57 protein-coding genes (2 of these 57 cut by a window edge) are annotated in these 57,671 nt (G+C 29.0%); 6 read left to right on the top strand and 51 right to left on the bottom strand.

The window, feature by feature from the left end; genetic code table 11:
- From L3B98_RS20155 to L3B98_RS20195, 9 genes are all read right to left on the bottom strand, one after another.
- Positions 1-328, bottom strand: partial view of a serine/threonine protein phosphatase gene (locus L3B98_RS20155; protein WP_238918016.1) — the beginning only. Its footprint begins 1,523 nt before the window's first position; only the first 328 of its 1,851 coding nucleotides appear in the window; it begins with the start codon at positions 326-328; the stop codon falls past the left edge of the window.
- Positions 329-441: 113 nt separating this feature from the next.
- Complete coding sequence (locus L3B98_RS20160; protein WP_238918017.1) at positions 442-1,293, bottom strand: PP2C family serine/threonine-protein phosphatase; 852 nt, start codon at positions 1,291-1,293, stop codon at positions 442-444.
- 8 nt (positions 1,294-1,301) lie between these two features.
- A complete protein-coding gene (locus L3B98_RS20165) occupies positions 1,302-1,802 on the bottom strand; it encodes an FHA domain-containing protein (protein WP_015391668.1) in 501 nt (166 codons plus the stop codon).
- A gap of 242 nt (positions 1,803-2,044) precedes the next feature.
- Positions 2,045-2,614, bottom strand: a complete 570-nt coding sequence (locus tag L3B98_RS20170; RefSeq protein WP_238918018.1) for an FHA domain-containing protein — start codon at positions 2,612-2,614, stop codon at positions 2,045-2,047.
- Positions 2,615-2,627: 13 nt separating this feature from the next.
- A complete protein-coding gene (locus L3B98_RS20175) occupies positions 2,628-3,074 on the bottom strand; it encodes a DnaJ domain-containing protein (RefSeq protein ID WP_238918019.1) in 447 nt (148 codons plus the stop codon).
- Between the two features lie 609 nt (positions 3,075-3,683).
- Positions 3,684-4,109: a membrane-associated protease 1 gene (locus tag L3B98_RS20180; RefSeq protein ID WP_077361447.1), complete on the bottom strand. Its 426-nt coding sequence runs from the start codon at positions 4,107-4,109 to the stop codon at positions 3,684-3,686.
- A gap of 21 nt (positions 4,110-4,130) precedes the next feature.
- Positions 4,131-4,556, bottom strand: a complete 426-nt coding sequence (locus L3B98_RS20185; protein ID WP_015391664.1) for a hypothetical protein — start codon at positions 4,554-4,556, stop codon at positions 4,131-4,133.
- Positions 4,557-4,616: 60 nt separating this feature from the next.
- A complete protein-coding gene (locus L3B98_RS20190; protein ID WP_077361445.1) occupies positions 4,617-6,794 on the bottom strand; it encodes a transcriptional regulator in 2,178 nt (725 codons plus the stop codon).
- A 515-nt stretch (positions 6,795-7,309) separates the two neighbouring features.
- A complete protein-coding gene (locus L3B98_RS20195; protein WP_238918020.1) occupies positions 7,310-8,614 on the bottom strand; it encodes a hypothetical protein in 1,305 nt (434 codons plus the stop codon).
- A gap of 369 nt (positions 8,615-8,983) precedes the next feature.
- On the opposite strand from L3B98_RS20195, the gene L3B98_RS20200 reads away from it, so the two are divergent.
- The gene (locus L3B98_RS20200) at positions 8,984-10,099 is read left to right on the top strand and encodes an aminopeptidase (RefSeq protein ID WP_077361441.1); all 1,116 of its coding nucleotides are present in this window, start codon (positions 8,984-8,986) and stop codon (positions 10,097-10,099) included.
- A gap of 459 nt (positions 10,100-10,558) precedes the next feature.
- On the opposite strand, the gene L3B98_RS20205 is transcribed toward L3B98_RS20200, so the two are convergent.
- Entirely contained in the window at positions 10,559-11,389 is an 831-nt protein-coding gene (locus tag L3B98_RS20205) for a methyl-accepting chemotaxis protein (RefSeq protein WP_238918021.1), read from the bottom strand.
- A gap of 521 nt (positions 11,390-11,910) precedes the next feature.
- Here L3B98_RS20205 and spoVB point away from each other — a divergent pair.
- On the top strand, positions 11,911-13,407 hold the full coding sequence (spoVB, locus tag L3B98_RS20210; RefSeq protein WP_077361439.1) for a stage V sporulation protein B: 1,497 nt from the start codon (positions 11,911-11,913) through the stop codon (positions 13,405-13,407).
- A gap of 122 nt (positions 13,408-13,529) precedes the next feature.
- Here spoVB and L3B98_RS20215 read toward each other — a convergent pair whose 3' ends face one another.
- From L3B98_RS20215 to L3B98_RS20260, 10 genes are all read right to left on the bottom strand, one after another.
- Entirely contained in the window at positions 13,530-15,143 is a 1,614-nt protein-coding gene (locus L3B98_RS20215; protein ID WP_238918022.1) for a polysaccharide biosynthesis protein, read from the bottom strand.
- Between the two features lie 12 nt (positions 15,144-15,155).
- Complete coding sequence (locus L3B98_RS20220; RefSeq protein WP_238918023.1) at positions 15,156-16,127, bottom strand: RluA family pseudouridine synthase; 972 nt, start codon at positions 16,125-16,127, stop codon at positions 15,156-15,158.
- A 378-nt stretch (positions 16,128-16,505) separates the two neighbouring features.
- A complete protein-coding gene (locus tag L3B98_RS20225) occupies positions 16,506-17,687 on the bottom strand; it encodes a M20 family metallopeptidase (RefSeq protein WP_238918024.1) in 1,182 nt (393 codons plus the stop codon).
- A gap of 77 nt (positions 17,688-17,764) precedes the next feature.
- Positions 17,765-19,855 carry a cell division protein FtsA gene (locus L3B98_RS20230; RefSeq protein WP_238918025.1) on the bottom strand — a complete coding sequence of 697 codons (2,091 nt, stop codon included), beginning with the start codon at positions 19,853-19,855 and terminating at the stop codon, positions 17,765-17,767.
- Positions 19,856-20,273: 418 nt separating this feature from the next.
- Positions 20,274-21,020, bottom strand: coding sequence for a hypothetical protein (locus L3B98_RS20235; RefSeq protein ID WP_238918026.1), 747 nt, complete (start codon positions 21,018-21,020; stop codon positions 20,274-20,276).
- Positions 21,021-21,137: 117 nt separating this feature from the next.
- Positions 21,138-21,938 (bottom strand): hypothetical protein, encoded by an 801-nt coding sequence (locus tag L3B98_RS20240; RefSeq protein ID WP_238918027.1) that lies wholly within the window; start codon positions 21,936-21,938, stop codon positions 21,138-21,140.
- A 131-nt stretch (positions 21,939-22,069) separates the two neighbouring features.
- Positions 22,070-22,525, bottom strand: a complete 456-nt coding sequence (locus L3B98_RS20245; RefSeq protein ID WP_343073699.1) for a 3'-5' exonuclease — start codon at positions 22,523-22,525, stop codon at positions 22,070-22,072.
- Between the two features lie 248 nt (positions 22,526-22,773).
- On the bottom strand, positions 22,774-23,406 hold the full coding sequence (locus L3B98_RS20250; protein WP_238918029.1) for a hypothetical protein: 633 nt from the start codon (positions 23,404-23,406) through the stop codon (positions 22,774-22,776).
- Between the two features lie 174 nt (positions 23,407-23,580).
- Positions 23,581-24,759: a hypothetical protein gene (locus L3B98_RS20255; RefSeq protein ID WP_238918030.1), complete on the bottom strand. Its 1,179-nt coding sequence runs from the start codon at positions 24,757-24,759 to the stop codon at positions 23,581-23,583.
- 222 nt (positions 24,760-24,981) lie between these two features.
- On the bottom strand, positions 24,982-25,278 hold the full coding sequence (locus tag L3B98_RS20260; protein ID WP_238918031.1) for a hypothetical protein: 297 nt from the start codon (positions 25,276-25,278) through the stop codon (positions 24,982-24,984).
- 76 nt (positions 25,279-25,354) lie between these two features.
- Between L3B98_RS20260 and L3B98_RS20265 the strand changes: the two genes are divergently transcribed.
- On the top strand, positions 25,355-25,492 hold the full coding sequence (locus L3B98_RS20265) for a hypothetical protein (RefSeq protein WP_238918032.1): 138 nt from the start codon (positions 25,355-25,357) through the stop codon (positions 25,490-25,492).
- 224 nt (positions 25,493-25,716) lie between these two features.
- On the opposite strand, the gene L3B98_RS20270 is transcribed toward L3B98_RS20265, so the two are convergent.
- From L3B98_RS20270 to L3B98_RS20305, 8 genes are all read right to left on the bottom strand, one after another.
- Positions 25,717-26,622 (bottom strand): hypothetical protein, encoded by a 906-nt coding sequence (locus tag L3B98_RS20270; protein ID WP_238918033.1) that lies wholly within the window; start codon positions 26,620-26,622, stop codon positions 25,717-25,719.
- A gap of 116 nt (positions 26,623-26,738) precedes the next feature.
- The gene (locus tag L3B98_RS20275; protein WP_238918034.1) at positions 26,739-28,487 is read right to left on the bottom strand and encodes a DUF262 domain-containing protein; all 1,749 of its coding nucleotides are present in this window, start codon (positions 28,485-28,487) and stop codon (positions 26,739-26,741) included.
- A gap of 177 nt (positions 28,488-28,664) precedes the next feature.
- Positions 28,665-29,033, bottom strand: a complete 369-nt coding sequence (locus L3B98_RS20280) for a hypothetical protein (protein ID WP_238918035.1) — start codon at positions 29,031-29,033, stop codon at positions 28,665-28,667.
- Positions 29,034-29,104: 71 nt separating this feature from the next.
- Positions 29,105-29,377, bottom strand: a complete 273-nt coding sequence (locus L3B98_RS20285) for an HNH endonuclease (RefSeq protein ID WP_238918036.1) — start codon at positions 29,375-29,377, stop codon at positions 29,105-29,107.
- A gap of 69 nt (positions 29,378-29,446) precedes the next feature.
- Entirely contained in the window at positions 29,447-30,115 is a 669-nt protein-coding gene (locus tag L3B98_RS20290) for a zinc ribbon domain-containing protein (RefSeq protein WP_238918037.1), read from the bottom strand.
- Between the two features lie 57 nt (positions 30,116-30,172).
- A complete protein-coding gene (locus tag L3B98_RS20295; RefSeq protein WP_238918038.1) occupies positions 30,173-30,610 on the bottom strand; it encodes a site-specific integrase in 438 nt (145 codons plus the stop codon).
- Positions 30,607-31,224 carry a tyrosine-type recombinase/integrase gene (locus L3B98_RS20300; protein WP_238918039.1) on the bottom strand — a complete coding sequence of 206 codons (618 nt, stop codon included), beginning with the start codon at positions 31,222-31,224 and terminating at the stop codon, positions 30,607-30,609. Before L3B98_RS20300 ends, L3B98_RS20295 begins: the two co-directional genes overlap by 4 nt.
- A 110-nt stretch (positions 31,225-31,334) precedes the next feature.
- Positions 31,335-33,353: an ATP-dependent helicase gene (locus L3B98_RS20305; protein WP_238918040.1), complete on the bottom strand. Its 2,019-nt coding sequence runs from the start codon at positions 33,351-33,353 to the stop codon at positions 31,335-31,337.
- Positions 33,354-33,937: 584 nt separating this feature from the next.
- Between L3B98_RS20305 and L3B98_RS20310 the strand changes: the two genes are divergently transcribed.
- The gene (locus L3B98_RS20310) at positions 33,938-35,416 is read left to right on the top strand and encodes a nicotinate phosphoribosyltransferase (protein ID WP_238918041.1); all 1,479 of its coding nucleotides are present in this window, start codon (positions 33,938-33,940) and stop codon (positions 35,414-35,416) included.
- Between the two features lie 112 nt (positions 35,417-35,528).
- On the opposite strand, the gene L3B98_RS20315 is transcribed toward L3B98_RS20310, so the two are convergent.
- A complete protein-coding gene (locus tag L3B98_RS20315) occupies positions 35,529-35,756 on the bottom strand; it encodes a hypothetical protein (protein WP_015391649.1) in 228 nt (75 codons plus the stop codon).
- 162 nt (positions 35,757-35,918) lie between these two features.
- Entirely contained in the window at positions 35,919-36,236 is a 318-nt protein-coding gene (locus L3B98_RS20320) for a hypothetical protein (protein ID WP_015391648.1), read from the bottom strand.
- A 322-nt stretch (positions 36,237-36,558) separates the two neighbouring features.
- Here L3B98_RS20320 and L3B98_RS20325 point away from each other — a divergent pair, with 322 nt between their 5' ends.
- On the top strand, positions 36,559-36,966 hold the full coding sequence (locus L3B98_RS20325) for a Fur family transcriptional regulator (protein ID WP_015391647.1): 408 nt from the start codon (positions 36,559-36,561) through the stop codon (positions 36,964-36,966).
- A gap of 123 nt (positions 36,967-37,089) precedes the next feature.
- Positions 37,090-38,019 carry a hypothetical protein gene (locus tag L3B98_RS20330; RefSeq protein ID WP_238918042.1) on the top strand — a complete coding sequence of 310 codons (930 nt, stop codon included), beginning with the start codon at positions 37,090-37,092 and terminating at the stop codon, positions 38,017-38,019.
- 149 nt (positions 38,020-38,168) lie between these two features.
- Here L3B98_RS20330 and L3B98_RS20335 read toward each other — a convergent pair whose 3' ends face one another.
- From L3B98_RS20335 to hisZ, 21 genes are all read right to left on the bottom strand, one after another.
- Positions 38,169-38,711, bottom strand: a complete 543-nt coding sequence (locus tag L3B98_RS20335) for a hypothetical protein (protein WP_015391644.1) — start codon at positions 38,709-38,711, stop codon at positions 38,169-38,171.
- A 119-nt stretch (positions 38,712-38,830) separates the two neighbouring features.
- A complete protein-coding gene (locus L3B98_RS20340) occupies positions 38,831-39,061 on the bottom strand; it encodes a hypothetical protein (protein ID WP_015391643.1) in 231 nt (76 codons plus the stop codon).
- A 31-nt stretch (positions 39,062-39,092) separates the two neighbouring features.
- Positions 39,093-39,548 (bottom strand): hypothetical protein, encoded by a 456-nt coding sequence (locus L3B98_RS20345; RefSeq protein WP_015391642.1) that lies wholly within the window; start codon positions 39,546-39,548, stop codon positions 39,093-39,095.
- A gap of 318 nt (positions 39,549-39,866) precedes the next feature.
- Positions 39,867-40,463, bottom strand: a complete 597-nt coding sequence (gene yihA / locus L3B98_RS20350) for a ribosome biogenesis GTP-binding protein YihA/YsxC (RefSeq protein WP_238918043.1) — start codon at positions 40,461-40,463, stop codon at positions 39,867-39,869.
- Positions 40,453-42,783: an endopeptidase La gene (gene lon / locus L3B98_RS20355; protein WP_015391640.1), complete on the bottom strand. Its 2,331-nt coding sequence runs from the start codon at positions 42,781-42,783 to the stop codon at positions 40,453-40,455. Before lon ends, yihA begins: the two co-directional genes overlap by 11 nt.
- 328 nt (positions 42,784-43,111) lie before the next feature.
- The gene (lonB, locus tag L3B98_RS20360; protein ID WP_026106427.1) at positions 43,112-44,788 is read right to left on the bottom strand and encodes an ATP-dependent protease LonB; all 1,677 of its coding nucleotides are present in this window, start codon (positions 44,786-44,788) and stop codon (positions 43,112-43,114) included.
- Positions 44,789-45,044: 256 nt separating this feature from the next.
- Positions 45,045-46,334 carry an ATP-dependent Clp protease ATP-binding subunit ClpX gene (gene clpX / locus L3B98_RS20365; protein WP_238918044.1) on the bottom strand — a complete coding sequence of 430 codons (1,290 nt, stop codon included), beginning with the start codon at positions 46,332-46,334 and terminating at the stop codon, positions 45,045-45,047.
- A 40-nt stretch (positions 46,335-46,374) separates the two neighbouring features.
- Complete coding sequence (gene clpP / locus L3B98_RS20370; RefSeq protein ID WP_015391637.1) at positions 46,375-46,974, bottom strand: ATP-dependent Clp endopeptidase proteolytic subunit ClpP; 600 nt, start codon at positions 46,972-46,974, stop codon at positions 46,375-46,377.
- Positions 46,975-47,124: 150 nt separating this feature from the next.
- Complete coding sequence (tig, locus tag L3B98_RS20375) at positions 47,125-48,408, bottom strand: trigger factor (RefSeq protein WP_238918046.1); 1,284 nt, start codon at positions 48,406-48,408, stop codon at positions 47,125-47,127.
- 94 nt (positions 48,409-48,502) lie between these two features.
- Complete coding sequence (locus L3B98_RS20380) at positions 48,503-49,321, bottom strand: hypothetical protein (RefSeq protein WP_238918047.1); 819 nt, start codon at positions 49,319-49,321, stop codon at positions 48,503-48,505.
- A gap of 124 nt (positions 49,322-49,445) precedes the next feature.
- Entirely contained in the window at positions 49,446-49,640 is a 195-nt protein-coding gene (locus L3B98_RS20385; RefSeq protein WP_238918048.1) for a hypothetical protein, read from the bottom strand.
- 430 nt (positions 49,641-50,070) lie between these two features.
- Positions 50,071-50,397, bottom strand: a complete 327-nt coding sequence (hisE, locus tag L3B98_RS20390) for a phosphoribosyl-ATP diphosphatase (protein WP_238918049.1) — start codon at positions 50,395-50,397, stop codon at positions 50,071-50,073.
- Positions 50,398-50,448: 51 nt separating this feature from the next.
- Entirely contained in the window at positions 50,449-50,778 is a 330-nt protein-coding gene (gene hisI / locus L3B98_RS20395) for a phosphoribosyl-AMP cyclohydrolase (protein ID WP_238918050.1), read from the bottom strand.
- A gap of 36 nt (positions 50,779-50,814) precedes the next feature.
- Positions 50,815-51,576 (bottom strand): imidazole glycerol phosphate synthase subunit HisF, encoded by a 762-nt coding sequence (gene hisF / locus L3B98_RS20400; protein ID WP_238918051.1) that lies wholly within the window; start codon positions 51,574-51,576, stop codon positions 50,815-50,817.
- A gap of 99 nt (positions 51,577-51,675) precedes the next feature.
- A complete protein-coding gene (gene hisA, locus L3B98_RS20405) occupies positions 51,676-52,404 on the bottom strand; it encodes a 1-(5-phosphoribosyl)-5-[(5-phosphoribosylamino)methylideneamino]imidazole-4-carboxamide isomerase (protein WP_238918052.1) in 729 nt (242 codons plus the stop codon).
- Positions 52,401-53,021: an imidazole glycerol phosphate synthase subunit HisH gene (gene hisH / locus L3B98_RS20410; protein WP_015391629.1), complete on the bottom strand. Its 621-nt coding sequence runs from the start codon at positions 53,019-53,021 to the stop codon at positions 52,401-52,403. The genes hisA and hisH overlap by 4 nt, the downstream gene beginning before the upstream one ends.
- 203 nt (positions 53,022-53,224) lie before the next feature.
- Entirely contained in the window at positions 53,225-53,812 is a 588-nt protein-coding gene (hisB, locus tag L3B98_RS20415) for an imidazoleglycerol-phosphate dehydratase HisB (RefSeq protein WP_238918053.1), read from the bottom strand.
- 31 nt (positions 53,813-53,843) lie between these two features.
- A complete protein-coding gene (locus tag L3B98_RS20420) occupies positions 53,844-54,881 on the bottom strand; it encodes a histidinol-phosphate transaminase (RefSeq protein ID WP_238918054.1) in 1,038 nt (345 codons plus the stop codon).
- Entirely contained in the window at positions 54,868-56,166 is a 1,299-nt protein-coding gene (gene hisD / locus L3B98_RS20425; protein ID WP_238918055.1) for a histidinol dehydrogenase, read from the bottom strand. The genes L3B98_RS20420 and hisD overlap by 14 nt, the downstream gene beginning before the upstream one ends.
- Before the next feature lie 114 nt (positions 56,167-56,280).
- Positions 56,281-56,910, bottom strand: a complete 630-nt coding sequence (gene hisG / locus L3B98_RS20430; RefSeq protein WP_015391625.1) for an ATP phosphoribosyltransferase — start codon at positions 56,908-56,910, stop codon at positions 56,281-56,283.
- Between the two features lies 1 nt (position 56,911).
- Positions 56,912-57,671, bottom strand: the 3' portion of a protein-coding gene (hisZ, locus tag L3B98_RS20435; protein WP_017810774.1) for an ATP phosphoribosyltransferase regulatory subunit. Its footprint extends 386 nt past the window's final position; only the last 760 of its 1,146 coding nucleotides appear in the window; its start codon lies beyond the right edge, outside the window — the gene reads right to left on this strand; the stop codon is at positions 56,912-56,914.

Consider the following 57,671-nt stretch of genomic DNA (forward strand, 5'->3'; position numbering starts at 1 on the left):
AAATTACTTTACTATAATTAGTTACAACTACAGTAATTGAAGCCTTTAATCTTACATTTCTACTGCTTCCAATTAATTCGCTATTTACATCCCTTAAATATTTTCTTAAGAAGAATCTATTCATGGTAGGTCTTGCTGAAAAGTTTTTTATAAACGTTGTTACAGCAAGCTTAGCACTTTCTAAGTCCTTATCTTCATCTATTCCATCAGCTATTACATAACATGCATAATTATCTAATTCAACAAATGCAAAATAATCTTTATTTTGCAGATACGTTCCTTCTTCTGATACAAAACTTGTATTAAATTTTGAGTTTAGCTTCCTCATTATCTTCACCCTAACCTTGTTATTCAATTGTCAATTTTCAATGATCAATGGACTCTAATAATTTTCAATTGTCAATGCTCAATAATGTAGTTCCATTGAGCATTGCTCATTGCTCATCGACCATTGCTTTTGCATTTCATAAGTATAATACTTCCATTGCTATTATTTTTATTGTTATTTTCAACATTTCCCATGATTATTTCACATTTTTCATTTATATTACAGTTCTTATCTCCTAAGATTTTTTCAAAATCAGTCCATCTTAACCCTTCATATACTCCTTTTGTCATTATCACAATTATGTCATTTTTGTTAAGCTTAATTGGTGTTTCAGAAAGTTCTATATCTCCAAGGGCTTCCTGCCCAATATAATAAAGCAGCTTTCTTTCTTTAATAGCATAAAGGGCTTCTTTTTTTTGAAGCTTACCCTTATAGTATTCTTTTTGAGCCAATTCACTTATTGTATGTCCATTACTTAATTTAATAAGTTCTTTATTTCTAAAAACTGCAAGCATCACATCTCCAGCCAAAGCATAATTTAATAAATTATTGGTTACAGCTACAGCCATTACACTTGCTCCACCTTTATCATTTTCAACTCTTTTTAAGATTTCAAGATTTGCTTTATTAAATGCTTTCTTAAAAAAATAAGGAAATCTATCCTTACTTCCTTCTTCTTCAAACATTTTTATTATGGTTTTAACTGAGGTAATACTTGAAATTCTTCCTGCTTCATTATTTCCAAGTCCATCTGCCATAACAGCTAAGGTGCCGTTACAGGTTGTAATAACCTCTCCATAATCTTCTTGGATTTCTTCCTGGCCAATACTTATTTCCTGTGCTATTTCCAAGGTTTTCTCATTTATTTTATGAAATAAATACCTTCTTAAAGCAAGAAGAACTATGAGCATTACACAGAGAAAAAATATTAAATTTAAATTTGAATAATTAATTTCCTTTAGCATAAATGCACCTACTCATTATCCTGCCATTCAAAATGTTCTCCACAGAATGGTACAAATAAAAATTTACTCTTTCCAAGTTCAATCACATCAAAAGGCTTTAACTCTGATGGCATATAAACTGGTTCTTCATTTAAATAAGCAATTCCTGAGGAGTCTCCTGGTAATAATACATAGTTCTTTTTCTTTGGATCATAAACCACTATTGCATGATTCCTTGCTGAAATGCCGTTGTCTCCAATAATTTGGATATCCATATCATCAGCTCTACCTATAAAGTTTTTTCCATTTTTAATTTTATAGTCCTTACCAACCCTTGTCCCTTCAATACATACAAGCCAGCCACATACTGGGTCAATTTCTTGATATAAAAGATTTGCTTCTATTTCAAATTTTTCTTGAACTGGTTCTGGCCTCTCTTTTGTTGAAGTATCTATATTGCAGTATGGACAAATGCTACCATAACGTCTTTCACTAAACATGTGTCCATTTGGACATCTAATTAATCCCATTCTTAACCCTCCAATTTATTCAGTTATGAGTTATGAGTTTAGAGTTATGAGTTGAGTGGTAAAAGTCTTCGACTTTTAGTCACAATTCACAATTCTTAATTCTGTTATATATGAAACAACTCGACTTCCTTCAGTCGCTGAGTAAGTGATTCAAACATAATATCTTTGCTAAGATAGTTACTTCGCATAAGCAAATTAACTAAGTTCGCGAAACCAAATCATAGCTTTGGGCTTTCACTTATCTACTTAAGTAAAAGTTTAACTTTAGATATAAATAAAATATCTCCCTTTTTCAATTCACAAGGAGCGTCTTTTACTATTCTGTATTTTGTATCATCATCACTCTTTTTAATGGTTATGCCGCTTCTATCTGATAGATCTTCTATATACCATTTTCCTGCTGCATAATTTAAAACTGCATGATTATTATCAATATACTTTGAGTAAATAGAACAGTTCAAATCTATAAAAACTTCATTATCCATTGAGTTTTTTCCAATGATAAAGGAAATCCTCTCTCCTATCTCCCAAACTCTTATGATTTCATTTTCTTCATTAACTAATTCAATTCTGCTTATATTACTTTCATCTTTAACTGTATCTTCTCTATATAGTTTCTTATACAAATTAATAAAGCCTGCTAAACCAAAACCTAAGGCAATTAATATTAATAATCCCCTTATGTAAATTGAGTCTATAGTTATATAGGCAACTACACAGATTAAAGCTATTATAATTCCTATACACACATTTATTAATTGTATTGTCATTAGTAATTTATTATTAAATTTCACATTGTTTTCATCATTCAAAGTAACCACTCCATTACTTTCTTTTTACATTAAAAAAACTATCAAACATTTTGCTAGTATCTATTGGATTCTTTTCTTTCTTTAACTTGTCTTTATTAACTTCACTGCTATTAGCATTAAATCCAAAGAAACTCTCAAAATATTTATTTAAGTTATCTATGCTTTCACCTTTGTCTTGATATTTTATATTATCATTATTAGTCCTATTAGTTTTTCCATTACTTTCTCTATTGCCACTTTTATCTTTAAAATTGGCTCTTTCATTGTCATATTTCTTTCTTGTTTCTTCTTTGCTTAATACTTCATAAGCTTCATTTACTTCTTGAAATTTGCTTAAAGCATCTTTATCATCAGGATTTCTATCTGGATGATACTTCTTAGCAAGACTTCTAAAAGCTTTTTTTATCTCATCGGCTGTTGCATTAGTAGTTAGATTTAATATTTTATAATAATCTTTCACATTACACCCCGGTTTGTTCAGTTTACATTCTACAGTTCACAATTTACAGGTTACAATTTATGCCCTTTAGGGTACCCTGCGGGCAGTTTACAGTTGAGATGTGAAATCCTTACGGATTTCTTTGTTCTGATTCTAATACTTCATAGATACTCCAAGCTTAATTTCCTTATAATTTTGAATCCCTATAATACCACAAAGTGGTACGCTCTTTTGTTCTGTGTTGAATTTAGAATATGGCTGTAGATATTTCTTCAGCAGAAGTTGTTCCAGTTCAGCTTGTCCCAAGCTTGCTTTGTATGCAACTTGAAATGGTTATGTCTTCTTAAAGTTAGAATCTCATAACTATATTCTATAGCACCAGAAACAATTGAGATTAGTCCTTTTCGGTTGTTTGTATCTATATTAGAAATAAGTAATATGATGAGTGGAGTGTTTCATTGGAATTTTGATGGTAGCGATTCTTGACTAGAAGTTGTTCCAAAACGCTTGTTCAATGCCTGTCATTGAAGCAAGCATTTTGGGTGCAACTTCTGGTCTTAGAATCACCCATCTAAATTCCACAGAAACCGGAACACATCATATTACTTACTTTGGTTTGCTACTGCTATATTAAGCGCTATATCCGCCTTCTATTGTAACAGTGCTTAGCTTGTCTTTCTTTTGTCTTACAACAAGTTCGAAAGTACCAATACCTTCAGTGTCTCCAAAAACTTCTTTGTAGTCTACTACAAAAGCATTTGGATATGTTATTTTTCTGATAACTTGATCAGCTGAAATTACTTCTACAGTAATTTTTCTGTAACAGTCAGCTTTTTCTGCTGGTACTAATGACCATGTACCCATTTTTCTTGTGCTGTCAAATGGATCTCCATCTACTGCTGTTAATATTTTTCCAGTTATAACCATTGTACTTCCAACGTCTTTTGATCTTGCATTTGAATCTTGTGGAGTATCTGTAGTAAGTTTTACAGTTTCAACACTTTCTATGCTTAAATCAATTGTTTCTGCGCCTTCAATTTTAACTTTAAATCCCATTCTTAATATCCTCCTTTAATTCTATTCAGCAAAACCGCCTTCAAATTTTACTGCTGCAGTTTTATCTTTCTTTTGTTTAGCACATAATTTGAATGTTCCTACACCTTCTACATCACCATATTCTTCTTCATAGCTAACTACGAAAGCATTTGGTAATGAAAATTGTCTTACAATTTGAGATGCTGAGATAACATCAACAGTTACCTTTCTATAACAATCAGCTTTTTCTGCTGGTACTAATGACCATTGAGCTAGCTTGATTGTAGTATCTGCTGCCTCTCCATTTACAGGTGTTAAAATTTTACCTGTAATAACTAGTGTTGTTCCTAAATCTGTTGAACGAGCATTTGAATCATCTGGAGTATCTGTTTTGAATTCTACTGTTTCGATACTTTCAATGTTTAAATCAATGCTTTCTGCGCCCTCAACTTTTACTCTAAATCCCATTTTTTCTCCTCCTTAAAATTTTATATATAATTAAAATAAGTATTTAGTTACTTATTGTAATTAGCCCACTTCTGAATGTGCGTCATTACGTGTAATTTCAACCTCTAAGTTCTTAACATTTCCGTTAAATACTAAGTCGATATTACAAGTTCCAGTTCTTTCATTTATTACAAAGTTAATATCGTCGCCATCTTTTACGATAGCATTGCTATAGCCTTTGTGTGCCATCCACTTACTCTTAACACTTGTTGGATTATTACTAAAGAATTTAATAATATTATCTTCTTTAAAATCATTTGTGTAGAATCTTAAGATTCTTTCTATATATGTAGTTACAAGTGTCTTATAAATTGATTCAAAATCATTTTCAGTAGCTTGTAAGCTTCTAGCTTTATATACTGTAATTTGTTTTATATCTTTACCTTGAAGCTTTGCATTTTCTGAAGAGAATACAAATCCAAAGTTTTTCCTATTTATCATATTTTTAATTTCATTAGTGAAACCTGATATTTCCTTAGCTAAAGTTGTTGTTATCATAAGTGAATTAGAACCTGATTCTATATCAAATCTCACTCCTGGATATTCACTATATACATCCTTTAATTGTTCTCTCAAGTATTCTGGACATTGATATGCAGCTACAACCCCTGCTGCAATATATGAACTTCCTACATAAACCCCTTCAATCCATAGTTTCAAGATGTCTTCTTTTTCTTTAGATAATTCTGCTGCACCTTCTTCTGAAAGTACCATTCTCTTATCTAAAACAACCCCTGATTTTTCCTTTGGAATTACTGTAAAGTTAGGTATACATGGAATTGCAAATTCACTATAAGGATTGTGCATTAGCGGTTCACATTTATCCATAAATTTTTCGATTCCATTTGTCGCTATATGATTAAAAGTCGTATCTTCTCTTGGTTCAAAACTAAAGAATACTTGTATACGATACTTTCGAACTGTATCTAAAAGCATTGACAAATCTTCCATTGAATTTGAATCTGTTTTTTCTGCCTGCTTATTAGATTTAAATCTTTCTCTTCTAACCTTATTTTTACCTTGCCCTTCAAGCTCAATTGATGGAACAACTCCAAACCAAATTGTATTATCAAAATCATTCTTATCATTTACTGAGCTTAAGAAAGTATCTAATCTTGGAAGATTTTGAGCATTAACTAATCTGCTAAGCTTTGTATTTGTAACTAGTAAGCTTGGCTTCATTCCTTTGCTCTTAGTCTTATATTGATCGAAGAACATTTTAACTCCTAAAATCTTCTCAATTAGTGGTTTAACAGTTTTTATAAAATCATCTTTTGAACTCTTATAAAATTCTAAATAAGTGTTATAGTTGTTTATTTCAACATCTATATCTACACTGCTTTCCATAGTTGATGCTAATGGGCAGAAGGTTCTAACTACTAAGCTTTTTACATAATCTGATTTAGTTTCATTTACTTCATCATAATCTTCTTCAAAAGCTTCAATTAATCCCATATTTGCTTTATCATCTATGGCAATTAAAGAAGTTTCTTCCGCTTTTGGAGCTTCTAAAACTTTTAATTCTCCATTTTCCCCCATGCTTAATACTCCAAGCTTAAGAGGTTCATTAGAATTATTATTATCATCTCCACCAAGTAATAATCTTGTCTTAATATCTTCAATTGCTAGTGGAAGCATTGCCATTATATTATTATAATTTCCGCTTGCTTCTTCAAACATCACATTAAGCTTGTCCCCTAAATCTAACTTACTTGGATCTTCCTCATCTAATTCATCATATTTGCTGTAAGTATATTGAATTTCTTTTCTAGTTTGTCTTATATCATCCATTACCTTTTTAGGAGATATCATATCCAATAAATTTTCAAATTTGAAATCAACATTAGCTATTCCTTGAGCACGTTTTGTATCAATTAAAGTAAACAACATTTTTAAGAAGTCATTAGACTTATTAATTGGAATTTCTGTTATTAACTCTTGTGGAAAATTTTCTGGTTTCTTTAAGGTATACATAACCTTTTGGTTAGTTGCATTGTAAAAGGAATAAACTACTGGTGAGAATTTATCTAAAAATTCATCAAAGCTGTTTACTAAAAGCAATTCATTAATTTCCTTTATCTTATCGTCATTTAAGCTGTTCAATCCCTTTGTATCACCTACAACTGTAAGTAAATCTAACTTTTCAGGATTGATTTCCTCAAATAATATGGTTCTGTTCGTTTGCTGAATTACATCCACTTTTAATCCTCCTCAAATAATGTTTTTCAATCATATTGTTAAATTCATGCTTGTAATATTTTTCATATTTTCTGTAAGTTATTATACAATTAAAATATAACCTTGAATATTATACTAAAGTATAGTATTGTAATTTAATTGTAGTTATACTAATTAATAATATAATATAGCTTTTTTCCCATAAAACTAGTAATTTCAACCTTTTAAGTCCATATATTCCTCTTTACTCCCCCAATAAATGTCATTATTTTAAGAATCAAACGTATAAAATTTGGTATAAAAAGAAATTTTCTTATTTTTTTCATTATTTTTATCAAATACTTCTTTTCATTCCTCAAATTCTACTTTTTAAGACAACTTTGTTGACTTAACTCGAATTTTGATATATAATATTTTTCATTTTTAATATAAATCTATAATTTTTTCCAAGTATTTGAAACTACTTTTTCTCTCTAAAAATTACAAAAAAATTAGCAGCCTAGAAATTTATTTTCTAAAACTGCTATAAAAATTAATTACCTTTTAATTTTTCTCTTACGCTGTAATTTATAAATAATTAAACTTACTAATATCGCCAACATTATTCCCACAAATATCCAAACCTGTATTGGAAGTTTAAATTGAAATTTTAAATTATTAGCTTGCATTTTATAAATACAACCAAGTCCCGAATCTAATATATAAACATCGCCTTCATAATATTTTATGCCTTTTATTTCACTCTTATCTTTTAACTTTAGCAAATCAGAAATAATATAATTTGAACTTAATGAAGTTATAATATTTTGCTTACTATCGTAATATATTTTTGTATCTTTATCTAATATCTTACCTTCTTTATCTATAGCTAAATACCTCATAGTTCCAGCTTCAGTATATTTATAAATTGGACCTGCTACAATTTTATTAGGTGGATTTGCAATTAGTGGTGCTACTAATTTTTCTCCTTTAAATCTAGGTGAATTTATTGGATCTCCTCCACTAAAATCTGGCCATCCATACCACTTACCTTTATCTATTTTATAAAGGTAATCAGAATCCATTGCAACAGGCCTTTCTCCAACATTCTCCATGCCTCCGATAATTCCAATTAAATCTCCTTTATCATCAAAATCCCACCCAGTGATATTTCTTAAACCTGACGCATATAAGACTGATTTATTATTATTTAAGTTTATTTCATACACACTTGCATTAGCTAAATTTTGAGCCTTAATTTTTTGTCCTTCCTGACTTGAATTTCCATAGGGCATAAATGCCCCTGTCTTTTCATCTCCATAATTTATTCCATTTAAAATTATATCCATAGAACTTCTATCATAGGGAATTTTATCTGGAGAATAATTGCTATCATAGCTAGCAATTCCTGAATTAGTTGCACTGCCTATTGATAAAAGTAGGTTTGAATTCTTTATAATTAGGTTTCTATCTAAATATTTGCCTTCACAAGGTATATTGTCTAGCAACACTTTTAAGGCTTTATTGTTAAGGTCATAAGAATATAGCTCCGATTTTGATATAAAATATAATTTATTATTATGAAAAATCATATTTTCAATTTTTAAAGTTTTATCTTGTATTAAATTTTCTTCTAATCCATTTTCTTTAATAACCTTAATAGAATTGTCAAAGGCAATATATGTATTTCTATTTTCATCTTTGTCAAAAGCCTCAGCTCCATTACAATTTTTATAAGCTACACTCCAGCTTACATTACTTCCTAAGGTATTCATTCTATATTGACTTGAAACACTAAATACCCCAAAGGCCGAAACGACAATTATTATTGAAATAATCAAAAATTTTAGAAACCTTTTCACTTCATTCTCCCCTTACTATGAACAATATTCAATGATCATTGTTCATTGATTACTATCTCGCTATTTGGACTTCCATCTTAACTTTAAATCGTCACTGCTCAACTATCAATTAAATATTTTCCATAATAATTTTTCCTTGATAATTGAAAGTTAATTGTTGATAATTATATATTTCTCCTGACAATTGATAATTAATAATTAGATGTTTTGCCTAAAAATTAATCCTTAATTCTCCCTTCTATATTTATATTGTAAAGTAAAATAAATAAGACCAATATTTAAAAATCTTATTTATATGGTATACTATATAATGGTTAAATTAATGAAATAAACCAATACTTATAAGCAAAATTCAAGGAGGAAACATATATGATAGATCCAAGAAATACTCAACTTGCAAATAATTTAATTAATTATTCTTGTGAACTTAAAGAAGGTGAAAAAGTCCTTATCGAATCTAATGGAATGGAATCGCCTTTAGTTACAGAATTAATAAAAGAAGCATATAAAGTTAAAGCGGTTCCTTTTTTAGCTGTAAACAATAGCGAATCAAAACGTGAATTACTAATGGGCGCTACTAAAGAACAATTAGAACTTATGGGTAAATATGAAGCTATAAGAATGAAGGATATGGATGCTTATATAGGAATTAGAGCCAACAAAAATTCTTCTGAGCTTTCTGATGTGCCAGAAGAAAAAATGAACTTATATAACAAATACATTTTTTCTGAAGTTCATTCTAAAATAAGAATTAAAACCACTAAATGGTGTGTTTTAAGATATCCTACACCTTCTTTAGCTCAAGATGCAGATATGAGCACAGAAGCTTTTGAAGATTTTTACTATAATGTTTGTAATTTAGATTATTCAAAAATGTCAGTAGCTATGGATTCATTAGTTAACTTAATGAATAAAACTGATAAGGTAAGACTTGTTGGTCCAGGTACTGATTTAACTTTTTCAATAAAGGATATTCCTGCAATTAAATGTGATGGTAAACTTAACATTCCAGATGGAGAAGTTTATACAGCTCCTGTTAAAAACTCAATTAATGGTACTTTAGCTTATAATACTCCATCAATTTATAATGGATTTGCTTTTAATGAAATAAAATTTGAATTTAAAGATGGTAAAATTGTAAATGCTACAGCTAATGATACTGAAAGAATCAATGCAGTTTTAGACACTGATGATGGTGCAAGATATGTTGGTGAATTTGCAATTGGCGTAAATCCATACATCCTTCATCCTATGAAAGATACTCTATTTGATGAAAAAATTGCTGGTTCAATTCATTTCACTCCAGGAAATTCTTATGATGATGCTCCAAATGGAAATCATTCAGCGATTCATTGGGATTTAGTATTAATTCAAAGAGCTGATTACGGCGGCGGTGAAATCTATTTTGATGATGTTTTAATTAGAAAAGATGGTTTATTTGTAATTGACGAACTTAAAGTATTAAACCCTGAAAATTTAAAATAATACTATCAAGGACTTTTAAATAAACTACAAAAGCACTAAATGGAAGATTGTTCTCTTCTTTCCAATTAAGAAATTGGAACTAGAGCGTAGCTTCCATTTAGTTATTTAAAGGAACTTTCCTATTTTCAATTATAGATATCAAAATTAATAATTCAACTTATAAATGTAATATATATGTATTATTGAGAAATTATAATCGAACACTACACTAGAAATTAGATACATATTTGTGCAAGCGGCATATGAAATTAAGCTGATGATGGTTCTTAATGGGGGCTTGTTTCATTTACAGCTTGTCCAGATTTTACATCTGGAACACGCTGAAATGACGACAAGCCGCCATTTAGAACTTTCCAGCAAAAATTTCACTAGTCCTGTGGAAGATAAATGTATTGGATTTCGGTAATTTTTGTATAAGTCTAATTCTCGCTTTGGATATCTTTACTTATTTATGTATAATTATAGCCTATCAGCTAATTCTTCTAATTTCTTTGCTGTAACATTTAATTCTGAAATTGATGCAGCAATTTCTTCTAAAGCAGCAGATTGATTTTGAGAAACATCATTTGATTTACTCAAATTATTATTAATACTTCCTATTGCCAATGAAATATGCTTTATTACATCGTCAATTTTTTTAATTGATTCATTTGAGGAATTTGATAATTTTCTAATTTCTTGCGCAACAACACTAAAGCCTTTTCCTGCATCCCCAGCTCTAGCAGCTTCAATTGAAGCATTTAAACCTAAAAGATTAGTTTGAGACGAAATACTTTGAATAAAAGTTACTATTTCATCAGTATTTTGTGCTTTTTCATTAGCCACCTTTGTTTCCCCTAATAACTTTTCATTCATTCCAGCTAAATCTTGCACTCCTGTTGAAATTTCATTAATACCTGCTGAAATTTGTGAAAGGGATTCTGTTAAATTTTTTGTAATAGTGGTAACCTCATTTTTCTTTGCTAAACTTTTTGCCACTGCAAAAACACCAACAATTTTATTATCTTCTTTTATTGGAATTGCATATGACTTCATTACAACCCCATATACACTTTCAGGCACAACCTTTATAGCAGCGTTTCCAGTTCTTATTACCTCTGCTATAGCTCCTCCTGCTGGAATCTTGTCACCTTCTTTTGCACTCAATTCCAATTCCTTACAATATCTCGTTGCAACATATTTTTCCGTATCAGTTATTCCCATTGAAACATCCTCATCAAAAAGCTGTTCTATTACTGGCATTGCATTGTAGAAAAAGTTTATCATTTCTATATTTGAAATTTTATTCATATTATCTCCCCCTAATAATTGCGTTAATAGTCTTTCTAATATAATTGTATCTTCCTTAATAAACTTTGTAAACACATCTTATGAACTATTAGCATTAACATTAAATTCTTAATTCATAATTTGTGATTATTTGGAATATGTTTTATTGTAGGGCACATCTAAAACTTCAATTATAGATATCCAAATTAATAATCAAACTTATAAATGGAACATACATGCACAATCGTAACACTACACTAGAAATTAGATACATTTTTCTGGAAGCAGGCATGTGAAATTGAGCTGATGATGGTTCTTAATGGGGGCTTGTTTCATTTAAAGCTTGTCCAGATTTTACATCTGGAGCACGCTGAAATGACGACAAGCCGCCATTTAGAATCTTCCAGCGAAAATTTCACTAGTCCTGTGGAAGATAAATGTATCTGATTTCGGTAATTGTTGCATAAGTCTAATTCTAGCTTTGATATCTATAAGTATTACATATTTTTGCATTGTGCCAAGCTTAAAGGAGTGAAATAATTTTGCCTAATGACAATTTTTTAAAAAATTCTTTTTTACTTATAGCCTCAAATATAACCACCGGAATCCTTGGCTTTATTTTTTCTATATACCTTTCTAAAGTTTTAGGTGCTGAGGGAATGGGTTTGTATAATCTTGTTATGCCTATTTACAATTTATTTATATGTCTTATGACTGCTGGTATCGTTGCATCAATTTCTAAAATAACTGCTGTTTACAATCAAAAGGGTGAACATCAAAACATAGTCAAGACCATTAGAATTGTTTCATTGTTTAATATATCTTGGGCTTTCTTAATTGGTATTATTGTTTTTTTATCAGCCCCAGTCATAGGCAAATATGGAGTTAATGACATTAGAACTATAAGTGCAATAAAAGTAATTTGTCCTGCTATGGTATGTATAGCAATTTCTAATATTCTAAAGGGTTACTTTTATGGAACTTCAAAAATTACAATTCCAGCTATAATTGATATTTTTGAAAAAGCTATGAGAATTTTAACTGTAAGCCTTCTTATTTTCTTAACCAAAGCTCAAACCCTTGAAAGCATGGTTACACTTGCTACAGTTGCACTATGTATAGGCGAATTTCAAAGTTTATTTTTTTTATATATTTATTATAAATATTCAATCAAAAAAATGCCTTTATCAAAAGAACGAACAGAAAGTAGAGTTCAGCTTCTTTTTGATGTCATAGTGATAGCACTTCCTTTATGTCTAAATGGCTTTTTAACTAATATTTTAGGAACTTTATCTACCTTAATTGTTCCTAGACGGTTACTTGCTGCTGGTTTTAATTATCCTACAGCTTTATCTATGATTGGAAAATATACTGGAATGGCTCTTAGCGTAATTATGATACCATTAATTATTGTTACTACAATTAATACCTTACTAATCCCAGATCTTTCTCAATCCTTGGTATTAGGTAAACAATATGAAGCTTCCATTAGAATTAAAAAAGTGTTAAAAGTTGCTTTTTTACTTGGAATAGCAACTTCGATAATTTGTAATGTAATCCCAAATTCCTTGGGAGAAATGTTTTATAGCAGATCTGATTTGGGACAATATATAAGATTTGCTTCCCTAACTTCACCAATATTTTTTCCTGCAATAACTATGTTTGGAATTTTGAATGGACTAAATAGACAAGGTATTATTCTAAGAAACTCCTTAATTGAAGCTATAATTGAATTGATATGCTTATTTATCTTTACAGGTATTCCTTCAATTAATATTTTTGGATATAGTATAACCATGCTAATAGCCTGCACTATTGGATTCATCCTTAATCTTCATGAGGTTAAGAAACATATTAATCTTAATTTAAACAAATCTAATATTATAATATATTTAATGCTTGGTTTTTTAACTTTTTTAATTATAAATATTTTTTCAAAACATATATATACTCGCTCCTTAATTATAAATAATTTCATTATCATGGGCCTTGTTTTCTCAATATTTGTTTACCTTGGAACTTTCGGAGAAAATGAATAAAACCTAGAACTATCTAAACAATAATCCTAGGTTTAATAATTAATTATCAATAATAAATGCTCAATTATCAATACATATGTACACATTGATAATTGAGCATTATTTAAGTTGATCACTTATAATTATTTAAGTTTTTTCCTTAGGAATCTAGGAAGATAGTTATAAATCCTTACAGAAATAGCATCTACATCACTCTTTCTAATTCCTCCAAATAATATCATTATGTATAAATAAGCAAACCCTGAAACAGAAATAATAATTATTGTTGATATTAATTTCAATGCCATATTTCCATTTGTAATTGTAATTAATATATTTGTTGGTGTTTTAAGTATATATATAACTAATGCCATTATTGCTGACGCAAAAAGTGGTTGAAGCATATTTCTAAATAGTGGAATTTTCACCCTAAGAGCTTTCTTTAAAGCTCTTTGATTTAAAATCATTGGTATTACAAACCACAAAAAGTTACCTGCAACTACTCCTAGAATATTTATATCATGTATTCCAACTAAGATATAGTTTGCAGCTATTTTAGCAATTATACCTATACAAAAAGTACCAAGGACAAAATAAAGCTTGTTCATACTTTGAAGTATAACGGTTTGTATTTGTACAACAGCCATAAGCACTAGTACTACTGAACCTATTACCATTAAATTAAATCCTTGTTCTGTTCCATATAGTAATTCAAAAACTTCCTTTGCCATAGCAGAAAGCCCTACAGCTGCTGGTATTGTTATTATAAAAGTTAATCTAAAGGCAAAAGAAGACTTTCTCCTTATTTCTTTCTTATCCCTTAAGGCCATAGCTGCTGCTATGGTTGGCAAAACAGTTGTTCCAAGCGCTGTTACAACTATAAGCGGAACTGATAACAAAGTTTTATACCTACCTAGTACACCATAAAGCATTTGAGCTTGTTCCATACTAAAGCCTGCAAACGCCAGTCTACTATTTACATTAACCATATCAACTAAGCTTCCGAAATTTTGAAGACCTGAAGTCAATGTAATTGGCAACCCATATCTAATTAATTTTTTAATTATATGCCTTGTCCTTACTCTTTTGTTATCTTTTTGTTCTTCAATAGATTCTTCTTCATAATTATTTCGGCTATAAATATAAACCATGTAAACACAGGCTACTGCTGCTCCAACCGAAGTACCAATTGTACCTCCAGCACTACCATATTTAATACTTATTTTAACTAAGAAATATGCACATGCTAAGCTTACAGCAATATTGATAACTTGCTCTAATACTTGAGATACGGCTATAGCAGTCATACTATGTCTACCTTGAAAATATCCTCTATAAGATGATAAAATCGTTGTAACAAATATACTTGGAGCTAGCATTAATATTCCATAGGATGCATCTGGATTTCCAATAGCATCTCCAATATTAAATGCAAATAACATCAAAAATATTGTTATAACTGCTCCCACTACCGCTAAAATAGTCCGAGATATTTTAAGAGCCCTCACAGCATCATTAGGTTTTCCTAATGCCGTAAGTTCTGCCACTACTTTTGCTATAGCTGGCTGAGTACCTAAATTTGTAACTGCATAAGCAAATAAAAATACTTCATAACAGTTTTGATATATTCCATAGCCGTTAAGCCCTATTATTCTTTGAAGAAGAGGTATGTAAAATACTGATATTACTTTCGTTAAAAGCCCAGCAACTGAAAGAATTAAAAAGCCTTTACTACTGCTGGTCGACTTCTCTTCCATAATTACCTCCTGTTAAAGTGAAAATTTAAATACATCTTGCTTTATTTTTTTAAGTATTGGAGGTAATGCAACTGCAATAGTCTTATTTCTTAAATATTCAAGCTTACCATTAATTTGTCTGAAATTTAATTTGTATGCATATAAATATTGATAATTTAAACCATATTTATTTTCAAAAAACGAATTTAGTTTCTTATCTCCATATTTATTATCTCCAATAATAGGGTTTCCTAAATGAGCTAAATGAGCCCTAATTTGATGACTTCTTCCTGTAATTAAATTAATATCTATAAGGGAATAAGCACCATTAGTTTCTACTGTAGTTATTTTCATTGCAATTTTTTTAGATCCTGGAACTTCTGTTTCATATATCTTTGAAATATTAGTTTCAGGATTTTTTAAGATATAAGCTTCATGAAGTCCATCTCTTATTTTTCCCTTTGCTAGAGTGTAATAATACTTTTTAACTTCATCTTCTCTTATAGCTTCGTTAATACATTTTAATCCTTCAAAGGATTTCCCAAAGACAACCATTCCAGCTGTATTTCTATCAAGCCTATTACATGCTGCTGGAGTAAAGGTAATTTCATTCTCTGGTATATAATCACCTTTTTCATTTAAGTATGAAAGTACGTAATCTGTAAGATTAGGTTCCTGACTCTCTTTATTATCTGAATGTACTAATACATCAGGCCACTTTTCAATTATTAACATATTTTCATCTTCATATACAATTTTAATTCTTTTAGGATCAACTTTTATGAATTTTTCAGATTTGTCTTCTTTATTGCTTTGTATGTATTTAATTTCAACGATATCTCCTTCTTCTAGGAAATATTTTTCATTTTGCTTTTTACCATTTACTCTGATATCTTTTTTTCTTAAAGCCTTAAAGATAGCACTTAATGGTACATCCTTTAATAATTTTCTTAAAAATTTATCTAATCTCTGGCCCGCCTCATTTGGACCTATTTCTATTTTCAAATATAATCCCACCTTTTGTTCAGTTTACAGTTTATGCCCTTTAGGGTACCCTGTGGGCAATTTACAGTTGTAGTTGTTCAGTCTACAATTTATAGTTGTAGTTTTTCAGTTCTACAGTTAACATTTATTGTTTTCCAGTTTTATGGTTAACAATTTCAATTTTATAGCTATCAATTGACATTTTTTCATTTAATCATCCTTGTGAATTTTACCTTTTTAATCACACCTTGTCAATTCTAATATTTCCAGGCACTCTAATAAGGCATAAATGGTCAATTATCAATATTCAACTGTCCCAGGTCAATGATTGACTGACAATTGAACACTGATCCTTGACCACTGAACATTGCTATGTCTATTATCCTAATTTCTCTTTGCTTATTTAGCTAAATAACTATAAGCTGCTAACGCTTGAATAGACACGCCTATGGCAAGGCAATCTTCATCAATGTTAAACAAATTGCTATGAGCAGGTTCAGTAGTTCCTTTTTCTTTATTTCCTGAACCTAAGAAATAAAATGCACTTGGCCTTTCATTAGCAAAGTAAGCAAAACTTTCAACCCCCATTTTAGGAGATCTTTGCTCTATAACATTTTCTTTTCCTATAATTTCTGTTGCACTATCACAAATTAAATCTACAAATTCATCAGCATTATATAGGGAAGGATAACTTTCATCTACTTTTACTTCTGCCTTTGCTCTAGACATTTGAGCAATTCCATTTACTACTTCATTTAATCTTTTTACTGCAAAGGCTCTATCTTCTTTAGTCATAGTTCTAATCATTCCACTTAAGGTTGCTTCCCCTGGAATAATGTTTTGAGCTGTTCCAGCATGTAAAGTTCCAACCGTTATTACAATAGGATTTACAGGAGCTATTTCTCTGCTAACTATCGTTTGAAGTGCTACTACAATATGACTTGCAATCACAATTGGGTCAACAGTAGTATGAGGTGAGGCCCCATGTCCACCTTGTCCTGTAATCTTAATGCTGAATGGATTTGAAGCTGCATTTACAACACCTTTTTTTATTTTAATAGTTCCACATTCAGTTTCTTCATCTACATGAAGTCCAAGAACGCAATCAACCTTTGGATTTTCTAAAACTCCTTCATTTATCATAGGAGTTGCTCCACCTGTTGTTTCTTCAGCTGGTTCAAATAATAACTTTACAGTTCCAGAAAATTCATCCTTATGCTCATTTAATAACTTTGCAGCCCCCATAAGAATTGTTGTATGCGCATCATGTCCACAGGCATGCATTTTCCCATCTATTTTAGATTTAAATTCACAGGTTTTCGCATCTTTAATAGGAAGAGCATCAATATCCCCTCTTAAAGCTACAGTTTTATTATTGCCTTCTTTAGTTCCTTTTATAATACCACATACACCTGTCTTAGCCACTTCAATATATTGTATTCCATTTGCCTCCAAGAAAGCCTTGATCACCTTAGAAGTTCTCACTTCTTCAAAGCCAAGCTCTGGATGTTCATGCAAATCCCTTCTTATTTTAATTAATTCATCTTTTATAGCGTCCGCTTCCTTTTTAAAATCTATCACTTATTGCTTCCTCCATATTTCTTAATTGATCATTGTTAATATTGCCCATTTATAATTATCCATTGACAATTATTCTCCTAGTTTTTACTCCAAAATACTTCTACAACATCGCCTTCTTTTAACTTAGCAGTATATGCAGCTTTTTCCCCATTTAAAGTTAAATTAATTATCCCTTGAGCTATAGTCAAATTAAAATCTATATAGTCAAAAATATCAACAATAACATATTCTGATTTTCCCATTAATATTTTATTTTCTCCATTGATAGTTACTGTTATACTATGAAATCCATCATTAATTATTGCAGGTTCTTTTTTAGGCGAACTATCTATTACTTCTTTGTCAAGTTCAATAGCTGCCTCCTCCTCAAAGTCATCAAGCTCTTTATCATCATTTACAATGTTTTCTTGAATAGTTTCAATTTCATCAACTTCTGTAACTTCTTTAATAATATAATCACCTTCGATTAATTCATAATCATCCTCTAAAAACATATCGTCTTTTATTAAATTCACTTCTTCTTTTAAAACATATTTTTTAAATTCGCTTATCTTAGTTGGCAAAAACACTCTTATATCATCATTGTTCTTTATTATATAATTTATAGTTTCTGGCTTTTCGTCAACAAGGATTATAGGATCGATGTTTATTATTTCATCTCCTAAATTAATAGCTATTGAATTAATATTTCTAATATGTTCAGATAATTTAGGTGCTGCATCTCTACCATTTTGAGCATATTCTAAGTTTATATTGTCATTAGCTTTAACGTCTGTTTCTAAAGTTGCCTCTTCTCCATTAATTGTAATTTTAGCATTGGTACCATATTCACCAAAGACAATTCTCTTGCAGCCATTATAATTGAATCTAGCACTTTTACCATTTTTGCTTATTAATAATGAAGGATTTATTCCTGCTTGAAGTAAAACATCCATGATTGTATGCTTATGGGAATTAAACAAACTAATTACATCATTATTTAAAATAACATCAATAAAGTCATTTCCCATACTTCTTAATGCCGTTAAAGCAATTCCTAATACAGTTACTCCCGCTGAACCTAGCTTATTATCAGAAATACATTCAATTACTGCTTGTCTATCCTTAATAGCAATTCTTTGAGGTGGTAAATTTAATTTTTCAGATATTGCTTCTAAAATACCTGGTGTGTGTGCTCCACCACCAACTAAAAATACTGCACTAGGAGCTTTTCCCCCATTTAATTCTAAAGTTTTCTTAGATATTTCATCTGCTGTTTTAGTAACAATAGAATTAATAAGCTTAAACACATTTTCTGATAACACTGTATTTTCCATTCCTAACACATCAATATATGTAACTTCTTTTTCATTTACTATAGATCTTTTAATGTTTTCTGCAGTATTAAAATCAACTAAATATTCCTGCACAATTGTTTCTGTAACTTCATCTCCAGCCATTGGCACCATTCCATAAGCTGAAATACTTTCTTTTGAACTTATTGCTATATCGGAAGTACCTGCTCCAATATCTACTAAAGCAATATTTAAAAGTCTTAAATTCTTTGGTATAGCTGCTTCCATTGCAGCAATTGGTTCCAAAGTTAAATTTACAACCTTCAAATTAACTCTATTCATAACCGCATAGAGAGAATCTATTACAGATCTTGGTAAAAATGTAGCTATTGCTTCAGCTCCAATATTTTCTCCCTTATGACCAATTAGATTAGATATTAAGAATCCATTTAAATAATAGTTTTTTACTGAATATCCAACACAATATAGTTTTCCCTCAGTTACAGCAGAAATTTCTTCTTCTGCTTTCTTGACCGCACTTAATTCAAGGCCTCTTACAATTTCTTTATTGACTTCTTCATCTTCATTAAGCTCAAGTTCAGTCTTAACATCAATTGTCCTAAGGAATCTTCCTGCCGCAGCAATTGATACTTCATTTAATTGTATTTGAAGTTCTTCTTCTAAATAACTTTTAACTTTTTGAACAACAGATGCCACTAAAGTTATATCGTGAATCTGTCCATCTATCATGGCTCTTTCTTCATGTTCCAAGTATTTCTCACATACTACTTGAAATTTTTTATCTTTAATTATTCCAACTGTTCCTATAATAGATCTCGTACCTATATCTAGGGCAAAAATTATATCTTTTTGATTAAACCTTTTTAATTCCATATAAACACAACCTTTATTTATCTTATTTATATTTCTTAATTATTGATAAATACACTATAAATTATATATTATTAGGCATATTCATACAATGTTTTATTAGTTCTATATATATTTAAAAAAGCAATAAATAAATCAATTAAGTACTTATTTGATAAATAATCAATTCTTTTATATACTATATAACTGATTTTTCCTCAATATTGATTAAAATTACCATCAGCAAACCACAATTTCATGCAAATAATACCACTTAGAGGCAAATCATCAAGAGGCAAAAAACAAATGTATTTATGATAAATTTAATAATAACTTCAACAAAAAAAGACAAGGTTATATTAATATAATCTTGCCTTAAAAATCTTCAAAACTCTATTATTTTCATAATATATTATAAACTTATACAAGTAATAAATTTATATTATACCTTCTCAAATTTTCCAAGAGCTTGAATATTTTTCTCCATATTTTCTTTTAACTCTTTGACTCTCCTAGCACTTTCTTCTTTAAAAGCCTTTATTCTATCCATAGTATCATATAACCCTTTATACGAAGCTTTCAAGCATTCCAATGCAGCTAAATGACCTTTAACCTCATCCCTTGTTGACTTACTTGACATAACTTCATCAATATTTAAGCCTTTACTATCTCCCATATATTGAGCAAAAGTTTCTTTTTTATCTGCACCTTCTTCATAATACTTCTTTAAAGCCTCTTGATATTTTTTTATTATCTCTTCACTTGTGCCTTTTGCAACACCATATTCTAAATTCCCAATATGTTTAGAAACTTCAGCAAAATCCATTGAATCTATGACTTCATCTACATTACCAGATAATATAGCATCTAATTCTTTTGAATACCCTTTATCCTTTGAAAATAATGCTTTATTAGCTTTGCATACATCTTTTACATTTTTTATAGCTTCATTTTTTTCATCTTCTAATTGCACTCTTCTCTTAAAGTTCTCTTGATTTACCTTATCTAATATATCGTTCATTTGAGCTTTCTGATCAATAATATTTTTGATAAAACTATCAGAGTTCTTTTTGTTTTTATCTTTTGAATTAAGAGTAGTATTTAATTGAGCGTTTTTTTTCTTTTCTTCAATAATGTATTCATGCATTTTTTTATATACACTTACAGTACTACCACTTCTTATATTCACCATTCCACCTTCTTACTTAATATGTTTATATTGTATTTTTCGAATTATATTAAGTAATCTTTACTGAATAGCTTATACAACTTTCATAGAAAATTAATTTTTAACTACATTAATTACTCATTCATCACTGGAATTGTTGTCATCAGCAGTTTTATTTTTTTCTTTTTTATATTCCTTATCCATATATTTTTCAATATTATTTATTATTTCTTCAGTACTAATATTTTTTTCTTTCCTCTCCTCAGTTTCAATTACTGTAGTTGGAGTAAGTGTTACATAAGATCTATTTTTAATTTGTCCTGTCTTTTGTAAATAATCTGCTACAACGTTATCTGCATCCAATGAACCTGTTAACAACCACTCGCCATATAAATTTCCAAATTTATTGCTAAACCAATCTGTTGTATATGTATTAGAATACTTAAACAATTGATATATTTCCCCAACAGTGTTATGTCTCTTTACGCCATTATCGTCTACCCATTCAACAACTTTATTTTCATCAACGTTCCTTATATCCTTTACTTGAACACTTTGAATCCCATTTTCCAGTTTAAAATAAATTTCTGCTACACTTTCATATTTATGCCCCATGAGTTTCTGCCACCCTGTCATATCTTCTGTTGCTGGCTCAGAGTACTCTGTTTGATTTTGAGTATTTGATGTTGTACTAGCTCCATTAGAATCTAAATAATGTCCATCTATTGTAGTATCATGGGCCATATATCCATTAGCATTAAAATAATACAACTTACCATTTATATTTCTCCAGCCAACAGACCACGAATTTCCTTCTGTATACCACCATCCATTGCTATCAGATTTCCATTCTGCTGAAACGCCTATGGGATTTAGGGCTAACACTGAAGCTACTATTAATGAACTTATAATTACATTTTTTAATTTTGATTTTTTCATCTATTTTCCCCCTAAAATTTATATACCATAATTATACATCAGTGCATATTTCAATTAAATATGTAAAGGCAATTAAATCTTTTTCATGTTAATTCCCCTTTTAAATTTTTAGCGATTAAATAATCACACTTTCATTTATGAAATATACCTAGGACAAATTGAGTTATATCTTCAATATACTGCTCAACCTTCTCAATCAAATTATTATCCACCAACACCTTCAAAGAGAAACTCCTAAAAGTTCCATCCCCAAACTTTAGCTTAATCTTATCTTTATCCTTTTCATCAAATTCTGCTATTTCAGCCACTCCATAGGTTCTATGAGCAACCTTGTTTCCAACTTCATATCCAAAGGTGTCAACAGGCAAATCATTTAACTTTCCTTCAACTATAAATCGTGAAACCTCTTTAAACTGCCCTTTTCTATTTCTTGGTGAAAATAAATAAAGATTATCTATAGCTCTTGTTACTCCAACGTAGAAAAGTCTTCTTTCCTCTTTGATATTGTCTTTTATACTATTAACATGAGGTATTGTTTCTTCAACGCAGTTAATTACATATACACTCTCAAATTCCATTCCCTTCACGCCATGAAACCCTCTATTTTCAATGATTTAAGCTTGATTTAATGTCATTTATTAATTGTTCGTTAATATGAAAGTGATATCATTCCATTCCTATATATAATTTAATACATTATATAGGTATGGAATCGCAATTTCAATAATAAATTAGAAAAAAAATAAGACAAGAATATATTTCTATACTCTTGCCTAAAATAAAATAAGTAGATAACTCTCAGCATTTTAAAAATTATTTACTTATTAGACATCAATTAAGCTTGTTCCCATAAAGATAATGCTTTTGTTTGTCCTAATTCTTTTTCTAACTTAAATAATTTTTCATTGCTTTTTATATATTCTTCAAAAATTTTACTATATTTACCCATATCATTATACAAATCATCATTTAAAGATACGCCAAAGTTAGAATGAAAAATACTATATTCACTTTTTTTATTTTCATCTATATAACCATATTTAATTAACAAATCACCAATTCTTAACAATTGTTTTTTTACATATTTACTAACATTTTGTTGTATTTCTTTTGACTTATTAAATCTAATATCAAAAGTATCTCTACTAAAATCAATATTTTTAATAAAGTCTATGGATATTAACCATGTCCCCTTAGAATTATTTATATCTTCTGTATTCTCTACATTCTTGATTAACTCGTTCATTTCTTTTTTCATTTCTGATAACTTTTCCAAACCTAAGTTATTTGTATTTATAATATCATTCTTAACAAAATTTTCAATTTCTTTTACTATTTTAGTCTTACAATAATCTATAATCATTGGTATGCATTTCACTTTTAGATCATTCCCTTGATTTAAATACTCTTGACATTTCTCATTTTCTGTAATTATGTCTTGTTCCAACTTTTTAATCTTTTCTTCCATCAATCTATCCTCCGAACATTTATTCTATATATAATTATTCTAACTCATTGTATACTTTAAATTCAAGTAATCCCAATAATTATTTCTTATATATTTCCACGCTATAGTCTTAACAAAAAAGAACCTAGCAAAGCTTGTACACTTTTACTAAGTTCTTTGAATCCTCTAACCCCTTTATAATTTAAACATTTTTCTTATTAACTTCATTTTGTGTTTATCTCCACCATAATAGTAAAATCTCTTTTCATAGATTTCAATATCTTCACTGCTATCATTTTCACATATCTCAAATATTTTATCTAATGCTAAATTTGCTTTTTTAGTATACTTGCTTTTTATAAATTCCACTACTAAATTCGCAATTAATATTGCAATAGTATATGGTAAAAATAGAATATACCCTAAATTTATAATTTCAGCTTTATTATAGTTTTCCACATAATTTATAAGTTCATTAGGAGGATTATCACCTAGATATTTTAAAATTAATTGTGGATCACTTTTAAATCCATTAATATATTCTTGTATATATGGATAAATACCATTTCCATAAAAGTATATTGCAATTCCAAACAGAACACTAATTGCATTAACTATTTTTAATGCAAATGATAATTTATCTAATTGATATGCTGGTACGCTCCTAATAAATATTATATACAATAATATTGATATTAAAGTTAATATAATAATTGTTATAGCAACTGAATTATTATATTCTTTGATAAAATAAGTAAATTTCATAATTTTTCTATAATCAATTATTTCAAAAAATGTTTCTACTATTATATTATAATCAATCTTCCCTGTTCTTATTAATTTCATAATAATCGCTACACTCCCTGTTATGAAATAAATACCACTTAATACCATGATAACTCCTTGTATAGTTGATAAAAGAAGTGTAATTACTTTCAGAAATGTATTAAATCTTATTCTAGAAATTGAAATACTTGCAAATGTAAAATAAATCATAATTACAAATGCAAATATAAAAATGATACTAGATGTATTTTTATCACTATAAAATAAAACCACAAGAAAAATAAACATTACAATGGCAACCCCATCACCTAGTTGATAGCTTCTCATCGACCTGTCTTCTTTCTGGTTTTCATCATTGATTTTGTAGTAATATAGATTATTTAATTTTTTTCTTCTAAAACATATTCTTAATATGAATATTACACTATACAATGATAATAATACTCCCTTTACTATCGTACTATCGATTAGTAGCATAGATAAAAATAATGTAATAAACATAATATAAAAGATATTTCCACTACTTGTTTTAATTATCCATTTATCAAAAAATTCGTTCTGCTTTAATGATTCTATTTTTTTAATCATAACTTTTATCTCCTCATAATAACTACACTTAATACTTAAATTTACTTTTTACTAATAAATTTCATAATATTCTATATTTCAACAGAAATATAAAAATCCCTTTATTATGAGTAAAAAAATATGATACGGATATAATTATACTCTTACCTTATTTTTAAATACCCCTTAAACCAATTAATTGATCATCAAGTATCTTTGTTGCTGTTGCTGAATCTGTGAATGTTACATAAATACTTGTAACTGTCTGAACACTAGCGTTTTGATAGTATACGCATTATTGCTCTTCTTAGTAATTGTTATTTTACCTTGAGATAACAATGAAGCTCCAAGAGTATCAAAAGTATATGTTAAGTTAACATTTGCAGAATCATCAACACCAGAAATACTTTTAGTTGCTGTATATGTACTTGATGACATTAATTTTAAAGTTGTAGTATGTGACCATGTACCACCATATGAAATTACAGGCGTTACTGGTTTAGTTGTTATAGTTAAATTACATACTGTACTTATATTCATATATGTAACTGTAATTTGTGCTGATCCAACTTTTTGTGCTAGAAAAAGATTAAATTCAACTCTTCTAAGTGATAATATGGACTTTGTAATGGAATTGTGTGAAAAGACAGGATTAAATCAATCTAAAATTTATGATTTATCAATAGATATTTTAAAAAAACAATTACAAGAAAAAAATATCTTTGATATTATAAATGAACTCAATGAGAAGTAGTTACCTAGTTAAATAGATAGCTACTTCTTTTTTGCCTTTATATACTTGTAGTTAATATAACAGATATAGTAATTAATATAGAAAAGAATTGTAGTTAATATATACTATTATTTTGATACTTTAGTGATTTGGTCAAGTATTGGATCGATACTTTTGAGTTACGTTTAGGTATTAAAAAGGGACTACCATTTTTGTTATGGTAATCCTATAAATATCTTTTATCATTAAATTATTTCATAATTTATTTCTTTTAACTTTCCTTCTGATAATATTTGACGCACACTCATATCATTAATATAAATATGAGCCTCATTAATTATATTAATATTAACACCCTTTTTCTCTTTTCTTCCTATTTCTCCATAACAAACAATTACACATTTTTTTTGATTATCATTTAATTCTAGTTTAAGTATATTAAAAAGCCTATTAAAATCATCTAATGTTATTCCATTTTCTTGCGAATAAAATGATTTAGGAAAATATACTGCAACAGTATATCCTCTATTTTTTAAATTAATATATCCAAAATACTCTCCTTTCTTATTGTCTATTTGAGCAGTATTCCCTATTCCATATACACATCTTCTTGTCCCAACATCTATCATAGATAAATAGTTTGCATCGCTACTCATTATATTGTGTTCTCGTCTTGCTCTGTTTCTATTATTTGTGTTAGTTCCTTCTGCATCCTCTGCTTTTACTATCATTTCTCCATTTTCTTCTATTTCCATGCTATTCCGTGCAGCTTTATTTTCTTCCTCACCATTATATTTTCTTTTTAATCCTCTAATCTTATTTAGTAAGGTTCTTTTTATATCTTCATCATTTATTTCTCTTTTTTCATAAAAAGCTTTAAGCCTAAGCCTTCCCATCTTTCCTTTATATTTAACATGAAAAGGACATCCCTCTTTATGTTTCTCACCATCACCATTCCAAGTGCTGAAAAACTTAACATTGTTTTTCTTATGCGTAAATTTTACACCTGCAATACATCCATTAATACAACTTAAATTTTTTTTATATTTCTCTTCATATTCCTCTCTATCTAAATCTTCATAATAAATTTCTTTATATTTATTCTCATCTTCTATTGAGTATATTGCCCACTCCATCTTTTCTCTAGACATAAAACCCCTCCTTTTTATTTTATTATGTATTTCTACAAATTAATGTAATATCCTCCTCATTATTCTAAATTTTCATAATAAATTAGAGACTAAGATTTCTCCTAGTCTCTAATTTATTATATAATCTTTTTGTAAGCATCAAACATTAATTTGTGCCTTTCTTCTATAAATCCCCTAAAATTGGTGATATCTAATTCAATATTATTAGGAATATAATTTTTTTTCATATATTCTTTTCGTTCTTCTTCTTGATAAGTTTTATATAACCATTCTTTTAAATCATTATCACCTTTTTCCCGATTAATATTATATTCAAGCAATTGCAAATTTTCTAAACTATTATATTTACTCATGTAAAAATCTACATCTTCCAAAGGTATTCCTTTTGATATTAATATATTCTTCTTAAAATAAGATTTTGGATATATATGATCTATATCAAATATATATTTATAATCTAAAGTAGAATATATCATAGCTAAAGCTGAAAATGTATATTTTTCACCATATTTATAGAAAAATAAGTTTTCTATCTCATCATCATCAAATATAATTGATTTTTCTGTTCCTTTGAACTTTTCAACTATTTTATTTAGAGGAAAGCCTCCTTCCCTGTCATAATTTATTATATCTCTTATAGCCCTATACAAATTCTCTGGATGCGCTCCAAATACTTTCTTTAATAGAGATCTTGTCAACCATTTTTTTATTAACTCTCTATCTCCTTTGTATTTTGATATCTTTTCGAAATTATTTGGCAATCCTATTTTAAGCAAATAATATGCAATAGGTATAATTGAATTATGAGATGGTAATGTTTCTTTATTATATCCAAAACTTGAAATTAGTGAAACTGCTGAATATATAGCTTTAGTTATAAATTCCCATTCTTCTTGTATAGTTAACATTGTATTTTTCTTAAAATTATTTATTTTAAAACTTATATCATTAACATCTGCTAAAACCAAGCAGGCTCTAAGTATAAAATCTTTATCAAATGCAAATTTATTTCCCACATCATTTATTTCTCTTACAAATCTATTTATTTCTTCTCTAGCTTCCCTATTCTTCCATTGTGCTGTTGCCATTGATAATAATAAGTCTGTATAATTTAGCTTAGTACCACCATTGTTAACTCTGATAAATATATTTAATACCTTATCCAATTCGTTACTTTTTTCTAGATAAAAATTAATTACTGGATTTTTGCGTATAGTAGAATGTAATTGAAATAGTGTTTTGCTAGAAAATACTGATTTTTCTTTATCATTAGGGTTCATAACAAAATTACTTATTAAATAATCATTAACTTGATATTCTGTTAAATTTAAAATTTTTCCTACTTCAAACCAGTATGTATTTTCACTATTTTCTTTTGATTCATTTTCTGTAAGAAACTTAAAATCATAATCTCTGTCATTATCTATTTGTTTAGATAAATCATTCCTTAAATTTAGATATAGTTTTCTAGTTGGATATGCTAATGGGTCATCATTTCTTCTTCTTGCAGTTTTATAAGAATAAGAACCAGTTAACCCAATATATAAAGCATCTAGTCTTTGTTGTCCATCTAAAATTGATATTATATTTTCTTTTCCATTAGTATTAGCTTTTTGGTTATGTTTAGAATCAAGTTCCGAATACTGCCTGATAAACTCATAAAATTTATAATCTTTTGCATGTTCTTTGTCGACTTCCCAAAATAAAAATGATCCTATTGGATATTCTCTCATCAAAGAATCAAATAAAAGTTCTATTTGTTCTGTATTCCAAACAAGTTCTCTTTGAATATCTGGCAACAAGTATTTTCTAGCTTCTATATTCTGCACTGCTAATTCTACTGTTATAGGTGTTTCAAATGCCATTTATCATTCCTCCATTACAAAAAGTGACTTATTGGTAATTATACTCACGCTTTACATATTTTATACATAAAAATTAAAGGTTAAAGAGCAATAAAACTCCTTAACCTTTAATTTTTTATAATGTTATCTTCTAATATTACATACATCTTTTCCTAATTTGCTTATATTATTAGAATATTAAATATATCCCAATTTAATTCCTTTTTGAATTAACATTGTATAGCTATATATAAACTTTGCCCTATTGCTATCCAATGAATTACAAATTTCCGAATAATTATCTAATTCTTTTTGTATATAACTTTTTCCTGTACTATAATCATATTGCGAACACACTGCTATGTAGAAAAAATTTTTCAAAAACATACACATATCTTGCCTATATTTTTCCATTTCATTGTTTTTAAAACAGAATTCTACATTAGTTTCACAAGTTATAATAAACTCATCTAAATCCATAAAAAAATCAGTAGGAAACTTTCCAGTTAAACTAATTCTATCTAATTTCTCAACAGCTTTAGTATTAGTAAGCATATTATAAATCATAATATATATTTGTTTATCCCATAAATATTCACTTTGCAATCTATCATTTGAATTTCCTTCGAAAATGTTACTTATATTTTCATATAACTCATCTCTAAAAACTCTAATTCTTTTTGAGTGATATTCTTACTTTGACTCGTTTTAGTATCATAGAGATCATGATGAGTCAAACATAAAAATAAAAGATTTTCAGGTGAATTATTTGTATTATCTCCATCAACATGAGCAATTTGACCTGTTTTTACATTTTCATCTCTAAATAATCCATAACACACTGCACACCTTCTTCTGGAATTTATCAATGTATTTCTTTGTATAATTGCACTAACGTTTTTTCTTCCCATACATTTCCTCCAATTATCGTATATTTATGTAAATTGTGTTATATTTGCAAATTATTATATAGCTTAATACTATTTTTTTAATTTTGCTTTTTCATTTTCTTCAATTCTAATACCAGTCATAGTATCTTTTTCGAAACTAAATATATGATCTAATGGATGTTTTTCACAAACACCATATTTCTTAGGTTTCCAATCATAAGTAAAATCCCTTAAATAAATGTCGCCATCACATATTGGACATTTTCCTTGTATCCATTTTTTTGACGTATAGTATACATCTTCCTTGCCTTTGTACACTGTGTGACCAAAAATTGTTTCAAATTTTCCTTCTATTAAAAGCGCTCCAGTTTTTATTATGTGATAAATTGAAAATACTGCTATTACTAGACTTACTATAAGCACTGTATTAAAATTTGTATTTTTAGTAATATATTCATATATAGTAATAACAGATGATATCACCCCTACTATTGTTGATATACTTAATGTATTTTTTAAATGACTCTTACTTCTATATGCTATTTGTTCATTATAATGCTCATCATATTCTACTTTATAAATTCCACCTTGTGCTTGATAAATATCACCTTCATTATCTCCATTTATAATTATAGAATTATTATTCTTTTTTTGTTTAACTTTATTTGATATTTTATCATTATTATTAAGTTTTGTTTCACAATATGGACAAACCTTGTAATCTTCTTTGATTTTCTTATTGCAATTTGGACATTCCATAAAATTTCACCTTCACTATTATAAAATTATATATAAATTATAGTATATTCTGCCTTTTTATACAATATAATTATAAAACATACAATTTCTGAGCATTCTAATATACAAAAAAGGCACATACAATTGCATATGCCTTTTATAATATATATTAAGTTTACTATTTTTTTTAATTTTCATTTTCTCATCTTTTTTATTTTTATTTAAAATATCTAACGGATTATATTGTAATAAATCATCTTTAAAATCTATAGGTAATAAATTTACATATCTTTCAGTCGTTTTAATATTACTATGGTTGAGGAGCAATTTTAACCTATAAATATCTCCACCATTACGTATGAACATGGTAGCAAATGTATTTCTAAATGTATTCACTCCCCTCATTTTAACCTTACAATGCTTGAAATAATTCACTAAATTTTGATGTAAGGTATCATAACTCATTTGGGTTCCATCTAGTTTAGGAAATAATATATCATCACCTTTTAAATTCATTCTTTCAATATTATCTTTAAAGATTTCGATAATGGTACATTAGCTTGTCTTTTTGTTTTCATATGTGCAAATAATATCATTTCTTTTTCAAAATCAATATCTTTAATTCTAACATTTAATAATGTTGTGCTTCTACACCCTGCACCAACTAAGAATGATACTGTTACAAATGACCTATAATCTCCTACAAGACAAGTGTCCAAATCTGGCTTTTTCAAAAGCTTCTTGAGTTCTTCTTCTGTATACACTTCCTTTTTCTCTAAAACAATAGCGGGAATCTTAACTTCAAATTCTTTTAAATACTCTCTGGTAAAACAATAAGTAAGAAATGCCTTCAATTTAATCACAAATGTTTGATAGGTATTTCCCTTATACCCATAATCAATCATATAATTAATCCATTCCTCTACCTTTTTATGAGTAATAGTATTGACTTCATCTTGTGTATTAATATACTTCAGCAATTCATATTTATAAAATCTTTTCTTACTAACCAAAGTCGCTGGTCTAAGCCCTATAGACTTACAATAATCCATATATTCACTATAACATTCTTCTATAGTTTTGCTTGAATTATTGTTAATTTTTAGTGTTTTTAATCGTAATTTTGCCATACTGATCATCCCATCCTCTATATCAAAAATTAACTATTTACGGGTATGGAACGAGCACACTTTCATTTATGAAATATACCTAGGACAAATTGAGTTATATCTTCAATATACTACTCAACCTTCTCAATCAAATTATTATCCACCAACACCTTCAAAGAGAAACTCCTAAATGTCCCATCACCAAACTTCAATTTAATTTTATCCTTGTCCTTTTCATCAAATTCTGCTATTTCAGCCACTCCATAGGTTCTATGGGCAACCTTGTTTCCAACTTCATAGCCAAAGGTGTCAACAGGCAAATCATTTAGCCTTCCTTCAACTATAAATCGTGAAACCTCTTTAAACTGCCCTTTTCTATTTCTTGGAGAAAATAAATATAGATTATCTATAGCTCTTGTTACTCCAACGTAGAAAAGTCTTCTTTCCTCTTCGATATTGTCTTTTATACTGTTAACATGAGGTATTGTTTCTTCAACGCAGTTAATCACATATACATTCTTAAATTCCATTCCCTTCACGCCATGGACTGTACTCAATATAACTCCTTCTCTTTTAGTTTTCTTCTTGCTTTCTTCTATTGACTGCTTAACTTCTTCAATATGTGCCAAAAATTCAAATATAGTTTTGCAACCTTCTGCAGCCACCTTAAATTCCTCTATTATATCTTCCAAATCATCTATACTTTGATTAAGCTTTTTAGCATATCCTTTTAAATGCTCCATATATCCTAGGTCTGTAATTATGTATGAAATTGCTGCTGATAATGATATTTTATTTAAATAATTTATTTCTTTTCTTAAATCATCAAACTTTTTCTTTTGAAATGGAGGAATATCTTCTTTATTAATCAATATATCAAAAGGATTTTCTTCCTTAGCATAATTTTTTAAATATGCAATATTTCCTTTACTTATATATCTAAAAGGCTTATTTATTATTTGTATAAAACTTTCTAAATCAAATTGGTTAATGGATAATTTTAAATATGCAATTAAATCTTTACATATAAAATTTTCAAAGAAATTGTATTCCCTATCTAGCAAAGTAAATGGAATTTTTCTTTTTGCTAATACCTCTATGATTGTCATAGATTCTATATTAGTTCTATATAATATTGCATTATCTTCATAAGGAGTACCCAAACTTCTATTCTTTTCAATAATATCAGCCAGACTTTCTCCCTGCATTTTTTCATTATATGGATTAAACCATTTAATAATGCCTTCAGCTTCTCTATCCCAATGTATTTCTTTATTATTTCTTTCCTTATTAAATCTTATTATTTCTTTTGATTTATCAACTATATTCATTTTACTTCTATAATTAACTGATAAGTAATATTTCTTACCATTTTTAAATATTTTATCGAAGCTAACCATATATTCTGGCTTTGAGCCTCTAAATGAATAAATGCATTGATCCTCATCTCCAACTGCAAAAAGTGAATTTTCTTTTCCATCATTTATTAGCTTTAAGAAATCAACCTGCATTTCATCACAATCTTGAAATTCATCAACTAATACGTATTTAAATAATTTTCTATAACTTTCAAGCATATTTTCATCTCTTTGAAGCATCTCCAAAACTTCAATTGCTAAATCATCAAAGTCTCGTTTGTTATTTTCTTTCTTATAGTCTTCATATTTTTCTAAAGCTTCAATAAAAATTTCTTTTGCAAGAGAAGATTTAAATTCACTCAAAGGCACTCTTGAAGTTTTAAATAAAGAAATATTATTTACAGCTTCCTTTACTTTATCTTCATTAATTTCATCAAAATATTTCATTAAAACGTTGCTAACTATTTTGTGAACAATTGCTCCATCTACTATTTCAATATTTTTTCCACTTCTTAAAAGAATTTTATAAAAAAGGCCATGAAACGTTCCAAAGAAAGGAGATCTATTTTTATTAAAAGCAGCTTCATACCTATTTTTCATATTTTGTGCTGCTGCTTTTGTAAAAGTAATCACTATTATATTTCCATTAGGAACCCTTTTATTTTCAACCAAATGGTCAACTTTATTTATAATAACTGTTGTTTTTCCAGAGCCTGGTGCTGCTACTATCAATGCATTTCTTTCCTCAGCTTTTACTGCACTCATCTGGTACTTATCAAGGTTAACCCCCACTACAAAAATCCCTCTTTCTTTTCTTTATTATTATTTATCTTAAATTTTACCCATAATTATTAGATTAATTTCATAGATGTAAAAATTCATTTGAATTTCTAAGTTCCATCTAAAATCTATTATTCATGTTATAAACCCATATATATCCAAATCAATACTCAAACTTATAAATGGAATATACATACATCATTGAGAAATTATAATCGTAACACTACACTAGAAATCAGATACATTTTTCTGGAAGCAGGCATGTGAAATTGAGCTGATGATGGTTATTAGTGGAAGGTTGTTTCATTTTCTGCTTGTCATAAATTTACTTTAGGAACATGCAGAAATGGGTGCAACCTTTCACTTAGAACCTTCCAGCGAAAATTTCACTAGTCCTGTGGAAGATAAATGTATCTGATTTCGGTAATTGTTGCATAAGTCAAATTCTTGCGTTTGATATCTATAAGTTTACAGCAACTATATTGTAATCAATGTCTTCTAGATGTACAATAGTTTTATGTATTTTAATTCTAAAGAAAAAATATGTACATAACTAAACTGAAATTATTTAATGGTTTTTATAAAGGAGATTATTTATGAATAATAAATCTAATTTCAACGTAAGAGATGAAAGAAATCTAACAATGTTAGTTGATTTTTATGAATTAACTATGGGAAATGGTTATTTTGCTAAAGGACTTAAAGACAAAATAGCTTATTTTGACATGTTTTTTAGAAGAATTCCTGATGAAGGTGGATATTGTATAATGGCTGGTGTTGATCAATTAATAGATTATTTAAGCACCTTGAAATTTACAGATGATGACATCACTTATTTAAGAGAAAAAAATATTTTCTCTGCCGAATTTCTTGAATATTTAAAAGACTTCAAATTTACTTGTGATGTTTGGGCAGTTCCAGAAGGAAATCCAGTATTTCCAAATGAACCTTTAGTAACTGTTCGTGGCCCTGTAATACAAGCTCAATTTCTTGAAACTATGATTCTTTTAACTATAAATCATCAAACATTAATTGCTACAAAGGCTAATAGAATATGTAGAGCTGCTGAAGGACGTCCTGTAATGGAATTTGGTTCAAGAAGAGCTCAAGGATACGATGGTGCAATTTATGGTGCAAGAGCTGCTATTATTGGTGGATGTAGTTCAACTGCTTGTACTTTATCTGATAGAATGTTTAACATTCCTGCTGTAGGAACTATGGCTCATAGCTGGGTTCAATTGTACGATACCGAATATGAAGCTTTTAAGGCTTGGGCTGAAATTTATCCTGATGATTGTGTCTTACTTATTGATACCTATAATGTTATAAAATCAGGTGTGCCAAATGCAATTAAAGTGTTTGATGAGATTTTAAAGCCTCTTGGTAAGCGTCCTCGTGGTATTAGAATTGATTCTGGTGATATAACTTATCTAACAAAAAAATGCCGAAAAATGCTAGATGATGCTGGCTATGAAGATTGTAATATAGTTATTTCAAATTCTTTGGATGAACACATCATAAAAGATGTACTAGATCAAGGTGCATGTATAAATTCCTTTGGAGTTGGAGAAAGACTTATAACTGCAAAATCCGAACCTGTTTTTGGTGGTGTCTATAAGCTAGTTGCTTTAGACAACGAAGATGAAATAATTCCAAAAATTAAGATTAGTGAAAATGATGAAAAAATAACTAATCCAGGTTTTAAAAAGATAATTAGAATTTTCGATAAAACCTCTCATAAAGCATTAGCTGATTTAATTACCTTAAGAGATGAAATAATTAATGAAAATGAACCTTTAGTGATATTTGATCCTATCCACACTTGGAAGAGGAAAAAAATCAAAAATTTCTACACTAAAGAACTTCAAGTTGAAATATTTAAAAAAGGTGAATGTGTATATAAATCTTCATCTGTTTTAGAAATAAAAGAGTTTTCAAAAATTGAAACAGAAAAATTGTGGCCTGAAGTACTTAGATTTGAAAATCCTCATACTTATTATGTCGATTTATCTCAAAATTTGTGGTCATTAAAACATTCTCTGCTTCATAAATATACAAATTCATATGAAGTATAGTATTACTTTGTACATCTAAACATTAATAATTTTGAATATTTATGACACTATTTTTATAATAATTCTATATAATTAAAGCGAGATAAAATAATTTTTATCTCGCTCTTTCTATCTAAAAATTCATATTTAGATATTTTTCACTATCATACATTGAAACATTCAAGAAATTATATTCTTCTTTCATGCTTTCCTTAAAGCTTATATCGCTTACATCAGAACAATCATGAAAAACACATTTCTCACTTCCCTCTCCTTGTGTTAGCTCGCTTCCAAATATCGGGCACTCACTATAGCATTCAACTTTTTCCCTAGAATTTGACCAAAATGGACATTTACTCATAATACCCCACCCTTTTTTTCATAATTCTCTCAATTTTCTATTATTACAAATCAATTATATTACATGAATGATAAAAAGTAAACATTTTCCCTATAATTTCATTAACATTAATTAAAAAAAAGAGTAACTTCAAACCAAAGTTACTCTTATCAATTTTAATTATTATTTATTCTTACAAACAGAAATATTTATAATTTCGTTTTGGAAAGCTCTAAGTAATGCTTTTTCTAATACTTTCTCTTGAACAAAGTTTTCAACATCCTTGCATACTGCAAAAACTTTATTCTTTTCACCATTAGCATTTTTATAAGTCAAAGTTACATTTGGCTTATCATACTCTACATTTAATATTTGTATCCCCCAAGATATTTGTGCAAAATCTCCATCAACACTTAAAGTTGTTAATTCTCTCAACTTTTCATTATCCTTACCTGGATCATTTACAATTATTAACTCATCTCCAACCTTATATTTTCCCACAAAAATACGCCTCCTTATTGTTTCTTGTATTGATTTTTATCATAGGCTATATATTCTAAAGTCTGTAATAAAAATTAGTATCTAGTCTGTGGCTTCACGAAAGTAATAATATAATTCTTTAAAAGTATGTTAATTTATTAACATTCTTTATACCTTTATTTTAGCAGACTTTTCCTTCCTATACAACCTCTTTTTATTCTTTTATAAAACTTTTTTGTATTAATAATTATTATCAATAAATAATTTTACTCCATATAATTGACTATATAGATATTTACATGTTATAATTTTTAATAAAACAGTTGAAAGCGAGGTGTACAATATGGACTATATAGCTTCAATTTTTAAAGAAAAAAAGCTAAAATTAACTCCTCAGCGACTTGCAGTATATAACTATTTACTTAATACTACTTCACATCCTTCTGCTGATGTTATTTATACAGACATTCACGTTCAATACCCGACTATGAGTTTAGCTACTGTATATAAAGCATTAAAAACATTAGTCGAAGTTGGATTAATTCAAGAAATAAATGTTGGAGAAGGAAACTTTAGATATGATGGCAATTCAGCTCCACATCCACATTTACAATGTTTAGGTTGTGGCAAAGTTGATGATTTCAAAGATTTAACTCTAGATAATCTTAATTCTTTGGCAGAAACTCATACAGATTATAGAATTGTTAGTAATAAGGTTTATTTTTATGGTTATTGTACTAATTGTCAATAAATCTTAGTTCCGGGCTGCAGCTATAAATACAAATTTATAGTTACAGTCTTTTTTTAGTTAATCTCTTCATTATGATTAATATGTATCCCAAAATAATCATATAATTTAACGAGGTGATACATAATGAAAATCTTAATAATAAATAAAAGAAATTTAATAAGTTTATTATTGTATATAGCAGTAATAATTACTCTAACAACAATTATTATTCATTTTAACCCATATAATTATAAAGCAACTCAAACTATATCTCCTTTAAATCCTTCTCAAACATCACAAATAGACCTTACTGGTGACGGAAAAAAAGATTCTTTACAAATAGTAAATGCCCAAAACAAAATTGACTTAAATATTACATCTTCTAATAATAGTTATTATCTATCAAATCAAGTTCAAGATAAAACACTTTTTAATAATAATACTCATTGGGAACCTAAAGTTTTTATTCATGACATTTCTAGAGACAATATTCCTGAAATTATTCTTCAAGGCAGTAAAAATGATAAATCAGCATGTTATGTATTTCATTGGAATGGAAAAAATTTCACTTTAGTATATTATAGTAATAATAATATTTTTGGAATACTAGATTGTAAAAACCCAAAAACTCCTCAATGCTATTCTCTGTCTTCTTCCGGAGGACTTTCTTCATTAAATACCTTTATGCTTATTAATAATAAGACTCTTAACACTAGTAATAATAATTCTAATGTTCCTTCATTAGAATCTGTCACAAACTTTATAAATTTAATAGAACTACCATATATTATTGATGATCTCCCTGACATATTCACCACAGGAATTGATAAAGAAAACTTATCTTTACTTTGGGGGTTAGACAAAGATAATTATTCCTATTCTTTTCAAAATGCTTTTTTCTACGATTATAAATGGACACAATCCGGAGAGCCTTATTCAATAAGATGGAGATTATCTTTTGAAAAGAGTAACTTAAAAGGAAATAGAAATGACAAATCAGAATTCATCTTTGTTATAGACTTACAAAAAGATGCTGCTTCTTATAAAATTAGTGCTATACAAAAAGCCAAATAAAATATATAAGGCCGCACTATGCGGCCTAAGGGGGATGAGGGGATACTTAATGAAATGAATGTTTCATCAAGTCTATAATAGAACCACTATCTATTACATTGATATTATTGACACTTTCTAATTTAATATTCAGTAATTTTAGATTAATTTTAACTTTCATCAAATTCTCCAGTTTTATATGCTTCAATTATTTTATTTATTAGACGTGCTCTATCTGGATGAACATAATTCTTTAAAGCCATTAAAAACTCCAAATTCGGATCATTTTCTTTGATACTTTTGCTACTGCCACTGTTTTCACTTTTTTTACTACTTCTATCTACATATGAATTTTCAGCACTCTTTGAATTTGTGTTATTAGAATATTTCTTAGGATTTTGACTCATATTAGGATAAATCTTATTATTATCAACATTTTGATTGGTCATACTATTTTGAAAAAGATTATTGTCCAAATTCAACCCCATCATTTGTGCTATCGAGTTCAAATTTCCCAAATTAAATCCATTTGTATTCATTGAAGCTAGCATATTACCCATATTATTCATATCAAAATTGCCACCTAATAATCCCATCAATTGCATTGGATCTATACCAAAAGGTATACTGCTTCTTGTGCTATTGTTAGTGTTGGCACTAGCATTTGTATCATTTCTTGTTGAATCTTGATCTCTATGTTTATGCTTAGCCATATTAAAACCCTTTCATTATAATTACCTCTTACTAATATATGTATATTACTAAAAAAATGTTTATGTTTTTAGGCATTTTTTTAGAGGGCCTAAAAGCCCTCTATCCACTATCTTATAAATTAACAGCAGCTAGATCCTTCGTGATTTCCACCTAAGAAACTACATCCGCCACATAATAAAAATAGTAAAATAATTAAATAGGATTTATTACAATTTAATAATCCAGAACCACATGCAATTAATAAGAATATTATTGGTGTACAGCTATTTCCGCCTCCCAAAAAACCAGAGTTACTAGGGCAGCAGCATTCATCATGTTTCTTTTGACAGCAGCATTTCTTTTTAGACATAATTATCTCTCCTTTCTAAAAATTACGAATTCTAGCAGCCAGTAATGCAGCCAAAATTATTATTGCAAGGATTTATTCCTGATCCAACTCCACAACCATTGAAGCTATTATTGCAAAGGAATAAAATTACTAATACAAACAAATATGGTGAACAGTTACTTAAAAATCCACCGTAGTTTCCACCTTCGCAACAACATTCACGTTTCTTTTCGCAGCCACAACCACAGCCACCACCGTATCCATAGCCGCTTCCTACTCTACCAAAGTTCTTTCCACAACCACAATAGAATAATATTAATAAAATCCAAATCCAGCTTCCAAAACCACAACCGCATGGATTACCAAAACCTGCTCCACCTGGAAAACCTCCGCAGCCTCCAAATCCTGGGCCACCAAAACTTGATCCGCATCCTGAAGTGTTTGAAGCTGATTCACAACAATCATCACTACATGAATTTAAACCATTTAGGATATCATTCATTTCCATATTTATTCCTCCTTGGAAATATTTTTTCTTTTTTATACTATATATTATTCTCCCACATAACTTTTGACACTAGTTTTTATACAAGATTTTATTCTCAAGAACAAAGTGCCTGCGGCACACTAATTGGCTTTGCCAATTAATGAATAAGTAATAATGAATGACAACCCTAGGTTTCATCAAACTCTCAGATTTCTAAAATTCCATTTTTTCTATATATGCACAAAAAAGCCTACTACAAAATATTTGTAGTAGACTCTTTTAATATTAAAATACATTCTAATGAAAAAATTTTTATACCTTTTATAAAAAGTAGATATTTTAATCTATATCTGTAGCGAATTCAAGAAAAAGATTATCTATTAATTGATCTCTTCCATCCTTACTTACAGACGAGAAGAAATACAACTTGTCTTCTGAGGTTAATTCTAAAGTTTCCTTTATTATTTTTTCATTTTTTTTCAATTCATTTCTAGAAAGTTTATCGCTTTTTGTTGCAACAATTATAACATCATATCCAAAATGCTTAATCCATTTATACATTAAAATATCATCGCCTGTTGGTTTATGCCTTGAATCCACAAGTAAAACAACTCTTTTTAATTGTTCCCTACTTGTTAAATAGGTTTCAATGGTCTTTCCCCAGCTCTCTTTTTCTGATTTTGATACTTTAGCATATCCATAACCAGGTAAATCAACTAAATAAAAATCATCATTTATTATAAAGAAATTAATTAATCTAGTTTTTCCTGGTGTTTGGCTTACTTTAGCTAATTTATTTCTGTTTGTTAAAGCATTTATTATTGAACTTTTTCCAACATTAGATCTGCCTACAAACGCAATTTCAGCTCGATTATCTATAGGATATTGATTTCTCTTTACTGCTGAAGTAACAAAATCCGACTTTTTAATTCTCATTAGCATCCTCTCCAATTAGTGCATTTTTCAATACCTCATTTACTTCCTTAGCTGAAATAATATTTAAACTATTTCTTATGGAATTAGGTATCTTCTCTATATCTTTCTCATTTTCCTTTGGAATTATTATTGTATCTACACCAGCTCTAAATGCTGCTAATGATTTTTCTTTCAAACCTCCAATAGGAAGAACTCTTCCTGTCAAAGTTACTTCTCCAGTCATTGCTACATTATGCTTAACTTTCTTACCTGATAAAGCTGATACAAGTGCCGTTACCATTGTAACACCGGCTGATGGACCATCTTTTGGAACTGCTCCTTCAGGTGCATGAATGTGTATATCCTTTTCCTTATAAAAAGTTTCATTAATACCAAACTTAAGTGCATTAGCTCTTACATAACTATATGCTGTTTTTGCAGATTCCTGCATAACATCACCAAGTTTTCCTGTAAGCTCTAACTTACCTGAGCCTGTCATTACCATAGCTTCTATTGGAAGCGTATCTCCACCATAAGCTGTCCATGCCATTCCAGTAACAACGCCCACTTTATCCACTTTATCTATTTTATCAATGTCAAAACTTCTTTTTCCTAATAATTTTTCAACATTTTCACTACTAATAGAGACTTCTTTTTTCCCATCCTTCAACATTTCTGCTAAAGCTTTTCTCACAAGAGAATTCAACTTTCTTTCTAAGCCACGGACTCCTGATTCTCTTGTATAACCTTCAATAACATCCATAATTGAATTATCTTCAATATTTATTTTATTTACTGGTATATCTAATTCTTTAAATATTTTAGGGATTAAATGCCTTTTAGCTATATTAAATTTCTCTTCATAAGTATATCCTGATACTTCAATAACTTCCATTCTATCTAATAGAGGCCTTGGCACTGTTTCTAACGTATTTGCTGTAGCTATGAACATAACCTTTGATAGATCCATAGGAACCTCTAAATAGCTATCTCTAAAATCCTTATTTTGCTCACTATCTAATATTTCTAGCAAAGCATCAGATGGATCTCCTTTATAATTTGAATTAATCTTGTCGATTTCATCAAAAAGCATAAGTGGGTTCATAGATTTTGCTTCCTTCATTGCATAAACTATTCTACCTGGAATAGCTCCTACATATGTTTTTCTATGACCTCTTATTTCTGCCTCATCTTTCATTCCACCTAAAGATATTCTTGTATATTTTCTATTAATGGCATGAGCTATAGATCTAGCAATGGATGTTTTTCCAACCCCTGGTGGTCCAACTAAACAAAGAATCGGTCCTTTTTGAGACTTACTAAATTGCTTTACAGCTAAATATTCTATTATTCTATCTTTAACATCTTCAAGACCAAAATGTTCATTATCTAAAACTTCTCTTGCCTTTACAACATTAATACTTTCCTTAGTATATTTTCCCCAAGGAATATCTAATGCCCAATCTAAATAAGTCTTAACAACATTACTTTCCGATGATGTTTGATTCATTCCTTTTAATCTTGATAATTCATAATTAACTTTATCCTTAACTTCTTTATTAAGTTTTGCTTTTTTAATTTTTTCCTCGTATTTAATTATTTCCTTCTTATCATCATCATCTTCGCCTAATTCCTCTTGGATTGCATTTAATTGTTGTCTTAAATAATATTCCTTTTGTTCCTTTGCGACATTGCTTTTAACCTTATTAGCAATTTTCCTTTGGATTTTAGCAATTGAAATTTCTATTTTTATTCTCTCTAATACCTTTTCTGATCTTTTTGCTAAATTCATAGTTTCTAGAATTTCTTGCTTTAATTTTTCCTCTGTAATTGCATACGAAGCTACCATATCTATAAATTGACTTGGTTGCTCTGAAGAATCAACTAATTTAACAGCATCTCCATAATTTTCTTCAACTAGTTTTAATAATCTATTAAATTCTTTATTCAAAAGCTTTATATAAGCGTCTAATTCTTCACTTTTTTCAACTTCCTCTTCTAATGCTTCAACTGAAACTTTCAAATAATTTTGTCCTTCTTCTATATATTCTACTATTTTGCCTCTTTCTTTTCCTTCCACGAGAACTCTAATAGTATTATCTGACATTTTAAGAATTTGTTTTATTTTACATATAGTTCCAATAGAATAAATTTCATCTTGACCAGGTTCTTCTACCACAGAATCTTTTTGAGCCGCAAGAAAGACTTCTTGTCCATCTAGCATAGCTTGTTCAATAGCTGCTGTGGATTTTTCTCTTCCCGCATCAAAATGCACAACTACATTAGGAAAAACAGTCAATCCTCTTAAAGGAATTAGCGGAATCGTATATAACTTTTTCATAGTACTATTTCCCCCCATATCTTAATAACATATTTTTTTTGACTTAAATAGTATACACATAATAATTAAATTTTTCAATAATTCTTAATACAAAAACTATCTATTATATTATGTCTTCAAAATATAAAAAATCAACATATGTCATCTAAACAATTTCAAACTTAAAATTATTTTATACCTTATAATAATTATTGTTTAATCCATCTATTATACCATATATATATTAATAAAAAAAAGAAAATGTGTAAAAATATTTATTGCAGCCAATTTAGTTTCTCCTAATTTTAAAGAAAAACTAAATTGGCTTATTACAATTTTTGTATTAATTTTAATTTTTTAATGAAGAATTTGCTTCTGCTGATAATATTTCCACATCATTTCCATTAACAACTTCTCTAACTTCTATTGCAACCTTTATAACTTCACTAAATTTGCTTACTGTAATTATTTCAATTCCAGCTATTTCATTTAAAGACTCATCAAAATTGTCTTTAGGTATAATAACTTTTGTGGCCCCTCCTTTAAGTGCAGCTGATATTTTTGCTTTCACCCCTCCTATAGCCTTAACTGACCCCAAAATGCTTATCTCACCTGTCATTGCAACAAATCTATTAACTGCCTGCTTTGTTATAGCACTATATATTGCCGTAGCTATACTAATACCAGCCGATGGGCCATCAACTGGCATTCCACCTGGTATATTAACATGTATATCATATTTATCAGTATTCAAGTCAAATAAATTATCTAAAACTGTTAATACATTTTGAACTGAAGAATATGCGGTACTTTTCATTTTAATTTTTTTATTATTATTTGTGATTTCCTCTTCCTCTACTATTCCTGTAACCTTTAATTCTCCTCTTCTATCATCAACTCTTTTACAGCTTACTTCAAGCGGCATTAGCATTCCAATATTCGCACCATATACTGCTAAACCATTTACAACTCCAACTTTTGATTTGGACGGTATAAAATTAGAAACTATTTTATTATATTGCCCATTTTCTAATACCCATTTAATATCCTCAAATATTATTTCAATTCTATTCTCATTAATTGCTATTCCTGATGCTAATTGTATTAAATTTATAACTTCTCTTCCATTAGTGCAATATTTACTCACTTCTTCAATTGCTTCTTTTGTAATCATCAACCCCACTTTATTAACACAATTAGCTGCAATTTTTTCTATTTCTTCTGGTAATAGTGCTCTAAAAAATATTTCGACACATCTTGATCTAATTGCAGGTATTATTTCTTCTGGCGATCTTGTTGTAGCACCAATTAATCTAAAATCTGCTGGCAATCCATTTTCAAAAACTTCTTTTATGTACCTAGGCATATTACTATCTTCAGAACTATAATATGAACTATCTAAAAAAACTTTTCTATCCTCCAAAACTTTCAAAAGCTTATTTAATTCAATCGGATGCAATTCTCCTATTTCATCTAAAAAAAGAACTCCTCCATGAGCCTTAGTAACTGCCCCAGCCTTTGGTTGAGGAATACCTGCAACCCCTAATGATCCTGCTCCTTGATATATCGGATCATGTACTGAGCCAATAAGAGGATCTGCAATACCTCTCTCATCAAATCTTAATGTGGTTGCATCAAGTTCAACAAATTTAGAGTTTTGTGTAAAAGGTGATAATTTTGACTTTCTAGCCTCATCCAATACTAATCTAGCTGCTGCTGTTTTTCCAACTCCAGGAGGGCCATATATAATCACATGTTGTGGATTAGGGCCACACAGCGCTGCTTTTAATGCCTTAATTCCCTTTTCTTGACCTATTACTTCTTCAAAGGTTGAAGGTCTACTTTTTTCTGTTAACGGTTTTGATAAACTTATTTGTCTTAACTTATTTAATTTATTTAGTTCTTTTGTATTTTCCCTATCAATTACCACTTCTCTAGTCTTTTGTGGCTTATTCATGGAGTTAAACATAACATAAACCATAAGAATTAAAACTATAATTTGCAAAATCATTAATATATTCGTCATAACCTTTAACATAATAACAATAACCATAATAACATTATTGTTATTATCTCCTTTCTACTTACATTTTTGTTATTAGTATTATTTGCTTATTATTACAAATATATTCTTAATTTATAAATATATATTGCAATGCTCAATGCTCAATGCTCAATAATCAATTATTAATCATCTTTTATGATTTTATGTACAATAAAAAAACAAGTTAGTATAACCCGTAATAAGTATACTAACTTGTTTCTATAGATTTATAAATATCTTAAGCTGATTCTATACCTTTTTTAGTTCTAGCTTTAACTAAAGTTGGTCTAACTTTTCCTTCTTCAAGCCTTTCAATAATAGGCTCTTTCTTACTCTTAATAGTATCATCTGTTATTGTAACCTTAGTTATTCTATTATCTGTAGGTATTTCATACATTATTTCATTCATTATATCTTCAATGATAGCTCTTAAGCCTCTAGCTCCAGTCTGTCTGCTTATAGCTTCATCTGCAATTGCATCAAGAGATTTATCATCAAATTCTAATTTTACATCATCCATTTCAAATAACTTCTTATATTGCTTTACAAGAGCATTTTTAGGTTTAGTTAAAATTTGAATTAACGCTTCTCTATCTAAAGATTCTAATGTAACAAGTATTGGAAGTCTTCCAACAAATTCAGGGATCAAACCAAACTTTAATAAGTCAGCTGGCATAATTTCTTTAAGCAAGCTTCCTACATCTTTTTCATGTTTAGCTTGGATTTCTGCTCCAAATCCCATAGAACTCTTTCTTGTTCTCTTTTCTATTATCTTATCAACTCCATCAAAGGCTCCACCACAAATAAATAATATATTAGAAGTATTTATTTGTATAAATTCTTGATGAGGATGCTTTCTTCCACCTTGTGGTGGAACTGATGCAACTGTTCCTTCTAAAATCTTTAGAAGAGCTTGTTGCACACCTTCTCCTGATACATCACGAGTAATAGATGGATTTTCAGATTTTCTAGCAATCTTATCTATTTCATCTATATATATTATTCCTCTTTCTGCTTTTTCTACATCATAATCTGCATTTTGTATAAGCTTTAAAAGAATATTTTCTACGTCTTCTCCAACATATCCTGCTTCAGTTAATGTTGTAGCATCAGCTATTGCAAAAGGTACATTTAAAAATCTTGCTAGAGTTTGAGCAAGTAATGTTTTACCAGAACCAGTTGGTCCTAATAATAAAATATTACTTTTTGATAGCTCAACATCCATATCTTCTTTATTAGTATTTATTCTCTTATAATGATTATAAACTGCTACCGCCAAAGATTTCTTTGCTCTTTCTTGACCAATAACATAAGAATCTAAATACTCTTTAATTTCATTTGGTTTTGGAACACTTTTTGGGTCAAAATCAACAGTTTCTTGAAATTCATCTGCTATGATTTCAGAGCACAAGTCAATACATTCGTCACAAATATATACACCAGGCCCTGCAATTAATCTTTTTACTTGTTCTTGTGTTTTCCCGCAGAAAGAACACTTTAACTGTTTCTTTTCATCATACTTAGCCATACATTCACCTCACTTAAACGCATTAATTAAATACTTTATCCTATTTATCTTTTCCTGTATTGTGTCTTATCATAACTTCATCTATTAAGCCATAATTTTTAGCTTCTTCAGCAGACATAAAGTTATCTCTTTCAACGTCAGCTTTTATAACTTCTAAAGGTTTTCCAGTATTTTCACTTAAAATCCTATTTAAAGTATCTTTCATCTTTAATATTCTCTTAGCATGAATTTCAAAATCTGTTGCTTGACCTTGGAATCCACCTAGTGGTTGATGTATCATAACCTCAGCATTTGGAAGAGCATATCTCTTTCCTTTTGCTCCACATGAAAGTAAAAATGCTCCCATTGAAGCTGCCATTCCAATACATATTGTTGACACGTCACACTTAATAAATTGCATAGTATCATAAATAGCATTTCCTGCTGTTATAGATCCTCCTGGACTATTTATATATAAAAATATATCCTTATCAGGATCTTCACTTTCTAAGAACAATAATTGTGCTACTATTAAATTGGCTGTATCATCGTTTACTTCGCCACTTAACATAATTATTCTTTCTTTTAACAATCTAGAAAATATATCATAGGAACGTTCTCCCCTACTTGTTTGTTCTACAACCATTGGTACTAAAGCCATATAAATCCTCCTCTACTATTTTATTCTTGCCTAACATTAATTATATAATTTTTGGATTAATTTGTTAATCCTTATTTGAATAAATTGCCAGAAAAATTTTTCTGGCAATCTTAATTGTTATGCTTATTTTATATTATATCGCAAAATAAATTATTTGCAATTTTCTTTTATAAATTTAATTGTATTTTCTAATATTATGTCTTTTTCAAGAATACTTCTTTGAGCTTTAGCTAAAACATCAGCCATTTTTTCTGGCTCTTTAGGGCTATACATTTTTGCTAATTCTAAAGCTTTTGCACTTACTTCATCATCTGTAGCTTTGATATCTTCTGCTTTAGCAACTGCTTCAAGAACTAAATCTGCCTTAACTTTTCTTTCAGCATTTTCTTTCATGAAGTCTCTCATTTTTTCTGTTGTATTTCCAGTGAATTCCATGTATTGTTCTAAGCTTAATCCTTGATATTTTAATCTTCCTTCAAGGTCTTTCATCATAGAATCAATTTCTTTTTCTATCATAGCTACTGGAATATCCATTTTTGAAGTTTCTATTATTGCTGTAATAACAGCTTCTTCAAATTCTCTTTCAGCTTTTTCTTCATTGTTCTTTTCTAAAGTCTTCTTTAAATTTTCCTTTAATTCTGCAAATGTATCAACAGCTGCAACATCTTTAGCAAATTCATCATCTAATTCTGGTAATTCTTTTACTTTTACTTGCTTAACTTCAACTTCAAACATAGCTGGTTTACCATTTAAATCTTCTTTACCGTAAGCTTCTGGGAAAGTTACATTAACTTCCTTCTTATCTCCTATTGCTAAGCCAATTAGTTGATCTTCAAAATTATCAATAAATGTTCCAGAACCAATTTCTAATGAATAATCCTTTCCTTCGCCGCCTTCAAAAGCAACTCCATCTATGTATCCTTTGAAATCTATAACAGCTATATCACCTTTAGCTATAGCACCTTCTGCTTTAACTTCAATTCTAGCATTTTTTTCTTGCATATCTTTTATTTGCTTTTCTATTTCGCTATCTTCTACTTCATACATAGGTTTTTTAATATCTAATCCTTTGTATTCTCCTAATTCTACTTCTGGATAAGTAGCAACAGTAGCAGTATAAACTAATTCCTTACCTTCTCCTAATTCAACTACATCAATTTGTGGGTAGTCTACTGGTCTAATGTTTTCTTGATCTAATGCTGCTGGATATGATTCTTCAATAGCAAAGTTAACTGCATCATCATAGAATACTTCTACTCCATAGAATTTTTTAACCATTGCCATTGGAACTTTTCCTTTTCTAAACCCTGGAATGTTATATCTACTCTTATTTTTATTATAAGCTTTAGTTATTGCTGCGTTGAATTTTTCAGCTTCAACCCTTATTTCTAGTTTTATCACATTTGTTTCTATTTTTTCTACGTTAGCTTTCATTTATTCTTTCCTCCTAAACAGTGTACATCTATTTTAACTAGGTCATTATACCATAAACCCGTAAATCTTATCAAATAATTTATTAATATTATCTTTATTGAATATTATTACCATTCATATCTATATAATGAGTCTGTCCGTCAACAGTGACTTTAACTCCTTTTTCTTCCTTTGCTCCAATTTCTATGCTCTGACCAGCTAAATCCCAAAATATTTTATCACTATCATTTGAAATATCTGTCATCCATATATATTGTTTAAGTGCTGCACCTCCAAAATAAGGTCTATTAGTCACAAAAATGATTTTATCTTCACTAATAAATTTAGGATTGACATTCCACAAATATCCTGGGTTAGATTGAATTATAGCGTCTTTTGCAAAAACACTTCCTTTTGTAGATACATATTGATCCTTTGATACAACCTTATTGGTTCCATCTACATTATATAATGTTATTACAGCATTCGTATCCATGACAATTATTTGCTTTCCTGACGGACTTAAGTCAAAACTTATTCCTGTATCACTACTCTCTAAGGTTTTAAATATTTTTTCACCATTATTATCAACGTATATTGCCTTAGCAGTATTTCCACTGGCTAAAGTTATATTAATAAATTCTTCTGCAGGCTTTGGTGTTTCTTTCTTAGCCGGCTCTTCCTTCTTATTCGTATCTTCATTATTATTAGCTTTTGTTTCAGTTTGTGTCTTTTTGTCTACATTAGTAGTATCACTATCAATCCAGGCTTGTATATTATTTTTAATGTTTTTATAATCAATTGGATTATAAATAACTTTAAATACAAGTGCAACTATTACCACTATTACAGCTAAAGAAAATATCAATATAGTTCTTTTTCTCTTTTTCATTTTTTTTTCATATTCTTTACTAAAAATACTTGGCTTTCCCAAACCTAGATCCCTCCGAATCTTTTTATGTATTAACAAACAAATTCATTATATATTATTACTATACTTAAATCTACAATATATTATAATTTGTAATAAAATAATAATATTTGAATTTCACAGATATCTATTTTTTGCAGCTATTTTTACTTTTACAATTACCGCATTTATCCTCTTTATTTTCGCCCTTCATACAACAGCCCCCACACTTCAATAAACCTTCTGCTTTTAATTCTTCTATTGTTAACTTACATACATTTTCTGAATATTCTTCATAATCTATTGTGTCTTTTAATAAATCTTCTTTTCTAATTTCAATCATAATTTTTTCTCCCTAAAATATAATTAATATTTTTCTTCAATATGTATATTTTTATTTTTCACAGTTTTTTTACATTAAATCAAACTTTTTTATTTATTTCAACCATTTAATAAACATTTCTTTAAAAGTTAATTGTCGCATTATAAAAAAATATTGTTTTTTTCTTTGTTTATTGTATAATAAAATTAATTAACTATTATTATGCCCATACACTTTATAGTATACACTATAAAGTTATATAAACCCACAATGGTATGTTCATTTATTCCCTTTCTCAAATGGACATACGAAAACCTGTGCTCATAGTCTACAGGTTTTCTTTTTTTGTTCGCAATACTAGTTACCACACCTTAACTCTCTTGAATAAAAAAAAAGAATTGCTCTAAAAACAATCCTTTTGATAAAATTCATATAAATCATTCTACTTGTATTAGACATTTATTATAGGCTTTCTTTCATTTTTTAAATTATTAATTTTATTTCTTCTTCTTTCCAGTTCTGCTGAAACTTCTTCAACTGAAATATCCATTTGTGCCATTAATACAAGAAGATGAAATGTAAGATCACATATTTCATTAATTTGTTCTTCCTTATTATCTTCCTTACAGCTAATTATTACCTCAGTACATTCTTCTCCAACTTTTTTTAATATTTTATCTGTTCCTTTTTCAAAAAGATATTTTGTATAAGACCCTTCTTCACCTTCGGTTTTTCTTTTCAAAATCACGTCATATAAGGCTTTAATATTTCCATCCATTCCTATCCCTCCATTATCATATACTCAGTAAACATTTCATTAGTAGCAATATTATAAAGTTCTATAAAAACAGCTTTTTTCTCCTGTATGACATGCAGCACCCTTTTGCTCCACAAGGATTAGCAATGTATCATTATCACAATCTATTCTTATTTCCTTAACATATTGAAAATGACCAGATGTTGCTCCCTTATTCCAAAGTTCATTTCTACTTCTGCTATAAAACCAAGTTGTTTCTCCTTCAAAGGTTTTTCTTAAACTCTCTTTAGACATATATGCTAACATTAAAACTTCTTTTGTTTTATAATCTTGAACTATAGCAGGAACTAAACCATTTCCCTTTTCAAAATCAACTTGCTCCACTCTTTTACAAATATCCATTAGAATTTTCCTCCAACCATTATTATATATCTCTAATTAAATACGCACAGGAACACTTCTTTCATTTAAATATTGTTTAACTTCATCAACTGTGAGTTCTCCATAATGGAAAAGTGAAGCTGCTAAAGCTGCATCAGCAATATTATTTTCAAATACATCATAGAAATCCTTTAAACATCCACACCCTCCTGAAGCAATTACAGGAACATTAGTTATATCACTCACTGCTTTTGTTAATTCTAGGTCAAAGCCTTTTTTAGTTCCATCTGCATCCATTGATGTTAATAGTATTTCTCCTGCTCCAAGAGAAGTTGCTTCTTCAATCCATTTTAGCAAATCCATCCCCGTATCAATTCTTCCACCATTTATCACAACGTTCCATCCAGTATTATCTGCTCTCTTTTTAGCATCTGCGGCTAACACTATACACTGACTTCCAAAATAGAAGGCTCCTTCTTTTATGAGCTTCTTGTTTCTTACCGCAGCTGAATTTAAACTTATTTTATCTGCTCCTGCTCTGAGGATAGACTTTATATCATCTAAATTAGTTAATCCTCCACCAACGGTAAATGGAATAAAAATCTTTTCAGCTACACTTTGAACTACTTTTTCCATTATACCTCTTTTTTCATGGGTGGCAGTAATATCTAAAAAAACCAATTCATCTGCACCTTGTTTATTATAATATTCAGCTAAAGCAACAGGATCTCCAACGTCTACTAAGCCTTCAAAATTAATACCTTTTACAACTCTTCCTTCTTTTACATCAAGACATGGAATAATTCTCTTTGTATGCATAAAACACCCCCAACTTTTTCAGTTTACAGTTTACAAGTTACAGTTCATGCCCTTTATGGTATCCTGTGGCAATTTACAATTCACAGTTTACAGTTATAGTTAGTAGGTTACAGTTGATTTAGCAACAACTATTGCTTCTTCTAAGGATAAGGTTTTTGCATATATTGCTTTACCTGTTATTGCACCATATAATCCCATTTCTGCTAAATCCTTTATATTTTCAATATCTCTAATCCCGCCAGATGCAGTAATATCAATATTAACTGTTTCTTTTAACTTTTTAAGCATTTCAACATTTGGTCCTTTCAAGGTCCCATCTTTGCTTATATCAGTTACTATTATGTTTTTAACACCAACAGCTTCCATCTTTTTAGCAAATTCAATATAATCTAAATCACTTCCAGCTAACCAGCCTCTTCCATATACTTTTCCATCTTTACAATCTATTCCAACTGCAATCTTTTCTCCATATGTATTTATTGCTTTTTTTAGTAACTCCTCGTCTTCCATTGCTATGGTTCCAAGAATAACTCTAGAAATTCCATTATCTAATAAGTATTTTATTGTTTCAAAAGAACGTATTCCTCCTCCAAGCTCCACAGGAATTTTAAGCATGTTAGCAATTTTTATTACTAGTTCATGATTTTCATTGCTCCCACTCTTTGCTCCATCTAAATCAACTAAGTGTACATATTCAGCCCCAACAGCTTGAAAAGACTTTGCTGTCTCAAATACATCTTCTGCAACTATTTCTTTTTTATCATAATCTCCTTGATATAATCTTACTGGTTTTCCATCTATGATATCAATTGCTGGTAAAATTATCATTTAATCAACTCCCCGAAGTTCTTTAAAATACTTAATCCTACAGTTCCACTCTTTTCTGGATGAAATTGAGCCCCAATGACATTGCTACTCCTAACAACACCTGGAATTTTGTTATCACCGTATTCACTATACGCAATTAAATCTTCCTTATTATAATCTTGCGCAAAATATGAATGAACATAATAAACAAATTTTCCTTCTTCTATTGAATTAAAAAGTTCATCTTTTTTATTGTATAATAAATTATTCCAGCCAATATGAGGAATCTTTACACTGTTACTTTTATCTTCTTTCATTTTAACAATATTCCCTTTTAGCAATCCAAGACCTTTTCTTTCAATTCCTTCAAAGCCTTTTTCAAATAGTAACTGCATACCAAGGCATATACCAAGAAGAGGTTTTTTCTTCCTCACTTCTTCTTTAATAACTTTATCCAAAGCTAGTTTTTCAATAGTGTCCATTGCATCCGGGAAAGCTCCAACCCCTGGCAATATTAATGCATCTGCCTTCTGAATTTCTTCTATCTCAGCCGAAATTTTACTTTCTAATTTCAGAAAATCAAGAGCATTTTTAACACTTTTTAAATTTCCCATTCCATAATCAATTATTACTATCATTCAAACACCCCAATTGTTCAGTTTACAGTTCACAAGATACAGTTTACATTTATAGTTATTAGTTAGCAGTTTATGCCCTTTAGGGTACTCTGCGGGTAATGTACAGTTGCAGTTTACAGTTTATACCCCTTAGTGTACCCTGTAGGCAAAGTACAGTTATATCTATCAGTTTACAAGTTTGCTATCCCCCAACTGTAAACTGCCTAAATACTTCCTTTTGTAGATGGTATTCCATTTTCCTCGCTTCTAAACTTTGCTTCCTTAATAGCTCTTCCTAATGCTTTAAATAAGGCTTCAATCTTATGATGATCATTTTCCCCATATAAAACTTTTAAATGAAGAGTTATTCCAGCATTGAAAGCAAAAGCTCTAAAAAATTCCACAATCATCTCTGTTGACATTTCTCCTACTTTTTCTCTTTTGAAATCACAATCAAAAACCAAATAAGGTCTATTGCTTATGTCTAAGGATACCAAAGCTAAAGTTTCATCCATAGGAACATAAAACGTTCCATATCTATTAATTCCAGCTTTATCTCCTAAAGCTTCCTTAAAAGCCTCACCAAGAGTTATTCCTATATCCTCAATTGTATGATGATCACATACATCTAAATCACCTTTAGCAGAAACTTTTAAATCCATTTTCCCATTAAAAGCAAATAAATTTAACATATGATCAAAGAAGCCAATGCCAGTGTTTATTTGACTATTTCCACTTCCATCCAAATTAAGTTCCAAATTAATACTTGTTTCTTGGGTTATTCTTTCTTTCTTTGAACTTCTTTCTATCATATTGTCCTCCTAAAATTCTATAATAGAATAATTAATACATAAAAATCTTCGCTATTGCATCTACCACTTTTCTATTCTGCATCGCAGATCCAACAGTTATTCTAAAGGTATCGCCTTTAAGACTTCGAATTACAATGCCATTATTTTCGAGTCCTTTTATTAAAGCATCCTTATGTTTCGTTCTGCCATAAATAAAGTTTCCTTTAGATGGGTAAAACTCAATTTTCATAGCTGCATTTTTTTGAATTTCCTTTAGATTTGCATATAATTCTTCTCTTTGTTTTACTACTAGCTTTGTATTTTTCACAACATTTTGTGGATATCTCAATACTATAGCTGCTAAATTTTGTGAAAAAGAACTTATTGTATAAGGCACTTTATAATTTAATAATTCCTCTATGTTGCTTTCATGAGTAATTAAAAAACCAATTCTTAAGGATGCAAGTCCCCATGCTTTTGAAAGAGTTCTCGTCACCATGAGATTTTTATACTTATTTATATATTGAAGCATAGACTCACCATGAAATTCATAATAAGCTTCATCCACAAGAACTATTGTATCTTTAAATTCTTCTAATATTTTAATTAGATCTTCTATTTCTATACTTATCCCTGTAGGATTATTAGGATTAGAAAAAAGAATCAAATCAACCTTTTCTTGCTTTCCGAGCTCTATAAATTCTTCCACCTTAAAATTCATAGTTTTATCAATGTTATAGGTTACAAGCTCTCCACCAAATCTTGAAACATAAAAATCATACATTACAAAATCAGGACACAAACTTAATGCTTTTTTCCCTTGCTTTATCATCCTACTTATAACCAGTTCAATTGCTTCATCTGAACCATTACTTACTATAATATTTTTGCTTTCTACACTTGAATATTTTGCATATAACTCTTTAATTTCGTTCATTTCATTAGTAGGATATCTATGTAACTCCATGCTAGTTAAACAAGATTTCATCTGCCTGTGCATATTTTCATCCATTTCTAGATATATCTCATTACTATCTAGTCTAACAACATATTCATCATAAGCATCGATATACTCATTATACACGCCCATGGTTTAATCTCACTTTCACTGAATTAGCATGAGCTGTAAGTCCCTCTTTATTTGCTAAAGTTATTATCTTTTCTCCATTTTCTTCAATTGCTTCTTTTGAATAATAAATAAATGAAGATTTCTTTATAAAACTATCAACTGATAATGGTGAAAAAAATCTTGCTGTACCACTAGTAGGCAATACATGGTTTGTTCCTCCAAAATAATCTCCAATAGGTTCTGGACAATACCTTCCCAAAAACACAGAGCCTGCATTTCTAACCATTCCTAAATATTGCATTGGATCATCTACCATTATTTCTAAATGCTCAGGAGCAATTGCATTAGATATATCAATACACTCTTCAATATTTGCACATATTATTGCTGTACCAAAATCTTTAAAGGAAGCTCTTATTATTTCTTCTCTTTCAAGAGTTTTAATTTGTTTTTCCAATTCTACTTCTACTTTTTCATATAAAGCTTTAGAAGTTGTTATCAATATTGAAGATGCCAACCTATCATGTTCCGCCTGTGACATTAAGTCTGCAGCAACAAAACTTGGATCTGATTTTTCATCAGCGATAACTAATATTTCACTAGGCCCTGCAATCATATCTATATCAACCTCTCCAAATACTAACTTCTTTGCAGTAGCAACAAATATGTTTCCAGGCCCAACAATTTTATCAACCTTTTGAATAGTCTCAGTTCCATATGCTAAGGCAGCTACCCCTTGAGCTCCTCCAACCTTATATATCTTATCTATTCCAGCAATTTTAGCAGCTACCCCTATATATGGATTAATTCCACCATCCTTATCAGGAGGAGTAACCATTATAATTTCATCTACCCCTGCAACTTTTGCAGGAATTACATTCATTAGTACTGATGAAGGATACGCAGCAGTCCCACCAGGAACATATACTCCAACTCTTTCTAAAGGAAGCACTCTTTGCCCCAGATAAACTCCCTTGTCTTTAGTCATTAAGAAGCCATTTGATTTCTGCTTATTATGATAAGCTTCAATATTTACTTTTGCTTCTTTTAATGCTTCAATAAAATCATCTTCAACCTTATTAAAACACTCCTCGATTTCATCCTTTGAAACCTCCAAATTCTTTAGAACAATTTTGTCAAAGGCTTTTGTAAAATCAAATAAAGCTTTATCCCCTTCGCTTTTAACCTTTGATAAAATGCCATACACGCTTGATATTATTTCTTGTTCTGTTTCTGCAACTCTTCCTTTAAGTTCCTTTATTAAAGTTTTCTTATTTTCTTTTGTTATTTCCATCAAATTTAACATGGAATAAACCGCCCCCTCTACCTTGCCAAAAATCGTTTTTTTAATTTTTAATATATATTTTTATTAATAAATTAAAATATACTAATTATAATTATCAACATTTCACGTTTTTTGTCAATTATTTATCACTTCTTTAATCCTTTCTATAAAATTTCCTATTTCAGCTTGTTTCATTTTAAAACTAGCCCTATTTACTATTAATCTTGCACTTATTTCACAAATTCTATCAAGTACAACTAATCCATTTTCCTTCAAAGTTGTTCCTGTTTCCATAATATCTACGATACCATCACACAATCCTAGTATTGGTGCGAGTTCAACAGAACCCTCTATTTTTATAACCTCGACATCCATTCCTTTCTTTTTAAAGTAATCTTTAGCAACCTTTGGATATTTAGTTCCTATCTTAATATGTCCAACCTTCTTGAAAATATCATTTTCAGGTAATGATGCAACTATAAAACCACACTTTCCAAAACCCAAATCTAATACTTCATAGCAATTATTATCATATTCTAAAATGGTATCCTTCCCCACAACTCCAAGGTCAGCTACTCCATGTTCAACATAAGTTATTGAATCAGCAGCTTTAACCAAAAAATAATCTATATCTTGAGTTTTATCTTTAAATACAAGTTTTCTTCCTTTATTTTTTAGTTCAGATGGATCAAATTTTGCCTTGTCTAATATTTTTATTGTTTCTTGTTCTAGTCTCCCCTTTGTCAATGCTATGCTTATGCTCATTTTATAGTTCGCCCCCATTAATAATTTTTATTTCATTAATATCATTATTCGGAAGTAATTCAACAATATACCCTTCTTCTCTAAGTTCTTCACTCTTTTTAATTGCTTTAATTCTATCTTTATCATTGTAGTAAATCTTATATTCATTTTCTGTTTTAATACAACTTTCATCTAATTCAAAAGTTGAGATAACCGAATTAATATCTATTGAAAACCCAACAGCTGGCACAAAAGAATTAGCAAATTTTATTAAACCATCATATCTTCCACCTCTTAATAGAGTATTTCCAAGGCCTTCTCCATAACCTCTAAAAATTATACCTGTATAATAATTGAGTCTTGGAACCATTCCCAAATCAAAAGTCACACTTTCACCATATCCCAATTCCTCTAACTGATTATATAACTCTTCAAGATATTTTAAATTTTCAATTATTTCATTATTAAATGCTAATTTTTTTGCTTCACTTATGATTTGTTTATCTCCAAATAGCCAAGGAAGTTTATTGAAAAATTTTTTATATTCTTCTTTAATTTCTAAGTTACCTAAATAATCCTCTAAATTTTTTAAATTTTTTTCTTCAATAAAATTTGCGATTATCTCTTTATCTTCTACATTTATTTTCAAATCATTAAAAGCCCCATTAAATATTCCTATATTACCTATTTCAAGTTTAAAGTCACTTAATCCCAATTTTTTCAATGCTTCCAATGCAAGCACTAAAATTTCTAAATCAGACTTTTTATTTTCAAGACCTATA

Origin of the sequence: Clostridium sp. YIM B02555 (assembly GCF_022320955.1) — a bacterium.
In the GTDB taxonomy this organism is placed as follows: domain Bacteria; phylum Bacillota; class Clostridia; order Clostridiales; family Clostridiaceae; genus Clostridium; species Clostridium saccharoperbutylacetonicum.

Excerpts from the sequence above, each read along its gene's own strand:
- L3B98_RS20160 (WP_238918017.1), bottom strand. The coding sequence starts at position 1,293 with ATGCTAAAGGAAATTAATTATTCAAATTTAAATTTAATATTTTTTCTC.
- L3B98_RS20165 (WP_015391668.1), bottom strand. The coding sequence starts at position 1,802 with ATGGGATTAATTAGATGTCCAAATGGACACATGTTTAGTGAAAGACGT.
- L3B98_RS20180 (WP_077361447.1), bottom strand. The coding sequence starts at position 4,109 with ATGGGATTTAAAGTTAAAATTGAAGGCGCAGAAACAATTGATTTAAGC.
- L3B98_RS20185 (WP_015391664.1), bottom strand. The coding sequence starts at position 4,556 with ATGGGATTTAGAGTAAAAGTTGAGGGCGCAGAAAGCATTGATTTAAAC.
- L3B98_RS20200 (WP_077361441.1), top strand. The coding sequence starts at position 8,984 with ATGATAGATCCAAGAAATACTCAACTTGCAAATAATTTAATTAATTAT.
- L3B98_RS20205 (WP_238918021.1), bottom strand. The coding sequence starts at position 11,389 with ATGAATAAAATTTCAAATATAGAAATGATAAACTTTTTCTACAATGCA.
- L3B98_RS20215 (WP_238918022.1), bottom strand. The coding sequence starts at position 15,143 with ATGGAAGAGAAGTCGACCAGCAGTAGTAAAGGCTTTTTAATTCTTTCA.
- L3B98_RS20230 (WP_238918025.1), bottom strand. The coding sequence starts at position 19,855 with ATGGAATTAAAAAGGTTTAATCAAAAAGATATAATTTTTGCCCTAGAT.
- L3B98_RS20240 (WP_238918027.1), bottom strand. The coding sequence starts at position 21,938 with ATGAAAAAATCAAAATTAAAAAATGTAATTATAAGTTCATTAATAGTA.
- L3B98_RS20250 (WP_238918029.1), bottom strand. The coding sequence starts at position 23,406 with ATGGAAGAAAAGATTAAAAAGTTGGAACAAGACATAATTACAGAAAAT.
- L3B98_RS20255 (WP_238918030.1), bottom strand. The coding sequence starts at position 24,759 with ATGATTAAAAAAATAGAATCATTAAAGCAGAACGAATTTTTTGATAAA.
- L3B98_RS20260 (WP_238918031.1), bottom strand. The coding sequence starts at position 25,278 with ATGAATATAAGTACAGTATGTAATTTAACTATAACAACTAAACCAGTA.
- L3B98_RS20265 (WP_238918032.1), top strand. The coding sequence starts at position 25,355 with ATGGACTTTGTAATGGAATTGTGTGAAAAGACAGGATTAAATCAATCT.
- L3B98_RS20270 (WP_238918033.1), bottom strand. The coding sequence starts at position 26,622 with ATGTCTAGAGAAAAGATGGAGTGGGCAATATACTCAATAGAAGATGAG.
- L3B98_RS20275 (WP_238918034.1), bottom strand. The coding sequence starts at position 28,487 with ATGGCATTTGAAACACCTATAACAGTAGAATTAGCAGTGCAGAATATA.
- L3B98_RS20280 (WP_238918035.1), bottom strand. The coding sequence starts at position 29,033 with ATGATTTATAATATGCTTACTAATACTAAAGCTGTTGAGAAATTAGAT.
- L3B98_RS20285 (WP_238918036.1), bottom strand. The coding sequence starts at position 29,377 with ATGGGAAGAAAAAACGTTAGTGCAATTATACAAAGAAATACATTGATA.
- L3B98_RS20290 (WP_238918037.1), bottom strand. The coding sequence starts at position 30,115 with ATGGAATGTCCAAATTGCAATAAGAAAATCAAAGAAGATTACAAGGTT.
- L3B98_RS20295 (WP_238918038.1), bottom strand. The coding sequence starts at position 30,610 with ATGAATTTAAAAGGTGATGATATATTATTTCCTAAACTAGATGGAACC.
- L3B98_RS20300 (WP_238918039.1), bottom strand. The coding sequence starts at position 31,224 with ATGGCAAAATTACGATTAAAAACACTAAAAATTAACAATAATTCAAGC.
- L3B98_RS20310 (WP_238918041.1), top strand. The coding sequence starts at position 33,938 with ATGAATAATAAATCTAATTTCAACGTAAGAGATGAAAGAAATCTAACA.
- L3B98_RS20315 (WP_015391649.1), bottom strand. The coding sequence starts at position 35,756 with ATGAGTAAATGTCCATTTTGGTCAAATTCTAGGGAAAAAGTTGAATGC.
- L3B98_RS20325 (WP_015391647.1), top strand. The coding sequence starts at position 36,559 with ATGGACTATATAGCTTCAATTTTTAAAGAAAAAAAGCTAAAATTAACT.
- L3B98_RS20330 (WP_238918042.1), top strand. The coding sequence starts at position 37,090 with ATGAAAATCTTAATAATAAATAAAAGAAATTTAATAAGTTTATTATTG.
- L3B98_RS20335 (WP_015391644.1), bottom strand. The coding sequence starts at position 38,711 with ATGGCTAAGCATAAACATAGAGATCAAGATTCAACAAGAAATGATACA.
- L3B98_RS20340 (WP_015391643.1), bottom strand. The coding sequence starts at position 39,061 with ATGTCTAAAAAGAAATGCTGCTGTCAAAAGAAACATGATGAATGCTGC.
- L3B98_RS20345 (WP_015391642.1), bottom strand. The coding sequence starts at position 39,548 with ATGGAAATGAATGATATCCTAAATGGTTTAAATTCATGTAGTGATGAT.
- yihA (WP_238918043.1), bottom strand. The coding sequence starts at position 40,463 with ATGAGAATTAAAAAGTCGGATTTTGTTACTTCAGCAGTAAAGAGAAAT.
- lon (WP_015391640.1), bottom strand. The coding sequence starts at position 42,783 with ATGAAAAAGTTATATACGATTCCGCTAATTCCTTTAAGAGGATTGACT.
- lonB (WP_026106427.1), bottom strand. The coding sequence starts at position 44,788 with ATGACGAATATATTAATGATTTTGCAAATTATAGTTTTAATTCTTATG.
- clpX (WP_238918044.1), bottom strand. The coding sequence starts at position 46,334 with ATGGCTAAGTATGATGAAAAGAAACAGTTAAAGTGTTCTTTCTGCGGG.
- clpP (WP_015391637.1), bottom strand. The coding sequence starts at position 46,974 with ATGGCTTTAGTACCAATGGTTGTAGAACAAACAAGTAGGGGAGAACGT.
- tig (WP_238918046.1), bottom strand. The coding sequence starts at position 48,408 with ATGAAAGCTAACGTAGAAAAAATAGAAACAAATGTGATAAAACTAGAA.
- L3B98_RS20385 (WP_238918048.1), bottom strand. The coding sequence starts at position 49,640 with ATGATTGAAATTAGAAAAGAAGATTTATTAAAAGACACAATAGATTAT.
- hisE (WP_238918049.1), bottom strand. The coding sequence starts at position 50,397 with ATGGATGGAAATATTAAAGCCTTATATGACGTGATTTTGAAAAGAAAA.
- hisI (WP_238918050.1), bottom strand. The coding sequence starts at position 50,778 with ATGGATATTTGTAAAAGAGTGGAGCAAGTTGATTTTGAAAAGGGAAAT.
- hisF (WP_238918051.1), bottom strand. The coding sequence starts at position 51,576 with ATGCATACAAAGAGAATTATTCCATGTCTTGATGTAAAAGAAGGAAGA.
- hisA (WP_238918052.1), bottom strand. The coding sequence starts at position 52,404 with ATGATAATTTTACCAGCAATTGATATCATAGATGGAAAACCAGTAAGA.
- hisH (WP_015391629.1), bottom strand. The coding sequence starts at position 53,021 with ATGATAGTAATAATTGATTATGGAATGGGAAATTTAAAAAGTGTTAAA.
- hisB (WP_238918053.1), bottom strand. The coding sequence starts at position 53,812 with ATGATAGAAAGAAGTTCAAAGAAAGAAAGAATAACCCAAGAAACAAGT.
- L3B98_RS20420 (WP_238918054.1), bottom strand. The coding sequence starts at position 54,881 with ATGGGCGTGTATAATGAGTATATCGATGCTTATGATGAATATGTTGTT.
- hisD (WP_238918055.1), bottom strand. The coding sequence starts at position 56,166 with ATGTTAAATTTGATGGAAATAACAAAAGAAAATAAGAAAACTTTAATA.
- hisG (WP_015391625.1), bottom strand. The coding sequence starts at position 56,910 with ATGAGCATAAGCATAGCATTGACAAAGGGGAGACTAGAACAAGAAACA.